Genomic DNA, 57,671 nt, shown 5'->3' with positions numbered 1-57,671 from the left:
CCCGCAAGGAAGGCATCTACACCAAGATCGCCGCGGCGAGTTGCATCGGCACCGGAACCGCACAGAAATGCGTCACCGCCGAACAGCTCGCGACCGCCGGATCGGGCAGCGACCTCGCCGCGCTCGGCGTGCCGAGCTGGGCCGAATCGTCGGTGCGCGCCGCACCCGACCGCAGCAGGCAGCTCGAAGGGCTGATCGCCGCCGGTACCTGGGACTTCGATCCCAGCGCACCCCCGCAGCAGATCCTCAAACAGCTCATCGGCGCGAGCGCCGCCGGATACGAGTCCACCGGGCTGCTGCAATCGGGCGCGGCGACGAAACTGTCGCCCTACGAGACGCTGATCGCGGCCTCCCTGGTCGAACGCGAAGCGCTGCCGCAGGACATGCCGAAGGTGGCGCGGGTCATCGTGAACCGTCTCGAGGTCGGCCAGCAACTGCAATTCGACTCCACGGTGAACTACTCGCTCGACCGCACCGAAGTCGCCACCACCGACTCCGACCGCGCCACCAAGACGCCGTGGAACACCTACGCGATGACGGGACTGCCCGCCAATCCGATCGCCGCGCCGTCGCTGAACGCACTGCGCGCCATGGAGAATCCGGAACCGGGGCCGTGGCTGTACTTCGTGACGATCGACATGAAGGGCACCACCCTGTTCACCCAGAGCTACTCCGAACACCTGCGCAATATCCAGAAGGCCGAGCAGAGCGGAATCCTCGACAGTGGGCGCTGAGCCGACCGGAACGAACACCGCGACCGGCGCCGTCAGGAAGGCGGCGGTCCTAGGCAAGCCGATCGCGCATTCCCGGTCGCCGCTGCTGCACCTGGCCGCCTACCGGGCACTCGGGCTGCCGTGGACCTACGAACGGCTCGAATGCGATGCCGAACGGTTGCCGGGTTTGGTCGACGGCCTCGGACCCGAATGGGTCGGGCTGTCGGTCACGATGCCGGACAAGGAAGCGGCGCTGGCGTACGCGAGCGTGCGCACCGAACGCGCGCTGCTGGTCGGCTCGGCCAACACGCTGGTCCGGGAGGTGGACGGGTGGCGCGCCGACTGCACCGACGTGGACGGCGTGCTCGGCGCGTTGCGCGAAGGCGGCGTGACCACGGTGGATTCCGCCGTGGTCCTCGGCGCGGGCGGCACGGCGCGGCCCGCGTTGCTGGCGCTTGCCGAGCTCGGGGCAAAACAGGTCACCGTGCTGGCCAGGGACGCCGGGCGGGCGCGGGGCGCGCGGGAACTGGCCGAACGGCTCGGCCTCGCCGTCACGGTCGCCGGATTCGAGCCGCGCGCGGTGCGCACGGCGTGCGCCGAATCGGATGCGGTGGTCAGCACCATCCCCGCCGAGGCCGCGGCCGTCGTCGCGGAACCGGTGGCGGCGGCCCCGGTGGTGCTCGACGCCATCTACGACCCGTGGCCGACACCGCTCGCGGTCGCCGTGGTCCGCGCCGAGCACGCCGTCGTCGGTGGCTTGCGGATGCTGCTGAATCAGGCATACGGTCAGGTCGAGCAGTTCACCGGTCGGTCCGCGCCGCGCGCGGAGATGGCGGCGGCGCTGGACGCGGCCGACCTCGATCGCTGAAAAGGGTTCCGTTCGGATCGAGTGATCCGAGCATTAAGGTGGTGACCATGATCTCTTGGGTACTGCGAGCCGTCGCGCTCGGCGCGCTGGTCGTCGGCCTGCGCACCGCACTCGGCTTCGGCATGGTGCACTGGCCGACGCACGGTGCGTGGATGCGGCTGCTGTGCCTGGTCGTGCTGCTGGCCGCCGTCCTTGCCTGGGGCGTACTCGACGGCCGCCGCGACCGGATCGCCCACGGTGACCCGGAACGCGGCGCCGACCTGACCATCCTGTGGCTGAAGGCCGCGGTGGCGGGTGGGCTGGGCAGCGGCGCGGTGGCCTGGATCCTCGACTTCCTCCCGAAGATCGACCTCGGCGACAACGGCCTGCTGTTCGAACTGACCGCGGGCGCGTCGTTCATCATCCTGCTGATCTTCATCCCGGCCTTGATCGGCGTCGGCATCGGTCGTCGCCTTGCCGGACGCAAGTCGGGTGGCGACTCGACCTCGCACCTGTCGCACGGACTGCCCGCCGCGGCCTGAACTTTTCGCATCGAGCCCGAGGGGCGCGCTCCATCCGTCGGGGTGCGCCCCTCGTCTCATTGCGCTACAGCAGGACCGCGCCGCCGGTGGGGCTCTCCTCGCGGGCGATGGTCGAATAGGCCGCCGCGAGCAGCGCCGGATCGGGGCCTTCCAGACGGCCCGGCTTGGCGAGTCCGTCGAGGACGACGAAACGCAGCACGCCGGAACGGGTCTTCTTGTCGGTCTGCATGGCGTCGAGCAATGCGGGCAGTGCGTCGCCGTCGTAGCTGGTCGGCAGGCCGATACTGGTCAGGATCGCGTGATGCCTGTCGGCGGTCGCGTCGTCGAGGCGACCGGCGAGACGGCCGAGTTCGGCGGCGAAGACGAGGCCGACCGACACCGCGGCGCCGTGTCGCCAGCGGTAGCGCTCCCGCCGTTCGATGGCGTGGCCGAGGGTGTGCCCGTAGTTCAGGATCTCGCGCAGGCTCGACTCCTTCAGATCGACCGCGACCACATCGGCCTTCACCTGGATCGCCCGGCGGATCAACTCGGGTAGGACGTCGCCGGTCGGGTCGAGAGCGACCTCGGGATCGCGTTCGATCAGATCGAGAATCACCGGGTCGGCGATGAAACCCGCCTTGATGATCTCGGCCATGCCCGCGACGATCTCGTTGCGCGGCACCGTCTCCAGCGTCGCCAGATCGACCAGCACCGCGGCGGGCTCGTGGAAACTGCCCACCAGATTCTTTCCGGCCTCGGTATTGATGCCGGTCTTGCCGCCGACCGCCGCGTCGACCATCGCGAGCAGGGTGGTCGGCACGTGCACGATCCGCACACCGCGCATCCAGGTGGCCGCGACGAATCCGGCCAGATCGGTCGCCGCACCGCCGCCGAGACTCACCACGACATCGTTGCGAGTCAGCCCGATCCGACCGAGCACCTCCCAGCAGAACCCGGCGACAGCGAGATCCTTACCGGCCTCGGCATCCGGGATCTCGACCCGATGCGCGTCGATCCCGGTGTCCGCCAACGCCTTGCGCACCACTTCCGCGGTCTCGGTGAGCGGCGGCTGATGAAAGATCGCGACCGTGCGCACACCGGTGGTGGCTCCGGTCACCGCGTCCACGAGGTCGCCGAGCAACCCTCGCCCGATGATCACCGGGTACGGGTCGGCTGTCTCGACCTGAATACGGCTCGGTTCTGTCACTGATGCTCCGATTCTCTAGAAACGAACGGCGCGCACACCGCAGGCGCCCGCGGCACCGTTCCCGGCAGGTTCGCGACCCGGCCGCGCGTTGCGGTCTCGGTGGCTGAACTGCGCGCTGCTGTGCAGCGAGCCTGGGTGCGCGCTGCCGCGTTCGTGGCCGAGTTGCGTTGTGCGGTGGCGGACGGATGTCGAGCGGTCACGGCCGCTGCTCCGATTCGGTCAGCGCCGACTGCTGTGCCGCGCGGGCACGCGCTCGGCGTGCTCGGGCGCGGCGAGCGCGTCCACCCGAGGACGGTCGCCCGCCCGATTCGCTCGCGCGGGCGGGAGCTGGGGAACGGTTGTCGGTGGTTGCGTCGGATGGGTCCGAAGGAGGGTCCGAATCGGTCATACCGTCGGACTCGGATGCCGGCCGGTCCCGCATCGATGACGCTGCCGTCTCATCGGTGGAGTCGGCGGTGCGACTCGGATCTTTGATCGCCTGCGGGGCCGCTGTGTCGCGTGAGCCGACGAGATGCCTTGGGTCGGGGTCGCGTGGCTGGGGGGCGTCGTGCGAGTCGGTAGGGCGGGGCGAGTCGGTAGGGCGGGGCGAGTCGGTAGGGCGGGGCGAGTCGGCGGTGTGGATCAGGTTGGTGGTGCCAGGTGTGTCGGCGGTATCGCGGGTGCCGATGGGATGCCTTGCGTCGGGGTGGCGTGGCTGGGGGGCATCGTGCGAGCCGGTGGGGCGGCCCGAGTCGGTGGTGTGGATTGGATCGGTGGTGCAGCGCGGGTTGGTGATGTCGCGTGTGCCGATGGGATTCTTCGCGTCGGTGGCGGCCGACTCGAGTTCGCTGGGCCGGCCTGCGGGTTCGTCGCGGTCGGCGCGCCGGTGTGCGGTCGCGTCTCGGTCGGCGACGGCTGCCTGCGCTGGCTCGCCCGGACTGTCGCGAAGGGCCTTGCCCTGCGCGACGAGGGAGTTCGGCGCAGAGGAGTTCGGTGCACCGGGTGCACGGCGAACTCGGCGTGTGCGGCGGACGCGAGCGGACGCGGCGCTCTCGTGTCGCGATGAGCCGCGAACGTCGCCGCGCTGCTCGGTTGGGTCGGAGGGCAGTGCCGCGGGCAGTGATCGATTCGCTGCGGTATCCGCCACGCTCGCATCTACTCGAGCGTCGCCGGGAGTCATTGCCGCGGAGTGGTTTTCCGCCGTTCCGGCGCGTTGGGTGCGGCTGCCGGGATTTCGCGTCCCCGGTTCGACCGCCGCGGATAGGCTTTCGCCGGGCGCGGTGCCGGGTTCGCGTTCGGTGGGTGCGGTGGAAGTGTCGGAGTCGTCATCCGCGCGGCGGCGCGCGGCGGCTCTGGCCCGGGCGCGGCGGCGGGCTCGGGAACGCCTGCTGCCGCGAGGGATCGCGGTCTGCGCAATCTGTGCGGTTTCCGGGTCGGGGTCGGGGGTCAGGGCTACCGACTCCATACCGAGTTTGGCCAGGATCATGCGCACCACGCGGCCGGGGCTGCGTCCGTCGGTGCGCACGCGGACGGTGGCGACCTCCCGGTACAGGGGGCGGCGCTTGCGCATCAGCTCGCGGTACTTCGCACCGGGATCGGGACTGTTGAGCAGGGGGCGCTGCGTGCTCGCCCCGGTGCGTCGCAATCCCTCGGCGATGCTGATCTCGAGGTACACCACGGTGCGATTGCGCAGCAGCGCCCTGGTGTGCTCCGACAGCACGGCGCCGCCGCCCAGCGACACCACGCCGCGTTCGGCAAGGATCGCGCGGCGCACCACACGCTCCTCGATCCGACGGAATTCGGGCTCGCCCTCGGCGGCGAAGATCTCCGCGATCGTGCGCCCGGTCTCGGATTCGATACCGGCGTCGGTGTCGTAGAGTTCGACGCCGAGTTCGCGGGCGAGCTTGCGCCCGATCGTGGATTTCCCGGCCCCCGGCGGTCCGACCAGCACAACGCGGGGGGCGCGCGGGTCGGTCTGCACGATCATTGCGACCGACTGTCCGCGGGTATGTGTGGCCGGTTGCCTACTCGCTTGACGTAGCTGTGGACATTGTCGATGGTCTCGCCCAGCGAGTCGCCGCCGAATTTCTCCAGCGCCGCCTGCGCGACGACCAGCGCGACCATGGCCTCGGCGACCACGCCCGCCGCGGGCACTGCGCACACGTCGGAACGCTGGTGGATCGCGACGGCCTCCTCGCCGGTGGTCATGTCGACCGTGGAAAGCGCGCGCGGCACCGTGGAAATCGGCTTCATGGCCGCGCGTACCCGCAGCGGTTCGCCGTTGGTCATACCGCCCTCGAGTCCACCCGCGCGATTGGTCGAGCGCAGGACGCCGTCGGGACCGGGGCGCATCTCGTCGTGTGCCTGACTGCCGCGCCTGCGCGCCGTCTCGAACCCGTCGCCCACCTCGACGCCCTTGATCGCCTGGATGCCCATGAGGGCGCCCGCGAGTCGGGAATCCAGGCGTTCGGCGCCGCTGACGAACGATCCGAGACCGACCGGGAGCCCGTCGACGATCACCTCGACGATGCCGCCGAGGGTGTCGCCATCCTTCTTGGCCGCCTCGATCTCGGCGATCATCGCCGCTTCGGCGTCGGCGTCGAAAGCCCGCACCGGACTCGCGTCTACCGCGGCCAGATCGCCCGAGGTGGGGAAAACGCCGGTGGTATTGGCCGCGCCGCCGATAGACACGACGTGGGAGACGACCTCCACCCCGAACGCCTGGCGCAGGAAGTTGCGCGCGACGGCGCCCGCCGCGACACGCGCCGCCGTCTCCCGCGCGCTGGCCCGCTCGAGGACGTTGCGGGCGTCGTCGAAGCCGTACTTCAACATGCCGGAGTAGTCGGCGTGGCCGGGACGCGGACGGGTGAGCGGCGCGTTGCGCGCCAGATCGGCGAGTTCGGCCTCGTCGACCGGGTCCGCGGACATGACCGTGGTCCATTTCGGCCATTCGGAATTGGCGATCTCGATCGCCACGGGGCCGCCCATGGTGCGGCCGTGCCGGACGCCGCCGATCATCGTGACCTTGTCGGCCTCGAATTTCATCCTGGCGCCGCGCCCGTAACCGAGCCGCCTGCGGGCCAGGTGCGCGGAGATATCCTCGGATGTCACCTCTACGCCCGCGATCATCCCTTCGAGGATGGCGACGAGGGCGGGACCGTGAGATTCTCCAGCAGTTATCCAGCGCAGCACGCTGTACATCCTTCCATGTCGGCGGCGGTGCGCCCGCATCCGGGCGACCGTGATCGGGGGCACGTCGTGCGGTGGTTCGGTCTCTTGGTCATCGCGCCCGACGGGACCGAGCGCAACCGCCCGGCTCACGGCGGCATGGTGACGAGGGCCACCAGTGTGGCCAGGCACATGGCGGGTCCGTGCGGAACGGTGCGATCGGTGTGTCGCGCGAAGAGCAGCGCGACGCCGACAGCGGCGGTGACGACCGGCGCGAGCAGCGCGGACCAGGTCCACACCCGGGCGCCGTGCATCGCGGCGACCGCGCCGAGTACCGCCGCGAGCTTCACATCGCCCGCGCCGAGCGCCGCGGGTGCGTACAGGTGCACGCTCAGATAGGCCGCGGCGAGGACGACCCCACCTGCCACCGCGACCGTGAATCGCGTTGTGCCCAAGGCGTATCCGAGTACTGCGGCGGCGCCGTAGCCGGTGAGCGCGTTGGGCAGGCGGCGGTGGCGCAAGTCGAACCAGCACAGGGCCGCGCACCATGCCGTCAATATCGTGAAGCTCGGGAGATCCATGCCGTCCAGCCTCACCCCGCATCGCGGCTCCGGGCCCGGTCGCGGCGCGAATGTGGATGGATCGACCAGATGTGGATATCCGCTGTTCCGCACCAAGGGGATTCAGCGTGGGTCCGGAGTGGGCAACACCGCCGTGACCGGCGGCCGAGCGTTCACGCCGGTCATGCGTGCCGGTCGTGATCGTGGCCGAGGATGGATTTCCCGAGCGGTGGCGGAGCGGTAACTTGGATCCATGTCTGCTGATCATGCGAGCCGCGGCCCCGACGAGCATGGCCTCGACAATCGTCGACCCGACCACGCGGCGCGTCGCGGCGCGTTGCGCGGTCTGCTGGTGGAGAACGAGGTCGATGCCCTGCTCGTCACCGATCGGGTGAACATCCGATACCTGACCGGATTCACCGGCTCCAACGCCGCGCTGCTCGTGCACTCCTGGGATATGCGCGAGGTCGAAGAGCGTTCCGTGATCGGCACCGACGGCCGTTACCGCAGCCAGATCGCCGACCAGGTACCCGATCTGTGCGCCGAGATCTCGAAGGCGCCCGCTCGCCGGATCCTGGAGCTGGCGGGTGAGTGGAAGCTCGGCCGCGTCGGCTACGAGAGCCACGTCGTCACCGTCGATCAGCACCGCGGTTTCGTCGATCAGCGCACCGGATTGGACTTCGTGGCCACGCCCGGTCTGGTCGAGCAGTTGCGCACGGTCAAGGACGCCTACGAGATCGAGCGGCTGCGCTTGGCCTGCGCGGCGGGCGACGCCGGACTCGCGGCGCTGCTGGAACGCGGCGCCTTGCGACCGGGCCGCACCGAGCGGCAGGTGGCGCGCGACCTCGAATGGGCGATGTTCGAACACGGCGCGGAGGCGATCTCGTTCGAGACGATCGTGGCGGCGGGCGCGAATTCCGCCGTGCCGCATCACCGCCCTACCGACGCGGTGCTGGTCGCGGGCGATTTCGTGAAGCTCGATTTCGGCGCGGTGGTCGGCGGTTACCACTCCGACATGACCCGTACCCTCGTGCTCGGCCCGCCCGCGCAATGGCAGCGTGAGGTCTACGCGCTGGTCGCCGAATCGCAGCGAGCGGGCTGCAAGGCGCTACGGCCGGGCGCGAAGACCGCCGACGTCGACGCGGCGGCGCGATCGGTGATCGAGGCGGCCGGGCACGGAGCGCTGTTCGTGCACGGACTCGGCCACGGCGTCGGATTGCAGATCCACGAAGCGCCCGGAATCGCCAAATCCGGAACCGGTACACTCCTGACTGGTGTGGCGGTGACCGTCGAACCTGGTGTGTACTTTCCCGGCCGCGGCGGGGTCAGGATCGAGGACACGCTGGTGGTGCGCGAAGGGGGCCCGGAACTTCTCACCCACACCGACAAAGACCTGATCGTCGTCGAATGACGTCGATCGCCGAACCCGGCGCAACGCGAAGACAACGAAGTTTTACGACCAAGGAGATCCGAGGACAGTGGCGGACACCAGCGACTTCAAGAACGGCCTAGTGCTGAAAATCGACGGTCAGCTCCAGCAGATCACCGAATTCCAGCACGTCAAGCCGGGCAAGGGCCCCGCCTTCGTGCGGACCAAGCTGAAGAATGTGGTGTCCGGCAAGGTCGTCGACAAGACCTTCAACGCGGGCGTCAAGGTGGAGACCGCGACCGTCGACCGCCGCGATATGACCTACCTGTACCACGACGGCAGCGACTACATCTTCATGGACGGCGAGACCTTCGACCAGATCGGCATCGGCGAGGGCACCATCGGCGACGGCGCGCGCTTCCTGCTGGAGAACATGCCGGTCCAGGTAGCGGTGCACGAGGGCGCCCCGCTGTTCGTCGAACTGCCGGTCTCCATCGAACTCGTGGTCGAGCACACCGACATCGGCCTGCAGGGTGATCGCTCCACCGGCGGCACCAAACCCGCCACCCTGGAGACCGGCGCCGAGGTCCAGGTGCCGCTGTTCATCAACACCGGTGACAAGCTGCGTATCGACTCGCGCGACGGCAGCTACCTCGGCCGGGTCAACGCTTGATCGCCGTCGCGACGAGCAGGGGATAATGGCGACCGTGGCCGAACAGCCGGTGGACAGGAAATCCACGTTCAAGAAGCTCGGCGCCCGTCACAAGGCCAGGCGCCGAGCTGTCGACCTGCTCTTCGAGGCGGAAGCCAGGGATGTCGACGTAGCCGATCTGCTCGCCGAGCGGGTCGAGCTCGCCGGTCACGACCAGTCGGTCGCGCCGGTGCACGCCTACACCCACACCCTGGTCGAGGGCGTCGCCGACGACCTGGACCGGGTGGACGGCACGATCGAGTCCTATCTGCAGGACTGGGCGCTGTCGCGGCTGCCCGCGGTCGACCGAGCGATTCTGCGCATCGCGGTGTGGGAGTTGTTCCACGCCACCGATGTTCCGCCGGTCGTCGCGGTGGACGAGGCGGTCGAGCTGGCCAAGGAGTTGTCCACCGACGATTCCCCGTCGTTCGTCAACGGCGTACTCGGTCAGGTCGTCTTGGTCGCCCCGCAGGTGCGCGCGGCCGCCGCGGCGACGAGGGCACCCCGACCCGATCCGCGATCGTGAGCGCCAAGTACCTGGTCATGGCGATGCGCACGCCCGCGTTCGACGCCGCCGTGATCGAACCGCACCGGATCTTCCTCCAGGAATTGCTGGAGGAAGGGCGGCTGTGCGAAAGCGGCAAGTTCAACGACGGCAGCGGTGGGGCGTATGTGATCTTCGCCGAGAGCCTCGAAGCCGCCCGGGCGCTGGTCTCCCGCGATCCGGTGCATCTCACCGGCTCCTCGGAGTTGACCGTGTACGAGTGGGAGATCACCGTCTCGCCCTGAGGCCGTCTCAGCGGCCGGAGGCTCCCGCCGGGGGTGTACGGAATCCGGCGGGAGCGCTTCATATCCTCGAACCTCGAGCCCGCTCGAGGTAAAGGGTGTGTCGCATCACATGTGAGGAGTGCGGGAATGACAACCGACGAAGTCGTCTCGGCGGCGGCGGAACTGGCCGGGTTCCAGAATTCGGGTTGCACGCCGGATCGCGCGTTGGCGCTGTTCGACCGGCTGCCCGCCGCCGACGTTCCCGAGATCGTGACCGGGCGCTGGCGCGGATCCGAGATCGACACCGGACATCCGTTCGACGGCGTCCTCGGCGCGTCGGGCTGGTACGGCAAGCAGTTCGACGACGCCGAGACGGTGCACCCACTGCTGTTCTCCGACACGACGGGCAAGATCTTCGCGGTCGATCCGCGCCGCGTTCCGCTCTCGCTCACCGGCAAGGTGCCGTTGTCCGGCATGCGCGCCGCACGCAAGTCGTTGCGATATCTCGGCGCCGCGCTGCGCACCACGCGCCCGGCGGCGCGGTTGCGGTCCATCGAGTACCGAGGCGTGGTCAGCGCCGCCATGGTTTACGACCACCTGCCGATCATCGACCACTTCCGCCGCGTCGACGCCGACACGCTGTTCGGCGTCATGGACATGCGCGGCCTGCGCGAGCCGTATTTCTTCGTACTGTGCCGCTGACCGTCGGTATTGGTTTTCGTCCGACATCCGTCGAACGACGGTGTCGAGCGGCGGCGCTCCACCTACGCGGCTCGGCATCGCTCAGCTGGTCCGCGGGCGCAGGATGATCTTGCCCAGCGGTGTCCGTGCTTCGACGAGGCGGTGGGCCTCGGCGGCTTGTTCGAGTGGCAGGACCGACTCGACGAGGCAGTCAAGGGAGCCTGCCGCAGCCAGCTCCAGCGCGTCCGCGCGGCGGCCTGCGACCTGGTCGAGCCAGTGCGGTCCCGCGCAGCCGACGAAGGTCAGTCCGCGCGCGATCAGATCCGCCGCGGTCACCGATGCCGGTGCGCCGGAAAGGAATCCGTAGCCGAGTAGGCGTCCGGTCAATGGTGTGAGGACCTCGAGCATGGCTGCGGCGCTTTCGCCGCCGATGGAGTCGAAGACCACGTCCACGCTCGCCGGTCCGAGCTCGTCGCGCAGTCGGTCGACCCAGTGTGGGTCGCGGTGGTCGAAGACATGCTCGGCGCCGAGCGTCCGCGCACGTTCGGCCTTGGCGGCCTCGCCCGCGGTGGCGAGTACCCGCACGCCTCGACCCGCGGCCAACTGCGTCAGCGCCGCGCCGACTCCGGTAGCGGCGGCTTCGACGAGGACGGTTTCGGTCCCGGTGAGCGCGGCGGCGTCGAGTAGTTCGAGTGCGACCGATCCGCTCATGAGCGTCGCGGCGGCGGTGGCGGCGTCGAGTCCGTCCGGTATCGGGGTGGCCGATGCCGCGGGCGCGGCGACGTAGTCGGCGTACGCACCGGATCCGGCGGCCACACCGACCCGGCGTCCGTACAGCGCGTCGTCCACTCGCGATCCCGTAGCGACGACGGTGCCGACCGCCTGATATCCGAAGACGAACGGCGGTGCGACCGGCGTGGGGAATGCGCCCGAGCGCAGCGCCGTCTCGGGATAGAGCACCGGAACGGCCTCGGTGCGGATGACCAGTTCCTCCGCGTCGGGTTCGGGCCGTGGCACGTCGCGGACTACCAGAACTTCGGGGCCGCCCACGCCTGTCATTACGATTGCACGCATCGAGAACTCCATAAGTTGACCGAGGGTCCAGTTATTTCCGTAACTATATGGACCGCCGGTCGACTTTGTCTACGCGGAAGTGGGTGCGATGGCCGGTGACCGTCCGAGGGAGCGGGCCGACGCGGCCCGCAATCGGCGTGCCATCCTCGACGCGACCAGGGCACTGCTGGCCGAACACGGCGCGCAGGCCGTCACCATGGAACAGGTCGCCGTCGCGGCGGGGGTCGGCAAGGGCACCGTCTTCCACCGCTTCGGGAGTCGGGCGGGTCTGCTGCACGAACTGATCGCCGAACCCGCCGTCGCCCTGATGAACGCTGTGACCGCCGGTCCGCCCCCGCTGGGGCCGGGTGCGAGCCCGGCACGGCGCCTGGTGGCCTACTTCGACGCGATGACCGATCTCGTCATCGACAATCTCGAACTGGTGGTCGCCTACGAATCGGTGCCGCCGCATCCCCGACGTGACGAGTTCCACGCGTTCTGGGCCGCCCACATCGCCGGACTGCTCCGCGAGGTGCGCCCGGACCTGGACGCGGACGCGGTCGGCGCGGTCCTGCTCGCGCCGCTGGGTGGCGAGTTGGTGGCGCGGATGGTGCGCGCGGGGGAGGCCGATCGGCTGCGCGCGAGCGTCAGGGCGGTGGTGGAGTCGGTGCTGCGTTCCCCGTGAGCTCGCTCAGTCGGTGGCCAGGATCGCGTCGAACCGTTCGTCGGCGCGGTCCAACTGGTCGAGGATGTGCTGTTTGACATGCTCGGCCAGCGGCGTGTCCGGCCGAGTGACCAGATCACGGTAGACGTCGGTCAGCGGTCGGTACTTGGTGGCCAGCTTGGCCATGACCGGTCCGGTGGCATAGAGGATGCCGACGCCGTTGTCGGTGAAGTCGGAGAGTTTGACGATGCGCGCCAACGGCGACCGGTCCAGATTGGTGGCGACGTGGTCGCGGTACTGCTCGTGTTTGTCGCGGCCGGGATCGGGGGTCGGGTTGGTGACGGCGGCGACGATGTCGGCGACCCGCGTACCGAATCGGTCGGCGAGCGCGGCCAACGCCGCGGTGCGCGCATCGCCGTCGCGGCCGTCGGCGAGTTCCTCTGGATGGTCCTCGACCGCGTCGTGCAGCAGTCCGGCCACCACGAGGTCGGGATCGCGCACCTCGTAGTGGCTGACGATCCTGATCGCCACGCGCAGTAGGTGACTGAGATACGGTTCGCGGCCGTAGCGGTCGTCGCGATGGAGTTCGGCGGCGAGTTCGAGTGCCGCGGTGACCCGTTCGGACTCGGGGAGCTCGGCGCTCTCGAGTAGTAGTCGCTGTCGCAGTCCGTCTTCGCCGTAGACCTCGCTGATGGTGTGCAGCGGCATCACGGCCAAGACCCCCGCCCCTGGATTGCTCATACCCGTCAATCTATCCGTGGCGCCGCCGCGCCGCCCTGGAGCGCCGGGACTCGTCACCCGCCGGACACCCGCCGCTAACGCACGCCGCGCGGCCGGAATTGGATGCTGATGCGCGGGCCGGTGGGTTTGCGCGATTTCGGTACCGCGTGCTCCCACGTGCGCTGACACGATCCGCCCATCACCAGCAGATCGCCGTGCCCGACCCGGAATCGGACGCTCGCACCGCCGCCGCGCGGACGAAGCAGCAGTGCGCGCGGCGCGCCGACGGAGGCTATCGCGACCATGGTGTCGTCGGTCGCGCCGCGCCCGATGGTGTCGCCGTGCCAGGCCACGCTGTCGCGTTCGTCGCGGTAGTAGCACAGTCCGACGGTGCGGAACGGTTCGCCGAGTTCGGCGCGGTAGTGCGCGCTGAGCGCGGCGCGCGCGGTGTCGAGTGCGGGATGGGGCAGGTCCTCGTCCGCGCCGTAGAAGCGCAGCAGGCGCGGAACATCGACGACCCGGTCGTACATGGGTCTGCGTTCGGCCTGCCACGTGACGTTGTTCGCGAGCTGGTCGAACAGCGCGTCGGCGCCGCATATCCAACCCGGCAGCACGTCGACCCAGGCGCCGTGGCCGAGGGCGGTTCGGCGCATTCCCGTCGGTGCGCCGACCTCGATGGCACCGAACCCGTCGAGCAACGAGCCTTGCCACGGTGTCGACATGAAGCCGAACCTACACCGAATCGAACGTATGTGCTAGCGGTTGACGGTCGCGATAGTGACGGGGATCACTTGTTGGCCGAAGGTGCGCGCGATCGCCGTACGGTGCAGTGGTGTTGCTCGCGTCCACGGTCACGCAGGCGTTCTGAGCTGCGAGTCGTGGCGGGGCCGCGCCGATTTTGCGGTGTCACCATGAGGGGAGCGGGAGATGTCCGAAGAGAACCGAAACGCGTCGGCGTCGGGGCAGTCGGTGCCGACAGTGCCGACAGTGCCGACAGTGCCGACGGCGGGAGTGGCGATGACGGCGATCGGCGTCGCGGTCATCAGGATGTGGGAGTCCGAGCGCGCGGATCGTCTCTACGACGACCCGCTGGCGCGCGCCTTCGTCGACGCGGCGCGGCCAAGCTTCGCGAGCGGCGAACCCGAACGCTGGGGCCGGGTGGAGGCGCTGGCCGAAAAGTTCTTCGAGGGCAGGACGATGGCGGTCCGGGTGGTCGACGACGGTGTCGCGGCCGCCGTGGCGGGCGGATGCGCGCAGGTGGTGATCCTCGGCGCCGGACTCGACACCCGCGCCTACCGGATGGCGCTGCCGTCGACGGTGACGGTGTTCGAACTCGATCTTCCGGAGTTGTTCGCGTTCAAGGAACCGGTGCTGGCCGCGGTGGGTGCGATCCCGATCTGCGTGCGTCACGCGGTGGTCGCCGACCTGCGCGATGAGTGGCCGGGGGCGTTGGTCGCCAACGGATTCAGCGCCGAAGTGCCCACCGTGTGGGTCGACGAGGGCGTGCTCGGCTACCTGTCGCGGTCCGCCGCGGTGCGCGTGGTCGAGCGGTTGACCGAATGGTCAGCTCCGGGAAGTGTTTTCGATATCGGTCGATTCGACGCCGACTCGCAGGCCGACCGCTACGACGAACTGCGCACGCTGGTGCGCGGCGAGCGGGCCGAGCCCGCTCGGGGCGGACTCGGCCCGGATGTCGAGGACTTGCTCGCCGGACTCGGCTGGGATACCCGCTTCGAGGACTGGGGTGGCCTGGTCGAGGCCATCGGCAGACCGAGCGCGCCGTCGGAACCCGGTATCGGCATGATCCGCGCGGTCCGTCGCGCCTGATTTCCTCCCCGGCTCGCGTGGCCGGGCTCACATCGCGATATGCCTGGTGAAGGCCGTCCAGCGACCGCTGTTAGGCTGCAACCGTCAAGGCATCCTTTAACGGACCGTCCGGTGAGGCGGGGAAGGAGGTCGGCATGGCTGTGCCCGGAGAGCGGGCCGCCAGATCCGGCGAGGTATCGCAGCGCCACACTCCCGAATGGGTGGCGGCGGGGCGCGAGCTGTTGTCGGCTTCCGATGTCGGTCGGACCATCGCGCGCATCGCGCACCAGATCATCGAGAGGACCGCCCTGGATTCGGGTGGGTCCGCCGCGCCGCGGGTGGTATTGATCGGCATCCCCACCCGCGGCACCACGCTCGCGGCCCGGCTGACGGGAAAGATCGAGGAGTTCTCCGGCGTGCGTCCAGCGCTGGGCTCCCTCGACATCACCCTGTACCGCGACGATCTGCGCAGCAGGCCGCACCGCCCGCTGGAACGCACCTCCGTTCCCGACGGCGGTATCGACGACGCGCTGGTCGTCCTCGTTGACGATGTCCTGTTCTCCGGCCGCACGGTGCGTTCGGCGCTGGACGGCCTGCGCGATCTCGGTCGCCCGCGCGCGGTGCAACTCGCCGTGCTGATCGACCGCGGCCACCGCGAACTGCCGATCCGCGCGGATTTCGTCGGTAAGAATGTGCCCACTTCGCGCTCGGAGGACATCTCGGTGCTGCTCACCGAACACGACGGACGCGACGGCGTCTTCCTGCATCAGGAGCAGGAGCCGCCGCGATGAGACACCTGCTGACGGTCACCGATCTCGACCGCGCCGCGGCGAGCGAATTGCTGGACGAAGCCGAACGTTTCGAGCAGGCGCTGCTCGGCCGCGAGGTGCACAAGCTGCCCACGCTGCGCGGCCGCACCGTGATGACGGTCTTCTACGAGAACTCCACCCGCACGCGCGTGTCCTTCGAGGTCGCGGGCAAGTGGATGAGCGCCGACGTGATCAATGTCAGCGCGAGCAGCTCCTCGGTCTCCAAGGGGGAATCGCTGCGCGACACCGCGCTGACCCTGCACGCCGCGGGCGCCGACGCGCTGATCGTGCGGCATCCGGCCTCCGGCGCCGCCCACCAGATCGCGCGCTGGATGGACGCGTGGGCCGCCGCCGACGGTTCGGCGCCGCCCGCGATCGTCAACGCGGGCGACGGCACCCACGAACATCCCACCCAGGCCCTGCTCGACGCGCTCACCCTGCGACAGCGCCTCGGCGATATCGCGGGCAAGCGGGTGGTCATCGTCGGCGACATCCTGCACAGCCGCGTGGCTCGCTCCAATGTCTTCCTGCTGCACACCCTCGGCGCCGACGTGGTGCTGGTCGCGCCGCGCACGCTGTTGCCGGTCGGCGTCGAGACCTGGCCCGCGCGGGTGTCGCACGCACTCGACGCCGAATTGCCCGGCGCCGACGCGGTGCTCATGCTCCGGGTGCAGGCCGAGCGCATGAACGGTGGATTCTTCCCGTCGGCGCGCGAGTACGCGGTGCGCTACGGATTGTCCGAGCGCAGGCTCGCGCTGCTCGAGGAGCACGCGGTGGTGCTGCATCCCGGGCCGATGCTGCGCGGTATGGAGATCGCGTCCACGGTCGCGGATTCGCCGCGCGCCGCGATTCTGCGCCAGGTCACCAATGGCGTGCACATGCGGATGGCGGTGCTGTTCCGTCTGCTGATCGGGACACAGGAGGTGGTCGTCGCATGACGCGGCGGATGTCGGCGGTGCGTGGATCGAGTGTTCGGGAGGTGCGGCATGGCTGATCTGGTGATCAGGAGCGCGCGGCTCTACGGCGAGGGCGATCCGATGGACGTGCTGGTGCGCGACGGCGTCATCGTCGAGATCGCTTCCGGTCCGATCGCCGCGCCGGAGGCGGAGGTGATCGAGGCGGGTGGGCAGATACTGCTGCCCGGCTTCGTCGACCTGCACACCCACCTGCGCGAACCCGGTCGCGAGGACACCGAGACCATCGAATCCGGTTCCGCGGCGGCGGCTCTGGGCGGATACACCGCGGTCTTCGCGATGGCCAATACGAATCCGGTGGCCGATTCCGTCGTGGTCACCGATCACGTGTGGCGACGTGGACAGGAAGTCGGCCTCGTCGACGTCTATCCGGTCGGCGCGGTCACCGTCGGACTCGCCGGGGAGCAGCTCGCCGAGATGGGCACGATGGCGGCGGGGGTCGGCGCGGTGCGCATGTTCTCCGACGACGGGCAGTGCGTGCACGATCCGCTCATCATGCGCCGCGCCCTCGAATACGCCGAATCCCTGGGCGTACTCGTCGCGCAGCACGCGGAAGAGCCGCGGCTGACGCGCGGCTCGGTCGCCCACGAGGGCCCGACCGCCGCGCGGCTCGGTCTCGCGGGCTGGCCGAGGGCGGCCGAGGAGTCCATCGTCGCGCGCGACGCGCTGCTCGCCCGTGACGCCTGCGCCCGCGTACACATCTGCCACGCCTCCACGGCGGGCACCGTCGAACTGCTCCGATGGGCGAAATCGCAGGGGATCTCGATCTCCGCCGAGGTCACGCCGCACCATCTGCTGCTCGACGATTCGCGCCTCGAGACCTACGACGCGGTCAACAAGGTCAACCCGCCGCTGCGCGAGAGTTCCGATGCGCTCGCGTTGCGGCGCGCGCTGGCCGAAGGCATCGTCGACTGCGTCGCCACCGATCACGCCCCGCACGCCGAACAGGACAAGTGCTGCGAATTCGCCGCCGCGCGTCCCGGCATGCTCGGCCTGGAGACGGCGCTGTCGATCGTGGTGGCGACCATGGTCGAGCCGGGTCTGCTCGACTGGCGCGGGCTGGCGCGGGTGATGAGCGAACGGCCCGCGGAAATCGTCGGACTCGACGAGCACGGCCGCCCGATCGCGGTGGGCGAACCGGCCAACCTGACGCTGGTCGACCCCGTGGCGAGCTGGACGGTGCGCGGCGCCGACCTCGCCAGCATCTCGAACAACACCCCGTTCGAGGACATGACGTTTCCCGCGAAGGTGACGACGACGGTGTTGCGCGGCCGGGTGACCGCGCGCGACGGCATGGCGGTGGGAGGTCCGTAAATGGAGAGAACACTGTGGGTGGTCGGACTGTTCGCGCTGTTCGCGCTGTGCGTGTGGTTGATGTGGCGGAGCTGGCACAAGCGTGCGGCCAGCCAGTCCGAGCGCATCGGTGAGCTGCCGCCGGTGCCCGCCGAACTGGGCGCCCAGGTGCTCGAGCCGACGACCGGCATGTATCTGGGCAGCACGCTGGCGCCGAGTTGGCAGGACCGAATCGCGGTGGGCGACCTCGGTTTCCGCGCCACGGCCGAGCTGACCAGGTTCGAACGCGGAATCCTGCTCGAACGCGACGGCGCGACGGTGATCTGGATTCCGCAGGAGTCCATCACGGCCGTGCGCACCGAGCGCGGGCACGCGGGCAAGGTGATGACCGAGGACGGCGTGCTGGTGATTCGCTGGAAGCTGCCGACCGGAACCGAGATCGATACCGGTTTCCGAGGCGACGACAAGACGGTGTACCCGGCGTGGGCCAGGGCGATGACGGGAGATGACGAGAGATGAGCGAGACGGCCGACGCCGCCGCCCTGGTACTGGAGGACGGGCGGATCTTCCGCGGCGCCGCCTACGGCGCCGTGGGGCAGACCCTCGGCGAGGCGGTGTTCTGCACCGCGATGACCGGATACCAGGAGACGCTGACCGATCCGAGCTACCACCGGCAGATCGTGGTCGCCGCGGCGCCGCAGATCGGCAATACCGGGTGGAACGACGAGGACGACGAGTCCGGCCGGATCTGGGTGGCGGGCTATGTCGTGCGCGATCCGGCGCGCCGTGCGTCCAACTGGCGCGCCACCACCACGCTGCCCGAGGAACTGCGCCGTCAGCAGGTGGTCGGCATCGCGGGCGTCGACACCCGCGCGCTCGTGCGCCATCTGCGCACCCGCGGTTCGATGAAGGCGGGCATCTTCTCCGGTGCGGCGCTGGCCGATACCGACGAGTTGGTGGCCAGGGTCACCGGACAGCCCTCCATGCTCGGCGCCGACCTGGCCGAGGAGGTGAGCACCGACGCGCTGTACACGATCGAGCCCACCGGTTCCCATCGGCACACCGTGGTCGCGGTCGATCTCGGCATCAAGACCAACACCCCGCGCATGTTCGCCGAGCGCGGGATGCGCGTGCACGTCGTCCCGTCGACCACCTCGATCGACCGCATCCTCGAGCTGAAGCCCGACGGCGTATTCCTGTCGAACGGGCCGGGCGACCCGGCAACCCAGGACGGCGCGGTCGAACTGACCCGCGGTGTACTCGACAAGGGCCTGCCGCTGTTCGGCATCTGCTTCGGCAACCAGATCCTCGGTCGCGCGCTCGGCCGAGGCACCTACAAGATGAAGTTCGGCCACCGCGGCATCAACATCCCGGTGGTCGAACACGAGACCGGCCGCATCTCGATCACCGCGCAGAATCACGGATTCGCGCTGGAGGGCGAGCGCGGGGAGCGGTTCGACACCCCGTTCGGCCCAGCCGAGATCAGCCATGTCTGCGCCAACGACGGCACCGTCGAGGGCGTGCGCCTGATCGACGGCCGCGCGTTCTCCGTGCAGTACCACCCGGAGGCCGCCGCCGGACCGCACGACGCCGCCTATCTCTTCGACCGTTTCGCCGGTCTCATGGAAGGAGCCTGATGCCTCGCCGCCAGGATCTGAAGCACATTCTGGTCATCGGTTCCGGACCGATCGTCATCGGCCAGGCGTGCGAATTCGACTATTCGGGCACCCAGGCGTGCCGGGTGCTGCGGTCGGAGGGACTGCGGGTGTCGCTGGTGAACTCCAACCCGGCGACGATCATGACCGACCCGGAATTCGCCGACTCCACCTATGTGGAGCCGATCACCCCCGAGTTCGTCGAGAAGGTGATCGCCAAGGAGCGGCCCGACGCCATCCTCGCGACCCTCGGCGGGCAGACCGCGCTCAACACCGCGGTCGCCCTGCACGAGCGCGGGGTGCTGGAGAAGTACGGCGTCGAATTGATCGGCGCGGATTTCGAGGCCATCCAGCGTGGTGAGGACCGCCAGAAGTTCAAGGACATCGTTGCGAAGGTCGGCGGCGAAAGCGCCCGCTCCGCCGTCTGTTTCACCATGGACGAGGTTCGCGCCACGGTCGCCGAACTCGGCTTCCCCGTGGTGGTGCGTCCCTCGTTCACCATGGGCGGACTCGGGTCGGGCATGGCCTATGACCACGAGGATCTCGACCGCATCGCGGGCGGCGGCCTTGCCGCCTCGCCCACCGCGAACGTCCTGATCGAGGAATCCATCCTCGGCTGGAAGGAATACGAGCTCGAACTCATGCGCGACGGCCGCGACAACGTCGTGGTCGTCTGCTCGATCGAGAACGTCGACCCGATGGGCGTGCATACCGGCGACTCGATGACCGTGGCCCCGGCCATGACCCTCACCGACCGTGAGTACCAGCGGCTGCGCGATCTCGGCATCGCCATCCTGCGCGAGGTCGGCGTCGACACCGGCGGCTGCAATATCCAGTTCGCGGTGGATCCGGCCGACGGGCGCCTGATCGTCATCGAGATGAATCCTCGGGTGTCGCGCTCCTCGGCGCTGGCCTCCAAGGCGACCGGATTCCCGATCGCCAAGATCGCCGCCAAACTCGCGATCGGCTACACCCTCGACGAGATCGTCAACGACATCACCAAGGAGACGCCTGCCTGCTTCGAGCCGACGCTGGACTACGTGGTGGTCAAGGCGCCTCGGTTCGCGTTCGAGAAGTTCCCCGGCGCCGACCCGACGCTGACCACGACCATGAAGTCGGTGGGCGAGGCGATGTCGCTCGGCCGCAACTTCTCCGAGGCGCTCGGCAAGGTGCTGCGGTCCCTCGAGACCAAGGCCGTCGGCTTCTGGACCCAGGACGACGGGCGCTGGGCGCCGGTCAACGAGGATGTCGGCGCGGCGATCGACGCGATCCTCGCGGATCTGCGCACCCCCACCGAAGGGCGCATCTATCAGGTGGAACGGGCGCTGCGATACGGCGCGAGCATCGAAGTGGTCGCGCAGGCCTCCGGTATCGACCCGTGGTTCGTCGCCGAGATCGCCGGACTGGTCGAGTTGCGCACCGAGATCCTCGAGGCGCCGGTGCTGGACGAACCGCTGCTGCGCCGCGCCAAGCACTACGGCCTGTCCGATCGCCAGGTGGCCGCGCTGCGCCCCGAACTCGCGGGCGAGACCGGGGTTCGGGCGCTGCGGCACCGGCTCGGCGTTCGCCCGGTGTTCAAGACCGTCGACACCTGCGCCGCCGAATTCGAGGCCAAGACCCCGTACCACTATTCGGCCTACGAACTCGATCCGGCCGCCGAGTCCGAGGTCGCGCCGCAGCGCGAACGCGGGAAGGTGATCATTCTCGGCTCGGGACCCAACCGCATCGGCCAGGGCATCGAATTCGACTACTCGTGCGTGCACGCGGCGCAGACGTTGTCGCAGGCGGGTTTCGAGACGGTGATGGTCAACTGCAACCCGGAGACCGTTTCCACCGACTACGACACCGCCGACCGTCTCTACTTCGAGCCGCTGACCTTCGAGGACGTGCTCGAGGTCTATCACGCGGAGAGCGAATCGGGCACCGTCGTCGGTGTCATCGTGCAGTTGGGCGGGCAGACCCCGCTCGGTCTGGCGCAGCGCCTCACCGACGCGGGCGTGCCGGTCGTCGGCACCAGCGCCGCCGCCATCGACCTGGCCGAGGACCGCGGCGAATTCGGGGAAGTGCTGGTCGCCGCGGGCCTGCCCGCACCCAAGTACGGCACCGCGACCACCGTCGAACAGGCCAAGAAGATCGCCGCCCGGATCGGCTACCCGGTGTTGGTCCGCCCGTCCTATGTGCTCGGCGGTCGCGGCATGGAGATCGTCTACGACGAGCACTCGCTCGAGGGCTACATCTCCCGCGCCACCGAACTCACCCCGGACCGCCCGGTGCTGGTCGACCGGTTCCTCGAGGACGCCATCGAGATCGATGTGGACGCGCTGTGCGACGGCGAGGAGGTCTACCTCGGCGGCGTGATGGAGCACATCGAGGAGGCGGGCATCCACTCCGGCGACTCCGCGTGCGCGCTGCCGCCGATCACCCTCGGCCGCAGCGATATCGAGGCGGTGCGCCGCTCCACGATCGCGCTGGCGAAGGGGATCGGGGTCAAGGGCCTGCTCAATGTGCAGTACGCGCTCAAGGACGACGTGCTCTACGTGCTCGAGGCGAATCCGCGCGCGAGCCGGACGGTGCCGTTCGTGTCCAAGGCGACGGCGGTGCCGCTGGCCAAGGCCGCGGCCCGGATCACCATGGGCGCCACCATCGCCGAGCTGCGCAAGGAGGGCATGCTGCCCGCCGAGGGCGACGGCGGGCACGTTCCGCTGGACGCGCCGGTCGCGGTGAAGGAGGCGGTGCTTCCGTTCCACCGGTTCCGGCGCGCCGACGGCAGCGGGGTCGACTCGCTGCTGTCGCCGGAGATGAAGTCCACCGGTGAAGTCATGGGCATCGACGCCGATTTCGGCACCGCCTTCGCCAAGAGCCAGGCCGCGGCCTACGGTTCGCTGCCGACCGGGGGCACCGTATTCGTCTCGATCGCCAACCGCGACAAGCGGGCCATGGTCTTCCCGGTGAAACGCCTGCACGACCTCGGATTCCGCGTCCTCGCCACCGAGGGCACCGCGGAGATGTTGCGCCGCAACGGCATTCCGTGTCAGCAGGTGCGCAAGCACTCCGAACCCGCCGACGGCGCTGACGATGGGCCGAGCATCGTCGAGCAGATCCGCGACGGCGAGATCGACATGGTGTTCAACACGCCATACGGCAATTCCGGTCCGCGCGTGGACGGCTACGAGATCCGCACCGCGGCGGTCGGGGTGAACATCCCGTGCATCACCACGGTGCAGGGCGCGGCCGCGGCGGTGCAGGGCATCGAGGCGAGTATCAACGGCGGTATCGGCGTGCGGTCGCTCCAGGAGTTGCACTCGGTGCTGCGTGGCTGATTTCGGAACGGCGATCTCACGAGGAGGGCGGGTTCGATGAAGACCTTCGGCGCGCGACTGCGGGCGGCGAGCGAGAAATTCGGTCCGGTGTGCGTCGGTATCGACCCGCACCCACCGCTGTTGCGCGCGTGGGGGCTGACCGAGGACGCCGACGGCGTCGCGGAGTTCGCCGCGATCTGCGTGGAGGCGTTCGGTGGCGCGGTCGCGCTGGTCAAACCGCAGGTCGCCTTCTTCGAGCCCTACGGTTCGCGCGGAATCGCGGCGCTCGAACGCGCCGTCGCGGACCTGCGCGCCGCGGGCACCCTGGTACTGGCCGACGCCAAACGCGGCGACATCGGCTCGACCATGGATGCCTACGCGCGGGCCTGGCTCGGTGACGGCGCGCTCGGCTCCGATGCCGTCACCGTCTCGCCCTATCTCGGATTCGGTTCCCTCGCACCGGCTCTCGACCTGGCCCGCGCCAACGGGCGCGGAGTCTTCGTACTCGCCGCCACCTCCAATCCCGAGGGCGGGCAGGTGCAGTCGGCCGCGGCCGCCGGGGGGCGCACGGTCGCCCAGACCATGGTCGACGAGGCGGCGCGCTGTAATGCCGACGTCGAATTCGGGTCCGTGGGCGTGGTGGTCGGCGCGACCCTCGCGCAGGCGCCGGACCTGTCAGGACTGAACGGCCCGATCCTGATGCCCGGTGTCGGCGCGCAGGGCGGTGGCCCGGACAGCGTGCGGGCGCTGGTCCCCGAATCGGTATTCGCCTCGGCGGTGCCCGCGGTGTCGCGCGAAGTGCTGCGCGCGGGCCCGTCGGTGGCGGCGCTGCGTGCCGCCCTGTCCGCGATCCAGGACGAGTTCGCGTTCCTCCGCCGCTGAGCGATCGTTTCGCGGTGGTCACCGAGCAGTCGGACGCGCGCTGTCGCCGACAGTCGAATACTCGTTGCGACCGAGCGGTGGGATGCCCGTCCCCGCCGAGCCGCCGCCCGCCGTATGTCGCCGAGCAGTCGGATGCCTGGTGCCGCGCTGAGCGGTCGGGTGTGCCTTGCTGCTGAGCGGTCGGATGCCTGGTGCCGCGCTGAGCGGTCGGGTGTGCCTTGCTGCTGAGCGGTCGGATGCCTGGTGCCGCGCTAAGCGGTTGGGGGTGCGTTGCCGCTGGGTGGTTGGGGGTGCGTCGCGGCTGAGTGGTCGCCCACCCGGCGCCACCGGGCAGGTGGATGCGCGTTGTGGTCGAGCGGTCGCCTCATCGACCTCGATGAGCGGCCGGGTACTCGTCGACGCTCGGCGATCGTCTTCGCGGTGGGTGATCGTCTCCGTCGCGTGGACCATTCGCTCCGTCGCCAACCTCGCGCGTACCGCCGGGGCGGATTTCTGCGGTTTCGCGGCGCCCCCACCTCGACGTTGCGTCAGGGGGGCATGTCGCGGCGCATACGCGCCCGCGTCCGCTCGCGGCCTCGGCGGCTGTGCGCCACGCTGCGTGATCGGGCCGAGAGCGGCATCCTCCGATGGCGAAGGGACCGTTCTCGGGGCTTCAGCGGGCGCGCAGGCCCGTTTTCGGTGCACGTTCGCGGCATGGATGGGACATGTGTTCGATACGACACGCGGCGAGTTCCAATCGACACGCGGAAAATTTCCAGAAAGTTCCTGGTAGGGCGCGTGTGCGACAGTCGCGCCGTGTCGCGACCTCGCCGCTACCGTTCCGCTACCGCGCGAAATTTCTGAAAATCTCCTGGTCGCAGCGTATTTCGTCGGAATGTCTAGATCATCACCGCAGGTGTCGGGGCACCGTGCGCATCCGGACCGGTGCGTCCGTAGTGCATCCGGAATCATGCGCTGACCTGGGGGGTGGGTTCGCAATTGGTGGACGGCGTGGGTACGGTCGCTGGGACCGTCCGGGTTACCGGCGGTAGTTGATGCAATGAACGATGAGACGGAGGAACCGTGGCCCTTCCCCAGCTGACTGACGAGCAGCGCGCCGCTGCTTTGGAGAAGGCGGCGGCCGCTCGCCGCGCTCGGGCGGAGCTCAAGGAGCGTTTGAAGCGTGGCGGCACCGACCTGAAGAGTGTCCTCAAGGACGCCGAGACCGATGAGATCCTCGGCAAGATGAAGGTGTCGGCGTTGCTGGAGGCCCTGCCCAAGGTCGGCAAGGTCAAGGCGGCGGAAATCATGACCGAACTGGAGATCGCTCCCACCCGCCGTCTGCGCGGGCTCGGCGATCGGCAGCGCAAGGCGCTGCTCGCCCGGTTCGACTTCGACGCCTGATCACGAGGGTGGTCGAACACACGCGGAAGGGCCGACTGGTAGTACTGGTCGGCCCCTCGGCCGTCGGCAAATCCACGGTCGTGCGGTGCGTGCGGGAATTCCTGCCCGAACTGGTGTTCAGCGTGTCCGCGACGACACGGGCGCCGAGGCCGGGGGAGATCGACGGGCTGGATTACCGGTTCGTCTCCCGAGCGGAGTTCGACGCCATGATCGAGGCGGGCGAACTGCTCGAATGGGCGGATATCCACGGCGGACTCCAGCGCTCGGGCACACCGGCGGCGCCGGTGCGCGACGCGCTGCGGGCCGGTAAGAACGTTCTGGTCGAGGTCGACCTGGAGGGCGCCCGCTCGGTGCGCCGCGCCATGCCGGAGGCCATCCTGGTGTTCCTGGCGCCGCCGAGTTGGGACGAGCTGGTTTCCCGGCTCACTTCGCGCGGCACCGAGTCGCCCGAGGTGATCGCGCGACGGCTGGAAACCGCCAGGGTCGAGTTGGCGGCCTGTGACGAGTTCGACATCGTGATCGTGAACGACGACGTGACCAGTGCCTGTGAGCAGTTGGTATCGTTGTTCGTTAGCACAATTTCGAGATAGTCGCCGCGTGTTCGCGGCCCCCTCTCGGACACCCGCTGATTTTCCAACGACAACCCGCAGGAGCCTCCCTAGTGAGCGACACCAAGACCGTGCCCGCGTACGACACACCGGTCGGCCTGACCAACCCCCCGATCGACGAACTGCTCGAGCGCACCTCGTCGAAGTACGCGCTGGTCATCTACGCGGCCAAGCGGGCCCGTCAGATCAACGACTACTACAACCAGCTCGGCGACGGCATCCTCGAGTACGTCGGCCCGCTGGTCGAGCCCGGCCTGCAGGAGAAGCCGCTGTCGGTGGCGATGCGCGAGATCCACTCCGATCTGCTCGAGCATTCCGAAGGCGAATAAACGATAGTCGTCCATCCCCGCCCGCGCGGGGATCAGCCACCCGGAGGGGTAGTGACCACACGGATCGTCGTCGGTGTCAGCGGTGGGATCGCCGCGTACAAGGCTTGCGCGCTGGTGCGCCGCTTCACCGAGACCGGACACGACGTCAGGGTTGTCCCCACCGAGTCGGCCTTGCAGTTCATCGGCAAGGCCACCTTCGAGGCGCTGTCGGGCAACCCGGTGCACACCGACGTGTTCACCGACGTGCCCGAGGTGCCGCACGTCCGGCTGGGGCAGGAGGCCGACCTGATGGTCATCGCCCCCGCCACCGCCGATCTGATGGCGCGCGCCGCGCACGGCCGCGCCGACGATCTGCTCACCGCCACCTTGCTGACGGCCCGATGTCCGGTGTTGTTCGCGCCCGCGATGCACACCGAGATGTGGGAGCATCCGGCGACGGTGGCCAATGTCGATACCCTGCGCGCGCACGGCGCGATCGTCATGGAGCCCGCCTCGGGCAGGCTCACCGGCACCGACACCGGTCCGGGGCGGTTGCCCGAGCCCGAGGAGATCTTCGGACTCGCGATGCTGCTCCAAGAACGCGCCGACGCCATTCCGCGTGATCTGGTCGGCCGCCGCGTCGTCATCACCGCGGGCGGCACCAGGGAACCGCTCGACCCGGTCCGTTTCCTCGGCAACCGCAGTTCGGGCAAGCAGGGTTACGCCCTGGCCAGGGTGGCCGCCCAGCGCGGCGCCCACGTCACGCTCATCGCGGGCAACACGATCGAGATGGCCGCGCCCGCCGCCGTCGATCTGGTGCACGTCACCACCGCCGAACAGTTGAAGATCGCCGTCGACAAGCACGCTATCGGCGCGGACGCGGTGATCATGGCCGCGGCCGTCGCGGATTTCCGGCCGACGAACGTAGCGGCGGCCAAGATCAAGAAGGGCGCGGGCGAACCCGATGTCATCGCGCTGACCAAGACCGACGACATTCTCGCGGGCTTGGTGCAGTCGCGGCGCGACGGGCACCTGCCGGGCACCGCGATCGTCGGATTCGCCGCCGAGACCGGTGACGAACACGGCGACGTCCTGACCCACGCGCGCGCGAAGCTGGCGCGCAAGGGCTGCGACCTGCTGGTGGTCAATGCCGTCGGCGAGGGCAAGGCGTTCGAGGTCGACACCAACGACGGGTGGCTGCTCGGCGCCGACGGCGCGGAACAGGCGCTCGACCACGGCTCGAAGGCTTTGCTGGCGAGTCGGGTGCTCGACGCGCTCGGACCGCTGTTGCGCGACTGATCGCGGTCCGACGATCGTGCGGTGACGGGCACACCGACCGCGCGGTCGCGACGCGCCAGGACACGCGGGCCGAGCCCGTCTGGGACGGTATGGTCAGCGGATCGGTGTGTGCGCGATTCGAGCCGCACCACCCTGTCGGTGGTTTGGAATAGTCTGAGGTTAAGGGTTGCGCTGTGGTGCGGTCGCACTACTGTCGTGGTCCGGCAAATACGAGAAACCCGTTGAGGGAGAGGGAACAACTGTGCGTACGTCTGGCAGCCGCCTATTCACCAGTGAGTCCGTGACCGAAGGTCATCCGGACAAGATCTGTGACGCCATCAGCGATTCCATCCTCGACGCGTTACTCGCGCAGGATCCGCGCAGCCGGGTCGCGGTCGAGACGCTCGTGACCACCGGTCAGGTGCACGTCGCGGGCGAGGTCACCACCTCCGCGTACGCGGATATCCCGCGCATCGTCCGCGAGAAGGTCCTCGAGATCGGATACGACTCCTCGGCAAAAGGTTTCGACGGCAACTCCTGCGGCGTCAACATCGCCATCGGCGCCCAGTCGCCCGATATCGCCCAGGGCGTCGACACCTCGCACGAGGCGCGCGTCGGCGGCGAGGACGACGAGATCGCCAAGCAGGGCGCGGGCGACCAGGGACTGATGTTCGGCTTCGCGACCACCGACACCCCCGAGCTGATGCCGTTGCCCATCGCGCTCGCGCACCGGCTCTCGCGGCGGCTCACCGAGGTGCGCAAGTCCGGCGTGCTGCCCTACCTGCGGCCCGACGGCAAGACTCAGGTCACCATCGAATACGAGGGCGACCGCGCGGTCCGGCTCGACACCGTCGTGCTGTCCACCCAACACGCCGCCGATATCGACCTCGACAACCTGCTCGCCCCCGATATCCGCGAGAAGGTCCTGAACTCGGTGCTCGCCGATCTCGACCTGCCGACCCTCGACACCTCCGACGTCCGCCTGCTGGTCAACCCCACCGGCAAGTTCGTACTCGGCGGCCCGATGGGCGACGCGGGCCTCACCGGTCGCAAGATCATCGTCGACACCTACGGCGGTTTCGCCCGCCACGGCGGCGGCGCCTTCTCCGGCAAGGACCCGTCGAAGGTCGACCGCTCGGCGGCTTACGCCATGCGTTGGGTGGCCAAGAACGTCGTCGCGGCAGGCCTCGCCGATCGCGTCGAGGTGCAGGTGGCCTACGCCATCGGCAAGGCGGCTCCGGTCGGTCTGTTCGTGGAGACCTTCGGCACCGAGAAGGCCGATCCGGTCCGTATCTCCTCGGCCATCACCGAGGTCTTCGACCTGCGGCCCGGTGCGATCATCCGGGATCTGGACCTGCTGCGCCCGATCTACGCGCCCACCGCTGCCTACGGCCACTTCGGCCGCACCGATATCGATCTGCCCTGGGAGCGCACCGACCGCGCCGACAAGCTGCGCGCCGCCGTCGGTCTCTGAGGACGCCGTGCGGTTCCGGGTTACGGCGTGACTCGGCGCGCGCCGACCACTACCGCCGCGCCCGCGGACCGCACGTCCGCGGGCGCGGCGTCGTCTCCGACGGCGCCCGCCCTCCCCATCGCCCGGGTGCTGCCTCTGCTGACGCCCGCACATCTCGACCGTGATTTCGACTATGTGGTGCCCCCCGAACTGGACGAGATCGCCCAACCCGGCGTCCGGGTGCGCATCCGCTTCGCGGGACGCCTCGTCGACGGCTATCTGCTGCGTCGGCTGGAACGTACCGAGCACACCGGCAAGATGGTGCGCCTCGAACGGGTGGTCTCCGCCGAGCGGGTGCTGACTCCGGAGGTCCTGTCCCTGGCCGTCGCCGTCGCGCACCGCTACGCCGGGACACGCGCCGACGTGTTGCGCCTGGCGATCCCGCCACGGCACGCCCGCACCGAGAACGGCGGCGCGGCGCGGAAGAAGTCCGCCGAATTCGCCGACGACAATTCCGATGAGTTCGAAACTCCAGCTGTCGCACCGGATTCCGGTCCGGGCGATATGGTCTCGGCGCGAAATGCGGAATCCGCCCGCGAGTCTCCGGCGAATTCCGAAGATCGAGAGCATGAATTTCGCGAGGCGGATGCGAAAACGGCGCATCCGGAATCCATCGGCCGCGCCGAGACGCCGTCGGTCCGGCACGATCCCGCCGCGGCCTCGCAAGCGCGGGCGGCGCGAGCCGTTGATCCGGCTCAGACAGTCGAAGCGACTGCCGGGGCCGATGGGGCGTGCACCGCGGCGTCATCGGATTCGATCGCATCGGCGAGCGATGCCGAGATCTCCTCGCCGCATTCCGGTGCGAAGGGCGAATTCGCAACTCCCGCTAGAGGTCCGGAGTTCGGGTCTCCCGAAGATGTTGCCGGGTACGTGAGTTCCGGTGCGGAGGGCGAGCGCTTCGGTGCGGTCGTCGAGTATGCGGCATCGGGTGAAGATGTCGGGTCCGCGTCCTCGGTTGTCGATCGTGGGGGCGTGTCTTCCGGGGCGGTGGCCGGTTCCGATCCCACCGAGGGGCGGATCGGTTCGGCGGACCAGGTGGAGTCGCGGGGTGCCATCGGCCCGAACGCGGCGGACGGCGACGCCGCGCGTTCCGAGGTATCGAGTGTGGTCGCGTTCGATCACGCGCCCTGGGAGCACTACCTGCACGGTGGCGCGTTCGTCGCGGCGCTCGCGGACGGTAGAGGTGTGCGGGCGGCATGGCAGGCGTTGCCCGGTGAGGATTGGGCACGCAGGTTGGCCGAGCTGGCGGCAACGGTCGCCGCCGCCGGGCGCAGCGCGATCCTGTTGGTGCCCGACCAGCGCGACCTCGATCGTGTCCTGGCGGAATGTGTTCTCCTGGTGGGGGATTCGGCGGTCGGCCTGTCGGCGGGGCTGGGGCCCGCGGCACGCTACCGCCGGTGGCTCGCGGTGCTGCGCGGGCAGGCGAAGGTGGTGGTAGGCACTCGGGCGGCGGCCTTCGCGCCCGCCGTCGACCTGGGTCTGGTCGCCATCTGGGACGACGGCGACGACACCTACGCCGAACCGCGCGCGCCGTATCCGCACGCGCGCGAGGTGGCGATGCTGCGCGCCCACGAGACCGGCGCGGCCTTCGTTGTCGCGGGATTCGCGCGGACCGCGGAGGCGCAGGCCGTCGTCGACAGCGGGTGGGCTCGCGATCTGGTCGCCGATCGCGCGGTCGTGCGCCGCCACGCGCCGCGGATCAGCGCGCCCGGCGATTCCGATATCGCCCTGGAACGCGACCCGATCGCGAGGGCGATCCGCATTCCCGGCGTGGCATTCGCCGCCGCGCGCGCCGCGTTGAAAGAGGGGGCGCCGGTGCTCGTGCAGGTGCCGAGGCGCGGCTACGTCCCGGCCTTGGCCTGCGCGAAATGCCGGACGCCCGCGCGCTGCAGGCACTGCAACGGTGCGCTCGCCCTGCCCGAGCGTCGAGGTCGCGGCGACGATCCGAACGAGGCACGCAGTCCGGCGTGCCGGTGGTGCGGTATCACCGAGGCCGCGTTCCGGTGCACGGTGTGCGCGTCGCGGGCGTTGCGCGCGGTGGTGATCGGCGCGGTGCGCACCGCCGAGGAACTGGGGCGCGCGTTCCCCGATGTCCCGATCCGGGGTTCGAGCGGCGGCGCCTTGCTCGACACCGTCGACCCGGGTCCGCAGGTGGTGGTGGCGACCGTCGGCGCGGAACCGACGGTGCGCGGCGGTTACGGCGTCGCCCTGCTGCTGGACAGTTGGGCCCTGCTCGGCCGCGCCGACCTGCGGGCCGCCGAGGACGCGCTGCGCCGCTGGATGGGCGCCGCCGCCCTGGTCAGGGCGAACGGCCAGGTGGTGGTCGTAGCCGAACCGTCGCTGCCGACCGTGCAAGCGCTGGTGCGCTGGGACCCGGTCGGCCACGCGCGCGCCGAGGTGGACGCCCGCGCCGAAGTGGGCTTCCCGCCCGCCGTGCGCATGGCCGCCATCGACGGCGCGACCGACGCCATCGACGAACTGTTGCGGCTGGCGACCCTGCCCGCCGACGCCGAGGTCCTCGGCCCGGTCCCGCTCCCACCGTTCGCCCGCAAGCCGTTCGCAGGCGATTCCCCCGCCGAAGTCGAACGCATGATCCTGCGTGTACACCGCCGCCACGGCCCGGCTCTCGCGCGCGCTCTGATCGAGGCTCAGGCGGTCCGCAGCACCCACCGCTCGGACGCCCCCCTCCGGGTGCAGATCGACCCGGTCGACATCGGCTGATCCCCGCATTACCGCCGTGCGAGGGCAGGCCCCGCGACTGGAGATCGGCCCACGCCGGCCGGTTCGGGTATCCGCCGTCGTTCATCGCGTAGCGCGACCGCCGTCCCGCGCCCGCGAGATAGTGCGACACGCCGGGGGTGTTCTCGGCGCGGCCCTCGACGCCGTCCCGCGCCCGCGAATAGTGCGTCTGTCGGTTGACATCGTGTCTGCCTGCCGTATCGGCGAATTCTGAATTACCACCGGTGCCAGGGTGCGGCGACTCGAGATCGGCCGATCTTCGCTGTCCGGTTCAGGCAATCTGTCGTCCGTTTCGTCGCGCGACCGCGGTCCGCATCCCGCGTTCGCAGGGGTCGACTCGGTGTCTGTCGGCTGATCCCGCTCAGCGACCCTTGCAATCGATGCATTGTCGATATATCGTCGATAGTATGAACGAAACGCAAGAGCCTCAGGAGGCAGACATGTACAACTTCGAGAAACGAGATTTCGGATGGCGCGGCCGTAGGCGCGCGGGCGAGCGCGGTGAGTTCGGGCCGGAGCGACGTGCGCATCGGCGTGGTGGGCGGCCCGGTTTCGGGCCCGAGTTCGGGCCGGGCGGCTTCGGACCGGGGTTCGGTCCCGGTTTCGGGCCGGGTCCGCACTTCGGGCGCGGTCGTGGGCGCGGCGGTCGCGGCAGGCGCGGTGACGTGCGCGCCGCGGTGCTGCTGCTGCTCACCGAAAGGCCCATGCACGGTTACGAATTGATCCAGCGGATTCGGGAGCGCAGCGACGACGTGTGGCGTCCGAGTCCGGGTTCGATCTACCCCGCGCTCGCACAGCTCGAGGACGAGGGGCTGATCGCCATCGAGAAGGTCTCCGGTCGCAAGACCGCGAAACTGACCGACGCCGGTGTCGAATACGTCGAGGGGAATCGGGAGGAACTGGGCGATCCCTGGGCCGATGTCACGAGTGATGTCGGTGCGCAGGCGCTGGATCTGCGCGGGCTCGTCGGGCAGCTCATGGGTGCGGTGGCGCAGGTCGCGGCCGCGGGGACCCCGGAGCAGGCGGAGAAGGCGGCCGAGGTGCTCACCGATGCCCGGCGTTCGCTGTATCGCATACTCGCCGAGGACGACACGGAGAAGTAACGCTCGTCGGCAAACCGTTACACAAGGGATGTGCCCTGCGCGTACGTCTTTCGGGACGGCGGTGCACCATGGTGATATGGGACAACGGTCGGGGTTGTTGGGTAGGGATACATCACAATGGCGGCGGGGGTTGCTGGCCTGCGTCGCGGCCGGAGCCGTCTTGTTCGGCTCCGGCGCGACGGCGGGGGCCGATGTGGCGGGGGCCGATGTAGAGGCCCACCGGTCGCCCGCGGTGCCGACCGAATTCGCACCACCGCAACCGGATCACTTGGCGGCGGCCTTCTATCAGAAGACGCATCACGAGGTAACCCCTTCGGGCACCAACGATTTCGGCTGCGTTCCGGATTCCGCCCATCCCCGTCCCGTTGTGCTCGCGCACGGCACCGATTCCACCGCCTATTCCGATTGGTCGGCCATCGGCCCGCGCCTGGCCGAAGTGGGGCTGTGCGTGTTCGCGCTGAACTACGGCGGCGCGCCCGGCGCCGACACCTACGGCACCGAGGACCTGCGCACCAGCGCGCGTCAGATCGGCGAATTCGTCGACACGGTGCTCGCGGTCACCGGCGCCGAGCAGGTCGACCTCGTCGGATTTTCCCAGGGCGCCAACGTCACCCGGTACTACGTGAACAAATTGGGCGGCGCGCCCAAGGTGGGGACCTGGGTCGGGCTTGCCTCGCCAACCTACGGCGGCGTCATGTACGGCCTCGTCCCCATCGCGCAGGCGATTCCGGGCGCGCTGGACATCTTCGCGCGCGTCACCTCGCTGGCGGCGGTGCAGCAGGCGCAGGGCTCGCCGACCATGGTCGACTTGAACGCGGGCGGCGACACGGTGCCGGGCCCTCGGTACGTGACCGTCGGCAGCCGAGTGGACGAGATGATCCAGCCGTTCGCCAATATCGCGCTGCGCGGTCCGGGGGCGGAGAACATCACGATCCAGGACCTCTGCCCGGCGAATCTGACCGGGCACTTCCACATGGTCTACGACCCGTTCGTGCGCGAACTGCTGGTCGGCGCGCTCGATCCGGCGGCGAGCGACCCGGTCTGCGAGCCGGTGCCGCTCGGCACCGGCATCCCGGAGGTGGTGATCGCGGGCAACTCCTGATCCGCGCCGCGGACGGCCGGGCGGAGGTGTGGACACCCCGCCCGGACCGTACCCCGGTTCTATCAGGTCGGAGGCTTCGCGTCGGGGATCTTCGGGCGCCGCGCGGCGCTGCCTAGAATGGGACGATCCTGTCCTCGAGACCTGTCGAACCGCTTCTGGGAGCCACCGTGACCGTTCAGCCCGTTCGCCTTTTCGGCGATCCGATCCTGCGCGCCCGTGCGGCGGAGGTCACCGAATTCGATCGTGAGCTGCGTCAACTGGTCCTCGACCTGACCGAGACCATGTACGACGACGGCGGGGTCGGGATGGCGGCGCCGCAGATCGGGGTCGGGCTGCGGGTGTTCGTCTACGACACCGAGGACGCGCGCGGCCACCTGGTGAACCCCACGTATACGGTGGTCGGCGACGAGGAACAGGTGGGTCCCGAGGGCTGTCTGTCCATCCCCGGCCTGCGCTACGACACCCGTCGCGCGCTGCGGGTGCGGGCCTCGGGCTTCGACATGAACGGCGCCCCGGTGGAGTTCGCGGCCGAGGGCCTGCTCGCGCGCTGTGTCCAGCACGAGACCGACCACCTGGACGGTGTGCTGTTCATCGATCGGCTCGATCCGGCGGCACGGAAGGAAGCGATGCGCACCATACGCGAATCCGACTGGTTCACCGCGGGCATCACCGTCCGCGGATCCCGCGCGCTCGGCGCGGCACAACCGGGCCCGTTCGGACGGGGCCGCTGATGCGCGTCCTGTTCGCGGGCACGCCCGAACCCGCGGTGCCCTCGTTGCGGCGTTTGGTCGAATCGGACCGCCACGAGGTGGTCGCGGTGGTCACCAGGCCCGACGCGGTCGCCGGACGCGGCCGCAAGGTCACCAGGTCGCCGGTCGGGCGCCTCGCCGACGAACACGGCATCCCGGTGCTCACTCCGCGTCGCCCCTCCGATCCCGAATTCGTCTCAGCGCTCACCGAATTGGCGCCGGACTGCTGCCCCGTGGTCGCCTACGGCGCACTGCTGCCGCAGCAGGTGCTCGACATCCCGCGCTTCGGGTGGATCAACCTGCATTTCTCGCTGCTGCCGGCGTGGCGCGGCGCGGCGCCGGTGCAGGCGGCCGTCGACGCGGGCGACGAGATCACCGGCGCGTCCACCTTCCAGATCGAAGCGGGTCTCGACACCGGCCCGGTATTCGGCGTGGTCACCGAGAAGATCGCGCTGACCGACACCTCGGGCACTTTGCTCGCCCGCCTCGCCGAGACCGGCGCCCGCCTGCTGGAAACCACCCTCGACGGCGTCGAGGACGGCACCTTGCAGGCGGTGCCGCAGCCCACCGACGGCGTGTCCTACGCGCCGAAGGTCGACCAGGAGGACGGGCACATCCGCTGGGACCAGCCCGCCCTCGCCATCGCCCGACGCATCCGCGCGGTGACCCCCGCGCCGGGAGCATGGACCGAGGTCGGCGATGTGCGGTTGAAGCTTGGCCCGGTCGAGATGGTCGAGGAACAGTTGCCGGTGCGTGCCATCGAAGTGCGCAAATCCGGTGTCTTCGTCGGCACCGCCACCACCGCCGTGCGCCTCGACCAGGTGCAGCCGCAGGGCAAGCGCGTGATGGGCGCGTTGGACTGGGCAAGGGGCGCGCGGCTGGCGTCGGACGCGGTGGTCGAGTGAGCGAGAACCGAGGGGCACGCGGGTCCGGCGGCGATCGCAGCGGTGGCGACCGCGGTGCGGGCGCGGCGAAATCGTCGCGCTCCGTCGACGGCGGTTGGCTCGCCCGCGCGACGAACGACCGCGCACCGAATTCCGAAGGTGCGCGGCGCGATACGGGCCGCGACACGGCCGGTCGCGGGTCAGCGCGCGATGGGGTCCGGCGGCGCGATGACGACAAGCGTGATCCGGCAGCGCGTCCGGCGTCGCGCAGTCGCACCGCGGATACGTACGGCAGGGCGGCGGACCGGCGTGACCGGTCGAGTGACGGTCGGCGCGAACGAACGGCGGACGCCCGTGATCGAGAGACGAAGGCGCAGGGTGACCGGATGGCGGACGCGCGCGGTCGGGTGACGAATCCGCGGGGTGACCGGATGGCGGACGTGCGGGGCGGGAATGCGGACGCTCGCCGTGATCGGACTGCCGGTGGTGATCGAACGGCGGCGGCCACGTCGAATCGAGTGTCGGATACAGGTGATCGGGCGCTGGACGCACGGAGTGGTCGGGCGCCGGGCTCACGGGATCGCACGTCGGATACGCGGCGCGACCGATCGAATGACGGGCGTGATCGGTCGGCGGGCGGGTGGCGCGACGAGGCCGCGAACACGCGGGGGCGAGCCCCGGACGTGCACCCTGACCGGCTGGTCACCGGTGATCGGAGCGCTGATACGCGGCGTGACCGGACGAGCGACGCGCGCGAGCAACCGGCAGACCTGCGCGGGAAACAGGAGCGTTCCGGTCCCGGCGGCGCTGATCGCCGCGCCTCGGAGGGTCGTCGTGGGAATTCCCGGACCGAAGGCGGTCGCAGTCCCTCGGGGGAACGCGGCGATCGGCCATCGGGCCGTGCGGGCACACCGGACAAGCGCGCGGGCAGCTCGAAGTCGAAGGCCCGTCGCGACCGGAATGCCTTCGCGTCGGTGGATCAGGTGCGGCTGGTCGCCATGGACGTGTTGCGTGCGGTCAGGGAGCGCGACGCCTATGCGAATCTCGTTCTGCCAGGACTGCTGGCAGAGCGCGGGATCACCGGACGTGATGCCGCGCTGGCAACCGAATTGTCTTATGGCGCATGTCGTTCGCAAGGCCTGGCGGATGCGGTGATCGAGGCGGGCGCGCGGCGTTCGGTCACCGAGATCGACCCGCCGCTGCTCGACGTGCTGCGGCTCGGCGTCTATCAACTGTTGCGCACGAGGGTCGCCGCGCACGCCGCGGTGGATACCTCGGTGGCGTTGGCGCGCGCCGAATTCGGCCAGGGCAAAGCGGGTTTCGTGAACGCGGTGCTGCGTCGGGCGGGGGAGCGCACGGTCGAGGAGTGGGTGCGGGAGCTGGCGCCGTCGGATCCGGTGGGGCACCTGGCTTTCGAACACGCGCATCCGCTGTGGATCGCGCGGGCGTTCGCCGACGCGCTCGGCGCCCGCGCGGGTGAACTCGCCGATCTGCTCGCCGCCGACGACGCGCGACCCGCGGTGCATCTGGTGGCGCGGCCGGGCGATATCACCGCCGAGGAACTGGCCTTGGTGACCGGTGGCGAGCCGGGACGCTGGTCGCCGTACGCGGTGTATCTCGACGGCGGCGACCCGGGTGACCTGGACCCGGTGCGCGAGGGGCTGGCCGGTGTGCAGGACGAGGGCAGCCAACTCGTCGCCCTCGCGTTGACCAGGGCGCCGCTGGAAGGTGTCGACGGCGGTCGCTGGCTCGACCTGTGCGCGGGTCCCGGCGGCAAGTCGGTGCTACTGGGCGCGTTGGCCGATATCGATGGGTTCGAACTCGACGCCGTCGAACCGTCGGCGCACCGGGCCGAACTGGTCCGCAAGGCCACCGCCGGTCTTCCGGTGCGGGTGCACGCGGTCGACGGCAGGGCGAGCGGGTTGACCCCCGGCTACGACCGCGTCCTCGTCGACGCGCCGTGTTCGGGGTTGGGCGCGTTGCGGCGCAGGCCGGAGGCGCGCTGGCGCAAGACGCCCGCCGACGTCCGCGACCTGGTCGTGCTGCAACGCGAACTGCTGGGCGCCGCATGGGATCTGGTGCGTCCGGGCGGGGTGGTCGTGTATTCCACGTGTTCCCCGCATCTGCCCGAGACGGTGGCCGTCGTCGCCGATCTGGTGCGCCGCACCGACGCCGTCGAACTCGACACGCGGCAGGCGCTGCCCGGCGTCACCGACATCGGCGACGGCCCGTCGGCCCAGTTGTGGCCGCACCGGCACGGCACCGACGCCATGTTCGTGGCGGCGCTGCGCAAACCGCTGTCGCATTGAGCCGCGGCGCGCGGGATTCCATTCGTCCAAGACCGCCGGAATCCCGCGCGGCACACTCGTGCCATGGCAATCGATTGGCGGCGGGTGGTCGAGATGGCCTCCGAACTTCCCGGGGTCGCGGAGTCCACGTCGTATCGGACTCCGGCGCTGAAGGTCGGCAAGAAGAGTTTCGCGCGGCTGCGCACCGAAGCCGAGGGCGGTCTGGCCTTGCTGTGTGAGCCCGAGGAGAAGGCGGCCCTGCTCGCCTCGGGCGACCCCGCTTTTTACACGACCCCGCACTACGACGGTTACCCGTACGTCCTCATAGATCTCGACCGTGTCGAATCGGATCAGTTGGGGGAGTTGCTCGACGCCGCGTGGTGGCTCGCCGCACCCGCGGCACTGCGTCGTGAACGTGAGCGTAATCGCTGAGTCGCAACGCTTTCGGCGGTCAGTCGCGCTGGGAGAGTTCCCGGAGTCTGGCCAGCGTCTTGGCCAGGATGCGGGAGACGTGCATCTGCGAGATGCCCATCTGCTGGGCGATCTGCGTCTGGGTCATGGATTCGAAGAAGCGCATGGTGAGGATGCGGCGTTCACGTTCGGGCAGCCCGGCCAGCAGCGGCCGGATCGCCACGTACTCCTCGACCCGGTCGAACTGGGATTCTTCCTCGCCGAGGGTGTCGAGCAGCGACGCCTCGGTATCGCGTCCGAGTGACGCGGCATCGATCGAGCTCGGCTGGTACGCGTTGCCCGCGATGACGGCCTGGGTCACCTCGTCGGGGTCGACGTCGAGTTCGGCGGCGATCTCCTTGGCCGTTGGCGACCGCCCGAGCGTCTGCGACAGCGTGTCGATGGCGGCGCCGATGCGCAGGTGGGTCTCCTTGATCCGGCGCGGCACCCGCATCGCCCAGGTGTGGTCCCGGAAATACCGCCTGACCTCGCCCATGATGGTCGGGACCGCGAAGGACAGGAAGTTGGAGCCGCGTGCGACGTCGAAACGGTCGACCGCGTGCACCAGGCCGACCCGCGCGACCTGGGTGAGGTCGTCGAAAGGTTCACCGCGACCGCTGAATTTGCGGGCGATGTGGTCGGCGAGCGGAATGCATCGGCTGATCAGCCGCGCCCGCAGCGCCGTGTGTTCCGGACTGCCCTGGGTGGTCTGCGCGAGTTGCGCGAAGAGGGCGCCGAGGTCGTCGTAGCCGCCCGCGGCCGAGCCGACCTCCTCGACGGTTTCGGCTTCCTCCGCCGCGAGCTCGTCGGTATCCGCCTCATCGGTGTCGACAGCGTCGGCGTCGATCGCGTCGGCGTCGTCGGGATCCTCGGTGGTCACGGTGTCGGTCACGCGGGTCCGTCCGATGTCCTGCTCCGCCACTACGCCTTCCCCCGGACCCGACGGAACTCGACCGTCGTCGGGTAGCCGGAAGCGGTCGCGTCGAAGGGGTGTTGGGCGGCCTCGACCGAATCGGTGAGGGTGCGCAGCACATGCCAGCCGAAGCTGCGCTGGTCGGGTAGCCCCTCGGTTGCCGCGGCGCCGCTCACGTGCACGAGCAGTTCGGTCTCGCCGATGGTGAAGCGGCAGAGCAGGCTGGAGTCGGGCACCGCGACGGCGATCAGCGTCGAGCACACCTCGTCCACCGCGAGTCGGATGTCGGCGACCTCGTCGAGCGTGAAATCGCTGAGTAGGACGAGAGTTTCGGCGAGCCCACGCACAATGGGCAGCTGCGTGACCGACGCGGCCACCCGAATCTCCACCGGGGTGCCGTAGATCCCCTGTTCCGCCGAAATGTTGATCACCCTGTGAAGGCTACCCATTCGGGGGCCGGGCAATCAGCGTTTGGGGGGTGTTCGGGCCCGCGCGCGACGAAGGGAGCAGGCGCGACAGGGGGTTCGTACGCGCGGTGCGGCGGCGGTTACACTCCGGCGCTGTGACGTTCACCCGCCCGGCCGTGCCCATGATCGCCCCTTCCATCCTGTCCGCCGATTTCGCCAATCTCGCGCGTGACGCGCGCGCGGTCGCCGGATCGGACTGGCTGCACGTCGATGTGATGGACGCGCATTTCGTGCCGAATCTCACGCTCGGCCTGCCGGTGGTGCAGAGTTTGCTGAAAGCCACCGACATTCCGCTGGACTGTCATCTCATGATCGAGGATCCGGGCCGCTGGGCGCCGCCGTACGCGGAGGCGGGCGCGCACAATGTGACCTTCCACGCCGAGGCGGCCGAGGATCCGATCGCGGTGGCGCGCGATATCCGCGCGGCGGGCGCGAAGGCCGGGCTCTCGGTCAAGCCGAATACGCCGATCGAGCCGTATCTGGAAATCCTGCGCGAATTCGACACGCTGCTGGTGATGAGCGTCGAGCCGGGTTTCGGGGGGCAGTCGTTCATCGCGAGTGTGCTGGAGAAGGCGCGGATCGTGCGCAATCTCGTCGACGCCGGTGCACTGCGCCTGATCGTGGAGATCGACGGCGGCATCAACGCCGACACCATCGAGCAGGCCGCGGAGGCCGGTATCGACTGCTTCGTGGCGGGATCGGCCGTCTACAACACCGCCGATCCCGGCGCGACCGTGCAATCGCTGCGTTCCATCGCCGCCGCCCACCGCGGCTGAATACCGCCCATGTCGCCCACGACCGGCCGTCGTTAGGCTGAGGACGGTACGGCCCGAGGATACGCGGGGAATAGCGGAGCCGGGCCCGGCTGTTCCGTCAACCGTACGTACACCAGCGACAGGAGTGTCAGGGATGTTCACAGGCATCGTCGAGGAACTGGGTGAGGTCGTCACCGTCGAACGGCTGTCCGACGCCGCCCGCCTCACGATCAGGGGCAAGCTCGTGACCTCCGATGCCGGGCACGGTGATTCGATCGCGGTCAACGGCGTGTGCCTGACCGTGGTCGACGTGCTCGACGGCGACAGCTTCACCGTCGATGTGATGCGCGAGACCCTCGACCGGTCGAGCATCGGCGGGCTCGCGGAGGGCGCGCGGGTCAACCTGGAGCGCGCGGCGGCGTTGAGCAGCAGACTCGGCGGGCATCTGGTGCAGGGCCACGTCGACGGCACCGGGACTATCCTGACGCGCACCCCGTCGGCGAACTGGGATGTGGTGCGGATCTCGCTACCCGACGCGCTCGCCCGCTACGTGGTCGAGAAGGGCTCGATCACCGTGGACGGCATTTCGCTCACCGTCTCCGGACTCGGCATCGGCGAGCAGCCCGCCGCCGACGGGAACCGGGACTGGTTCGAGGTCTCGCTCATTCCCACCACCCTGTCGCTGACCAATCTCGGCGGTGCGGCCGTCGGCACGCGCGTCAACCTCGAGGTCGACGTCATCGCGAAGTATGTGGAGCGGCTCCAGCAGCGCGGGTGATGTCCGGGCGGGTGGGCCGACCGATGCGCACCGCCCTGGCATTACTGTAGTGAGGCACCTATTTCGAGATGGAGCGCAGCAGACGTGACCAGGTTCGACACCATCGAGCGCGCAGTCGCCGATATCGCCGCAGGCAAGGCGGTCGTCGTCGTGGACGACGAGGATCGTGAGAACGAGGGTGACCTCATCTTCGCTGCCGAGAAGGCCACCCCCGAACTGGTGGCGTTCATGATCCGCTACACCTCCGGCTACATCTGCGTTCCGCTCATGGGTGAGGACTGCGACCGGCTCGGTCTGCCGCCGATGTTCGCGCAGAACCAGGACAAGCACGGCACCGCATACACCGTCTCGGTGGACGCCCGCGAGGGCATCACCACCGGCATTTCCGGCGCCGACCGAGCCACCACCATGCGCCTGCTCGCCGACGCGGGCGCCAAGGCCGACGATCTCACCCGTCCCGGTCACGTGGTGCCGCTGCGCGCCAAGGACGGCGGCGTGCTGCGCAGGCCGGGACACACCGAGGCCGCGGTCGACCTGGCCAGGATGGCCGGGCTGCGTCCGGCGGGCGTGATCTGCGAGATCGTCAGCCAGAAGGACGAGGGCCATATGGCCCGCACCGAGGAACTGCGGATCTTCGCCGACGACCACGACCTCGCGCTGATCTCCATCGCCGACATGATCGCCTGGCGCCGCAGGCACGAGAAGCAGGTCGTGCGGGTGGCGGAGGCGCGGATTCCCACCGCGCACGGCCAGTTCATGGCGGTCGGCTATCAGAGCATCTACGACGAGGTCGAGCACGTCGCCCTGGTGCGCGGCGACATCACCGACGGCGAGGACGTGCTGGTGCGCGTGCACTCCGAATGCCTCACCGGCGATGTGTTCGGCTCGCTGCGCTGCGATTGCGGGCCGCAGCTCGACGCCGCGCTGGAGATGGTGGCGGCGGAGGGGCGCGGCATCGTGCTCTACATGCGCGGCCACGAGGGGCGCGGTATCGGCCTGATGCACAAGTTGCAGGCATATCAGCTCCAGGACTCCGGGCACGACACCGTCGACGCGAATCTGGAACTCGGCCTGCCCGCCGACGCGCGCGACTACGGCACCGGCGCTCAGATCCTGGTCGATCTCGGCATCAGGTCCATGCGGCTGCTCACCAACAATCCGGCCAAGCGCGTCGGACTCGACGGGTACGGGCTGCGCATCACCGACCGGGTGCCGATGCCGCTGCGCGCGAACGCGGAGAACCTGCGCTACCTGCGCACCAAGCGCGACCGGATGGGCCACGACCTGATCGGGCTGGACGAACTCGACCTGGGCGAGACCGCCCAGTGAGGGCGGCGCGGACGATGACGACCGACGCGGCGGTCCGCGGCGCGGCACCGAAGAGCGAGCGAGAAGGCGGAGATCGATGAGCGGCACCGGCGTACCGAGTTTCGAGCTGGCGGATGCCAGGGATCTCAGGCTCGGCATCGTCGCCTCGCGGTGGCACACCGCGATCTGCGACACCCTGGTCGCCAATGCCAAGCGGGTGGCCGAGGATGCCGGGGTGATCCATATCACCGTGGTGCGCTGCGCGGGTGCGATGGAACTGCCTGTGGTTGCCCAGGAACTGGCCCGCAGTCACGACGCCGTGGTCGCGCTCGGCGTGGTGATCCGCGGCGGCACACCGCATTTCGAATACGTCTGTGACGCGGTGACCGCCGGGCTCACCCGGGTCTCCCTCGACGCGGCGACGCCGGTCGCCAACGGTGTGCTCACCACCGACACCGAGGAGCAGGCGATCGACCGCGCGGGCCTGCCGGGTTCGGCCGAGAACAAGGGCGAGCAGGCGAGCGCCGCGGCGCTCGACGCCGCGCTCACGTTGCGCGCGCTGCGACAGCCCGCCTGAGCGATGCCGGTCGTCCGCATCTGGAGAAGGAATCCGGCGCCCGATACGGGCGCGACCTCGGACTGGGAGTTCGAGGTGCGCCCGAGGCGCGCGGTGGTGACCGCGTGGATCGTGGCCGTCGTGCTGCTGGTCACCTTCGGCGTCGGCGGCATCTGGCTGCGCTCGGGGTCGACCGGGGTGAACTTCCGGGTCGTCGATCAGGTGGCGATGGTCGCGATCGGGGTCCTGCTCGCGGGCGGGGTACTGATGCTCACCCGGCCGAGGGTGCGCGCGGGCGAGCGCGGGGTCTCGGTGCGTAATGTGCTGGGCGACAGCGACTTCGACTGGAAAGACATCCGTGGCGTGAGCTTTCCGGACCGGAAGTCCTGGGCGCGTCTGGAATTGGTGAACGACGACTACGTGCCGATGCTGGCGATCCGGTCCAACGACCGGGAACACGCGGCGCAGGCCATGGACAGGCTGCGGGCGCTCGGCGCGCGGTATGCGGTGGCGGAGCCGAACGGGGACGAGCACCCCGAGGGGCCGCGCGGATAGCGTGGCCGCCCGCGCGCCGGATATTCTCGCGCCATGACGCCGGGTGCCGCGGTTCTCGCCGAAGCCTTCTTCGACGACCCGCTGATGTGTCTGTTCTGGCCCGACCCCGCGCGGCGCGCGAAGGCACTGCCGTACTTCTGGGAGTCCCGCATCGCCTCGCGCGTCGAGCGCGGGCTCGTGCGCACCGACCACGACGAACGCGGTGATCTCGCGTGCGTCGCGCTCTGGGAGCCCGAACATGTCGAATCGCCGATCGCGAAACCGTTCACGCTGGTACGCGCGCTCGGTTCGGCGCTGCCCCGCACGCTGTCGGCGGTGCGGCGCATGGATGCCGCACGGCCGAGCACCCCGCATCTGTACCTGGCCGCCATCGGCACCCGGCCCTCGCTGCGGGGCCGAGGTCACGCCGGGCGTCTGCTCGAACGCGAACTGGAGACGGCGGGCGCGGCGTTCCTGGTCTGTACCGCCGCGGTGAACATCCCGCTCTACGAGCGTTTCGGCTTCCGCCGCGGCGAGGATCTCGTACTCGACGCCGCGACCACGGTGTATCCGATGTCACGGTGACGCGCGGTCGGCGATGTCGGCGGTGGCGCGCGGTCGGCGATGTCGGCGGTGGCGCGCGGTCTCCGGTGTCGGTGTTGCGTGGTCTTCGATGTCGCGGTGGCGTGTGGTCTCTGATATCGGCGGTGGCGCGCGGTTTTCCGGTGTCGCGGTGATGCGCGGTCTCCGGTGTCGCGGTGGCGCGCGGTCTCCGACGCGCGTGGTCTCCGGTGTCGCGGTGATGCGCACCGGAACCGGCGGTGCCGAGGGGTTCACGCCGCCGGTTCCGGTGCGACGCCTCAGCGGGTGTCGCCGAGCACGGCTCCTTCACGGCGTGGATCGGCGCCGCCGATCCAGCCGGAACCGTCCCGGTGCACCGCGCTGAGACCGCTGGATTGGGGCGCGACCGAGACCTGATGGCCCAGTTCGCGCAGCCTGCGCACCAGCGGGTCGTGGTCGCCGTTGTCGGCGGCGTCGATCGCGGGGTGTTCGCCGCCGACTCCGGTCGAGGGCGTGTTCGCGGCGCCGAAGGAGACCGCGGAGACGGCCTGCTGCGGGTCGAGACCCCAGTCCAGCATGCCGACAAGGGTTTTCACGACGAATTGGATGATGACCGCGCCGCCGGGGGAGCCGGTCACATAGCCGAGGTCACCGCGCGAACCGTCGGGTGCGCGGTCGAAGACCAGGGTGGGGCTCATCGAACTGCGCGGCCGCTTGTTCGGTTGCAGCCGGTTGGCGACCGGGACGCCGTCCGCGCCGACGGGGTCGGCGGCGAAGTCGGTGAGCTGGTTGTTGAGGACGAAGCCGTCGACCATGTGGAAGGAGCCGAAGGCCGATTCGACGGTGGTCGTCATGGCGGCGGCGTTGCCGTAGCGGTCGACCACGGAGATGTGGCTCGTCCCGTGTTCGGGCGGTTGCGGGCCGAGTCCGAGCGGGACCGGACCGAGATCGCCCGGTTGCGCGGTGCCCATGCTGCGGCCGGGATCGATGAGTCCGGCCCGCTGTTTCAGATAGGTCCGGTCGACCAAGGCGAGCGGCGAATCACCGGGCAGCGGAACGAAATCGGGGTCGGCCACGTACTTGTTGCGGTCGGCGTAGGCCAGTCGCTCGGCCTCGGCGATCAGGTGTACGGCCTCGGCCCTCGGGACACCGCCGTTCGCGTCGACGCGGTCGGGTTTCAGCGCGCCGAGATCGAAGTTCTCCAGGATGCCGAGCGTCGCGGCCACGGTGGTGCCGCCGGAGGAGGGGGCAGGCATGCCGCAGATCTCGTGTCCCCGGTACTGCGTGCACAGGGCCGTGCGCTGCTCGGCTCGATATCCCGCGAGGTCGGCGGCGTCGAGTCGGCCGGGGGTGCGCCCGCCCGCGGTGGAGCCGACCGCGGCGACGATGTCCTTGGCGATGGCCCCGGTGTAGAACGCCTGTGCGCCCTCGGTGGCGATGGCATTCAGGGTTTTGGACAGCGCGGGATTGTTCAGCACCGTGTCGGCGCGTTTCGGGGTGCCGTCCGGATCAAGGAAGTAGGCGCGGGCGTTCTCGTCGACGGCGAGGTCGCGGGCGGATTCGGCGATCTGGCCCGCCAGTCGCGCGCTGATCGGGAAGCCGCGGTCGGCCAGGCCGATGGCCGGGTCGAACAGTTCACGCCATCCCAGCCTGCCGTGTTCGCTGTGCGCCTGTTCGAGCAGGCGCAGCACGCCGGGGACGCCGATCGACCGGCCGCTGGCGCGGGTGTTGGGCGCGGGTTCGGTGCGGTCGGTGTCGCTGACCCAGCGCAGGTAGTTCTCGGTCGCGGCGGCGGGCGCGGTCTCACGGCCGTCGTAGGCCTCGACCCGGCGATTGCCCGCGTCGTAGTAGAGCAGGAAGGCGCCGCCGCCGATGCCGGAGGCCTGCGGTTCCACCAGTCCGAGCACCAGCTGCGCGGCAACCAGCGCGTCGGCCGCGGTGCCGCCGTCGCGCAGGACCTCGCAGGCCGCCTTGGTGGAGATCGGGTTGGCGGTGGACACGGCGTAGGTGGCGGTGCGCACCGGGGTCATGCCCGCGCGGTAGCCCGAGGCGATCTCCGGGTTCGTGCTGATGTCGGCCGTCGCGCCGCCCGCGCGGCTCGGCTCGGCGGCGACCGGCGTGCCGTTGGGCGTGGCGACGCATCCGTCGGCTTGCTCGTCATCGGCGGTGCAGCCGGTCAGCAGTCCCCCCGCGAGCAACGTTGCCGCCAGCGCCCCGATCCAGGCGTGTCGCGCTCGGTTCATCTTGGGACTGTAACCCCGGATGCGCGGCGAGGCAGCGCTTTCCGTGTCGATCGGGGACGTGTGACCGGGGGTGACATACGAATGTCGGTGCGCACGAGGGTCTTCCGAAGGGGGTCGTGACCTCGGGCGGAACCGGGGAGTTCGGCGATATCACGAAGTGACTGTGAGCTGGGTCACAGTACTGTAGACTCGGCGGTCCGCATCCGGGAAGTGAAATACCGTTCCCTCCCGAGCGCCCCGAAGCGGGCGTTGATGGACCCGAGGATTGCCCATGGTGACCTATTTCGACGCGATCGCATTCGGCCGACCGGAGCCGCGACGAATGCCGGGACCGGTGCGCGAGGCCAGGGAGGCCGCGCTCGGCCTCGCCGGTTTCGGCATCCTCTATCCCGTGGTGCTCGGCATGACCGTCGGCGGTTCCGCCGCGGTGTCGGGCGCGCTGCGATTCGTACCCGGCGTACTGATGGGAATGGCCGCACTCGGCTTCGGCAACGCCGACATCCGCCGTCGCCGGGCCGCACTCGCGCTCGCGCTGCTCCAGATCGTGGTCGCCGTGCGGTTCTCCGGCATCTCCGGTCTCGACGCGGCCTCCGACCTCGGCGTGATCCCGCTGCTCACCGTCGTCTACGCGTGCGGCATCTCGGTGGTGGTCCTCTATCTGCTGACGCGTCCGCAGGCGCGAGAATGGTTCGGCGTGGTCTGAGCCGGTGCCGCGGGTGAATCGGCGGCGCGAGCGGCGATAGTCGGCGCGGCCCGCGCCCGGCGGTCGATTCGATGCTGTCGGCGTCCGGCGATCCGGGTGATGCGCGCCCGGCGTCGACTCGGCGACCGTCGTCGGTCCCGGCGGCGCGGGCGACGGCGGATCTGTCGGACCCCGTCGATAGGCTGGTCCGGTGGCAGATCCAGCGACGTACCGGCCTTCGCCGGGCACGATTCCCGTCGAACCCGGCGTCTACAAGTTCCGGGACGCGCACGGGCGGGTCGTCTATGTCGGCAAGGCGAAGAGCCTGCGCGCCAGGCTGAATTCCTATTTCGCCGATATCGCCTCGCTGCATCCGCGCACCAGGCAGATGGTCACCACCGCCGCGAGCGTCGAATGGACGGTCGTCTCCACCGAGGTGGAGGCGTTGCAGCTGGAATACAACTGGATCAAGGAGTTCGATCCGCGCTTCAACGTCCGCTACCGCGACGACAAGTCCTATCCGGTGCTCGCGGTGACCTTGGACGAGGAGTATCCGCGCCTGTTCGTCTACCGTGGCGCGCGCAAGAAGGGTGTGCGCTACTTCGGGCCGTACGCGCACGCCTGGGCCATCAGGGAGACCTTGGATCTGCTGTTGCGGGTCTTCCCGGCGCGCACCTGTTCCAACGGTGTCTTCAAGCGGCACAGCCAGATCGGGCGGCCGTGCCTGCTCGGCTACATCGACAAATGCTCCGCGCCGTGTATCGATCGGGTGAGCGCGGCCGAACACCGCCGCATCATCGAGGATTTCTGTGACTTCCTGGCCGGGCGTACCGACCGGATGGTTCGCGAACTCGAGCGCCGGATGCACGACGCCGCGGCGGATCTCGATTTCGAGAACGCCGCCCGCCTGCGCGACGACGTGCAGGCCCTGCGCCGGGCGCTGGAGAAGCAGGCGGTGGTGCTCGGCACCGGCACCGACGCCGACGTGATCGCCTTCGCCACCGACGAATTGGAAGCCGCGGTCCAGATCTTCCACGTGCGCGACGGCCGGGTGCGCGGCCAGCGCGGCTGGGTGGTCGACAAGTCCGGTGACGCCGTCGACACCGCGGCGGCGGGCGGCGCCATGGCCGCGCTCGTCGAACAGTTCCTCACCCAGTTCTACGGCGAGCAGGCCGCCTACGCCGATCAGAGCACCGAGGACCAGCCCGCGGCCGTGGTGCCGCGCGAGGTGCTCGTGCCCGAACTGCCCGCCGACGTCGAACAGATCCAGCAGTGGCTCGGCGCGCTGCGTGGTTCGGCGGTCTCGGTCCGGGTTCCGCAGCGCGGCGACAAGAAGGCGCTCGCCGAGACGGTGCAGCGCAACGCGCAGGAGGCGCTCGCTCAGCACAAACTGAAGCGCGCGGGCGATCTGACATCGCGCTCGGCGGCGTTGCAAGACATCCAGGACGCCCTCGAACTCGACAGTGCGCCGCTGCGGATCGAATGCGTCGACATCAGCCACGTGCAGGGCACCGATGTGGTCGCCTCGCTCGTGGTGTTCGAGGACGGTTTGGCGCGCAAGTCCGAATATCGCCACTACACGATCAAGGAGGCGGCGGGGGATGGCCGCTCCGACGATGTGGGCAGTATCGCGGAGGTCACCAGGCGGCGTTTCGCGCGCCTACGCCGCGAACGCGACGAGGTCGAACGCGACCAACTCGACGCCGACGCTCCGAGTTCCGCCGCCTCGACGGCCGACGACCCGGTCGCCGTTTCCAGTGCCGCCGACTCGACCGTCGCGGAATCGAATGTCTCGGTTCGCGCGGAGTCCGGCGCGAGGGACGACTTCGACGGACTTCCTGAACTCACCTCGCGTCCCGGCATCGATCCGCGCACCGGTCGCCCGCGGAAGTTCGCCTACCCGCCGAATCTGTACGTGGTCGACGGGGGCACGCCGCAGGTGGCCGCCGCCGCCGAGGTGCTCGACGAACTCGGCATCACCGACGTCGCGGTGATCGGGCTGGCCAAACGGCTCGAGGAGGTCTGGGTGCCCGGCGAGCCCGATCCGGTCATCATGCCGCGCAACAGCGAGGCGCTGTATCTGCTGCAACGGGTCCGCGACGAGGCGCACCGCTTCGCCATCACCTTCCATCGCAGCAAACGGTCGCGGCGGATGACGGCATCGGCCCTCGACTCGGTGCGCGGCCTCGGTGCGGCGCGCCGGACCGCGCTTGTCACCCATTTCGGGTCCGTCGCCAAACTGAAGGAGGCCAGCGTGGAGGAGATCACCGAGGTGCCCGGCATCGGGGTGGCAACCGCGAGGGCCGTCCTCGCGGCCCTCCGGGACGAATAGCCCCCGTACGGGTGCACTCGACGACGCGGTTTCGCGTACGTTGTGTGTCTGCCCCCGATACCGAAACCCGGTGCGAGATGATCGAAAGGCACCCCACACAGATCCGGTAGGACATGACACGCGTCGAATCGAACAACAGTGCGGGCAGCAGGCAGCCCACTACGGGCGTTGATCGCAGGGAACAGGTCGAAGTCGTCATCGTCACCGGATTGTCCGGGGCGGGGCGCGGCACGGCGGCCCGCGTACTCGAGGACCTCGGCTGGTACGTCACCGACAATCTGCCGCCCGAACTCTTCGGTCGCATGGTCGAGCTCGGGGCGTCGGCGCAGCCGCCCATCACGCGACTCGCCCTGGTGATGGATGTGCGCAGCAGATTCTTCACCGACGACCTGACCGTGGTGATCGAGCAGCTGCGCGCGCTCGGCGTGCGCACGCGGGTGCTGTTCCTGGAGGCCTCCGACGACGTCCTGATCCGGCGTTTCGGATTCGCCCGCCGTCGTCATCCGCTGCAGAGCGAGAGCGCGGACGGTACGTTGTCGGCGGGTATCGCGGCGGAACGAGTCAGGCTCTCCTCGGTCAAGACCGCCGCCGATCTCGTCATCGACACCACCGAGCTGTCGATCCACCAACTGCACCGGAAAATGGAGGAAGCCTACGGGGGCGGTGCGCCCGCCGCGTTGCAACTGACCGTGCAGTCCTTCGGGTTCAAGTACGGGGTTCCGTTGGACGCCGACATGGTGTTGGATGTGCGTTTTCTACCCAATCCGCATTGGATTCCTGAACTCAGGGAGCATTCGGGACAGGAGACCGTGGTCAGCGAGTACGTGCTGTCGCGTCCCGGCGCGGCCGACTATCTGAGTACCTGCCGCCACCTGGTCGACCTGACGACGAACGGCTACCGCCAAGAGGGGAAGCGATACATGACGGTGGCAGTGGGCTGCACCGGAGGCAAACACCGCAGCGTGGCGATCGCCGAGGCGCTGGGCGAATCGATCGGCGCGATATCCGGTGGGTCAGCGGATGTCGTCCGGGTCGTGCACCGGGATCTGGGGCGCGAATGACGGGGCGGGAGTCCGATCCCGCCATCGTCGCGCTCGGTGGCGGACACGGCCTGTACGCGACGCTGTCGGCGGTGCGCCTGCTCACCGCGCGGATCTGCGCCGTGGTCACGGTCGCCGACGACGGCGGCTCATCGGGGCGGCTGCGCGCCGAACTCGGGGTGATCCCGCCGGGGGATCTACGCATGGCGCTCGCGGCGCTGGCCGAGGATCCGGAAGGTGTCTGGGCGCGCACCGTTCAGCACCGTTTCGGCGGAACCGGCGCGCTCGCAGGGCATTCCGTGGGTAACCTGATAGTCGCCGGGCTCACCGAAGTGCTCGGTGATCCGGTCGCCGCGCTGGACGAGGTCGCGAAGATGTTGCGCATCACCGGCCGCGTGCTACCGATGTCGCCGATCGCACTCGACATCGAGGCGGATGTTTCCGGCCTCGAGGCCGACCCCCGTGTCAGCCGCTGCATTCGCGGACAGGTTGCCGTCGCGACGACACCGGGTAAAGTCCGCCGGGTGCGACTGATCCCGTCGGATCCGCCCGCGAGTCCACAGGCGACCTCTGCCATCGAGCACGCCGATGTGGTCGTACTCGGTCCGGGATCCTGGTTCACCAGTGTGATACCGCATGTTCTCGTACCGGAACTCCGTGACGCGCTGGTGTACACGCGGGCGAGAAAAGTGCTGGTCCTGAACCTGGCGGCGGAGCCGGGCGAGACCGCGGGCTTCTCCGCGGAGCGGCATTTGCACGTATTGTCACAGCACGCACCCGAATTCGTGGTCGACGATGTCCTCGTGGACGCGGGCTCGGTACCGGAGGGTAGACAACGCGAACATGTGGCCAGGGCTGCCGAACAGTTGCGGGCACGAGTAATCTTCTCCGAAGTCGCCGAAGCGGGAACGGACCGGCATCACCCCGGAAAGCTTGCCGCCGCACTGGATCAACTGATCCGGCAACCTCGGCCGCAATTGGCAGGGCTTCGAGTCGAAGGACGGCACATGGGCGCGGATGTGCGGTCCGGGTTGGGTGGAAAGGAGCGCGTCTCGTGGCGATGACAGCCGAAGTGAAAGACGAGCTGAGCAGGCTCGCGGTGTCGCAGGTGAGTTCCCGTAAGGCGGAGTTGTCCGCCTTGTTGCGGTTCGCGGGTGGCCTGCACATCGTCGGCGGGCGAGTGATCGTCGAGGCCGAGGTGGATATGGGTTCCATCGCACGACGGCTACGCCGGGAGATCTTCGAGCTGTACGGCTACGGATCCGATGTGCACGTACTCGGTGCGGGCGGGTTGCGCAAGACCTCCCGGTATGTCGTGCGGGTGTCGAAGGAGGGCGAGGCGCTGGCGCGCCAGACCGGCCTGCTCGACGTGCGCGGCCGCCCGGTGCGCGGGCTGCCCGCGCAGGTGGTCGGCGGCAGCATCGCCGACGCCGAAGCCGCTTGGCGCGGTGCGTTTCTCGCGCACGGGTCGCTCACCGAACCCGGTCGCTCCTCGGCGCTCGAGGTGAGCTGCCCCGGTCCCGAGGCGGCCCTGGCGCTCGTCGGCGCGGCCCGGCGGCTCGGGATCACCGCCAAGGCGCGCGAGGTGCGTGGCACCGACCGGGTCGTGGTGCGCGACGGCGAGGCCATCGGCGCGCTGCTCACCAGGATGGGCGCCCAGGACACCAGGCTCACCTGGGAGGAGCGTCGCATGCGACGCGAGGTGCGGGCCACGGCAAATCGGCTGGCGAATTTCGACGACGCGAACCTGCGCCGCTCGGCGCGTGCCGCGGTGGCCGCGGCCGCCAGGGTGGAACGCGCGCTGGAGATCCTCGGCGAGGACGTGCCCGATCACCTGGCCGCCGCGGGCAAGCTACGCGTCCAGCACCGGCAGGCGTCGCTGGAGGAACTCGGCCAGCTCGCCGATCCGCCGATGACCAAGGACGCGGTGGCGGGCCGCATCCGGCGCCTGCTGTCGATGGCGGACCGGCGCGCCAAGGATCTCGGCATCCCCGATACCGAATCCGCGGTCACCGCCGAACTGCTCGACGACGCCTGATTCTTGCGTCCGTCGGTCGGCCGCGTGCCCGGTGCGCGTCGGCAGGCGCAGGCGGCCGCATCGGTTGCCCGACAGCGCGGTCGGGCACTGTTCACCCCCCTCGGTCGGAGTCGCCGATGATTCCGCTCGATGAGTTCCCGAGCATTTCCGCACGCCTCGGTGGGGCCCGATCCGCGCTCGGCAAGCGGCGCGGGCGAGCTCCGCGGTCGGCGGGCGGTATCGCGCGATCGCTCGCGGCGGCGTGTCGGATGGTCGTGTCCGGCGCCGTCGGGTTGCCGGGCGGCCGCGCCGAGTTCGCGGGCATCGTGCGTGCTCACGAATGCCGGGCGCGTGTCGGAGAGGTTCTCGCCTGGCATTACTGTGAGGGGGGCATCGGAATGAATCCGCTTGAAATTGAGGAGCGATAACGTGACTGTCCGGGTTGGCATCAACGGCTTCGGCCGTATCGGACGTAACTTCTTCCGGGCGGTGGAGGCGCAGAAGGCGCTCGGCACCACCGACATCGAGATCGTCGCGGTCAACGACCTCACCGACAACGCGACCCTCGCCACACTGCTGAAGTACGACTCGATCCTGGGCCGCCTGCCGCAAGACGTGTCGCTCGACGGCGACGACACCATCGTGGTCGGCGAGCAGCGGATCAAGGCGCTGGCGATCAAGGAGGGCCCGTCGGCCCTGCCGTGGGGCGATCTCGGCGTCGACGTGGTGGTCGAGTCGACCGGCATCTTCACCGACGCCACCAAGGCGAAGGGACATCTGGCCGCGGGCGCCAAGAAGGTCATCATCTCGGCCCCCGCGAAGGGCGAGGACCTCACCGTGGTCCTCGGTGTCAACGACGACAAGTACGACGGCAGCCAGAACATCATCTCCAACGCCTCGTGCACCACCAACTGCCTCGGCCCGCTGGCCAAGGTGCTCAACGACTCGTTCGGCATCGAGCGCGGTCTGATGACCACGATCCACGCCTACACCCAGGACCAGAACCTGCAGGACGGCCCGCACAGCGACCTGCGTCGCGCCCGCGCCGCAGCCCTGAACATCGTGCCGACCGGCACCGGCGCCGCCAAGGCCATCGGCCTGGTCCTGCCCGAACTCAACGGCAAGCTCGACGGCTACGCCCTGCGCGTGCCGATCCCGACGGGCTCGGTCACCGACCTCACCGTCACCCTCACCAAGTCGGCGACGCTCGACGAGATCAACGCCGCCTACAAGGCCGCCGCCGAGGGTCCGCTGAAGGGCATCTTGAAGTACAACGTCGACCCGATCGTGTCCAGCGACATCGTCACCGATCCGCACTCCTCGATCTACGACGCGCCGCTCACCAAGGTCATCGACGACCAGGTGAAGGTCGTGTCCTGGTACGACAACGAGTGGGGCTACTCCAACCGCCTCGCCGACCTCATCGGTCTCGTCGGCAAGTCGCTCTGACGCATGGCGATCAAGACACTCCAGGATCTGCTCGCCGAGGGTGTCGAGGGTCGGGGCGTACTCGTGCGCTCCGACCTGAACGTCCCCCTCGACGACAGCGGTGCGATCACCGATCCCGGTCGCATCATCGCCTCGGTGCCGACGCTGAAGGCGTTGGTCGAGGCGGGGGCCAAGGTGGTCGTGACGGCGCATCTCGGCCGCCCCAAGGGCGAACCCGATCCGAAGTTCTCGCTCGCCCCGGTCGCGGCGAAGCTGGCCGAGCTGCTTGGCCGCAATGTCCAGCTGGCGGGCGACGTGGTCGGCTACGACGCGCTGTCGCGGTCGGAGGGCCTCACCGACGGTGACGTGCTGCTGCTCGAGAACGTGCGTTTCGACGCTCGCGAGACCAGCAAGGACGACGGCGAGCGCGGCAAGCTCGCCGCGGCGCTGGTGGAACTGGTCGGCGAAGACGGCGCGTTCGTCTCCGACGGATTCGGCGTCGTGCACCGCAAGCAGGCCTCGGTCTACGACGTGGCCGCGCTGCTGCCGCACTACGCGGGCACGCTGGTCGCGGCCGAGGTCGAGGTGCTGGCCAAGCTCACCGAGGAGTCCGCGCGTCCGTACGCGGTCGTGCTCGGCGGGTCGAAGGTCTCGGACAAGCTGGCCGTCATCGAGGCGCTGGCGCCGAAGGTCGACACCCTGGTGATCGGCGGCGGCATGTGCTTCACCTTCCTTGCGGCGCAGGGCTTCTCGGTGGGCGGCTCGCTGCTGCAGGAAGAGATGATCGACACCTGCAAGGGCCTGCTCGACCGCTACGCCGATGTCATCCACCTGCCGCGCGACATCGTGGTGGCCGACGCCTTCGCCGCCGACGCGGAGTCGAAGGTGGTCGACGCCAACCGGATTCCGGACGGCTGGCTCGGCCTCGACATCGGCCCCGATTCCGTCGAGCGTTTCAGCGCGCTGCTGACGCAGGCGAAGACGGTGTTCTGGAACGGCCCCATGGGCGTGTTCGAGTTCGAGAAGTTCGCCGCGGGCACCCGAGGCGTCGCCGAGGCCATCGTGGCCGCCACCGGCAAGGGCGCCTTCACCGTGGTCGGCGGCGGCGATTCGGCTGCGGCCGTGCGCGCGCTCGGCCTGCCCGAGGACGGTTTCTCGCACATCTCGACCGGCGGCGGCGCCTCCCTCGAATATCTCGAGGGCAAGGAACTGCCCGGCATCGCGGTATTGGAGGGTTGACGATGGCGCGTAAACCGCTCATCGCGGGCAACTGGAAGATGAACCTCAATCACCTCGAGGCCATCGCCCTGGTGCAGAAGATCGCTTTCGCGTTGCCGGAGAAGTACTTCGCGAAGGTCGACGTGACGGTGATCCCGCCGTTCACCGACCTGCGCAGTGTGCAGACTTTGGTCGAGGGCGACAAACTGCTGGTCACCTACGGCGCGCAGGATGTCTCGACGCACGACGCGGGCGCTTACACCGGTGAGATCAGCGGCGCGATGCTGGCCAAGCTCGGTTGCGCGTTCGTGGTGGTCGGGCATTCCGAGCGGCGGCAGTACCACAACGAGGACGACGCGACGGTGCTGGCGAAGGCCAAGCAGGCGTTGAAGCACGAGATCACGCCGATCGTGTGCATCGGCGAAGGGCTCGGCGTCCGCGAGGCGGGCACGCATGTCGAGTACAACCTCGAGCAGTTGCGTGGCTCGCTGAAAGGGCTGTCGGCCGAGGAGATCTCGAAGATCGTGATCGCCTACGAACCGGTCTGGGCGATCGGGACCGGCAAGGTCGCCACGCCTGCCGACGCGCAGGAAGTGTGCGGCGCGATCCGTGCGGAGTTGGCGCAGCTGGCCTCCGCGGAGGTCGCCGCGGGCGTTCGGGTGCTCTACGGCGGGTCGGTGAACGCCAAGAATGTCGGCGAGCTGGTCGGACAGACCGACATCGACGGCGCGCTGGTGGGCGGGGCGTCGCTCAAGGGCGACGAATTCGCCACGCTGTCGGCGATCGCCGCCGGTGGTCCGCTGCCCTGATCGGGTGACGCTGCCCTGATCGGGTGACGCCGCGTTGATCGGTGACGCCGCGTTGATCGGGTGACGAAGGCGAAAGGTCCGCGGGTTCTGAGGATCCGCGGACCTTTTCGTGTCGGTGGGGTCAGTTCGCCTTGAAGGTCAGGCCCGCGCCGTTCTGGTTGCGCAACGACATCGTGTCGCCGTCGAGGGTGATCGTGGCGGTGCCGTCGAGGGCTTTCAGGACCGCGTTCTCGACCTCCATCACCTCTGGCGCGCAAGCCATACGCGTGACCGCGATGTGGAAGGTGACCGGTGAGCCCGACGGGTCGACGTCGGCGGATCCGGACATTCGGTTGCAGCCCGCGTTGCCGGTGACGGCGCCGTCCTCGGCGATTCGCAGGGTTGGTTTCGCGTCGCTGATGGCCTGTGAGGTGGTGTAGGCGTCGGGGGTGCTCGTTCCGGTCACCAGCCATTCGGTGCCCTTCATGGGTTTGCTCTGCTTCGCACGCTTGTCGGACAGGGTGACGGTGCGGTCGGCGGTGGTCAGGGTGAGTGTTGCGCCGTCGAGGCGCCAGGTGGGGGTGGGGGCGAGCAGGGTGTTCACCCAGGCGTCCGCGTTCGCCTGTGGCTCCGGGCAGGCCATGAGAGTGGAGGTGAGGGAGCCGACGCGCATGGTCTCGCCTTCGAGAGCGACTGTTCCGGCCAGCGTGTTGCAGCCCGCGTTGGCGCTCAGGCGGTCGGTGGCGAAGACGAGGGTGAGTGGGGTGTCACCGGGGATCGGGGTGCCGGTTACCGCTGTGGAGACGTAGCTGTGGCCCATCGGGGTGGATGGTTGTGCCGTGGTCGGTGGTGAGGTCGCTGCGGGCGGCTCGGTAGAGGGCGACGTCGTGGGCGTCGATGAGGTGTCGGAGTCCGAACAGGCTGCTGCGGTCAGGCAGGCGAGTAACAGTAGCGGTGCGAGACGCGCTCGTGATGCGGTCATGGGTTGGATGGTACGCACGGTGTATGTGGGGGGAGTGGGGGATGTCTGTGGGGTTTCGGGGGTGGGTCTTCGGGGTGGGACACCGGTGATCGGGGGCAGGTAGGGCTGGAACGCGAGGGCTTCGGGTGCGGCTCTTCGGTGTGGGATCTCGGTGATCGGTTGGGAGGGTGTGCTGGGACGCGGAAGGTTTCGGGCGCGGCTCTTCGCAATGGTTTACCTGCGGCTGTGTTTATTGGCGTCGACTTCGTCGCCGCGGGTTCGCGGCCCCTCGGTCTCGCGTCCCAGCGGTCGATACTTGCTCCTGCGTCGCATCGTATCGACCGCTGGGACGCGAGACGGCCGCGAACCGTCGCTCGTCGGGCTCGCTCCCTTGGGGGTGGGTGGGATGGAAGGGGGCGCTTTTCGGGTTTTTCGGTGGGGGTGGGTGGGGGCGAAGGTGGTAGCGACGTTGCTCTTCGGGCTTGTTGACGACGGGCTCGGAGGGGGTGCCGGGGGATAGCTCGGGTTATGCTCTGGTGAGTGACCACTGCCGATGCGACTGCTCCGCTTTCGACCTGGGCGCCGCTGCGGTCACCGATTTATCGTGCGTTGTGGGTCGCTCAGTTGGTTTCCAATCTCGGGACCTGGATGCAGACCGTGGGTGCGCAGTGGATTCTTGTGGACGAACCGAACGCGGCGGTGCTTGTTTCGTTCGTGCAGACGGCCATCACTCTTCCGGTCATGTTGCTTTCGGTGCCGTCGGGGGTGCTCGCCGATCTGGTCGATCGGCGTCGTCTGCTGCTGGGGGCGCAGTCGGCGATGGCGGTGTTGGCCGCGGTGCTCACGTTGTCCACCGCTACCGGGCACACCACCCCGGCGGTTCTGCTGACTCTGCTGTTCTTGCTCGGGTGCGGTCAGGCGTTGACGGCGCCCGCGTGGCAGGCCGTTCAGCCCGAACTGGTGGCGCGGGAGCAGATTCCCGCGGCTGCCGCGCTGGGCAGTATGAACATCAATCTGGGGCGGGCG

54 protein-coding genes and 1 pseudogene (2 of these 55 running past the window's edge) are annotated in these 57,671 nt (G+C 69.4%); 44 read left to right on the top strand and 11 right to left on the bottom strand.

Translation table 11 applies throughout. From position 1 onward, the window contains the following. The 3 genes in view from mltG to IT779_RS01305 are tightly spaced (at most 47 nt apart) and all read left to right on the top strand, a layout consistent with a single transcriptional unit that may run on beyond the window. Positions 1-734: the 3' portion of an endolytic transglycosylase MltG gene (gene mltG / locus IT779_RS01315; protein WP_196147261.1), read on the top strand. The gene continues 898 nt to the left of window position 1, outside the view; 734 of the gene's 1,632 nt are visible here — the last part of the coding sequence; its start codon lies off the left edge, out of view; the stop codon is at positions 732-734. Continuing rightward, complete coding sequence (locus IT779_RS01310; RefSeq protein WP_196147260.1) at positions 724-1,581, top strand: shikimate dehydrogenase; 858 nt, start codon at positions 724-726, stop codon at positions 1,579-1,581. Before mltG ends, IT779_RS01310 begins: the two co-directional genes overlap by 11 nt. A gap of 47 nt (positions 1,582-1,628) precedes the next feature. Continuing rightward, positions 1,629-2,102 (top strand): B-4DMT family transporter, encoded by a 474-nt coding sequence (locus IT779_RS01305; RefSeq protein ID WP_196147259.1) that lies wholly within the window; start codon positions 1,629-1,631, stop codon positions 2,100-2,102. Positions 2,103-2,166: 64 nt separating this feature from the next. On the opposite strand, the gene aroB is transcribed toward IT779_RS01305, so the two are convergent. The 4 genes and pseudogenes from aroB to IT779_RS01285 form a co-directional block, all read right to left on the bottom strand. Continuing rightward, positions 2,167-3,288, bottom strand: coding sequence for a 3-dehydroquinate synthase (aroB, locus tag IT779_RS01300; RefSeq protein ID WP_196147258.1), 1,122 nt, complete (start codon positions 3,286-3,288; stop codon positions 2,167-2,169). 1,447 nt (positions 3,289-4,735) lie between these two features. Next, positions 4,736-5,254, bottom strand: a pseudogene (locus IT779_RS37365) (shikimate kinase); the annotation flags it as partial. Continuing rightward, positions 5,251-6,459, bottom strand: coding sequence for a chorismate synthase (aroC, locus tag IT779_RS01290; protein WP_332838643.1), 1,209 nt, complete (start codon positions 6,457-6,459; stop codon positions 5,251-5,253). The gene aroC and the pseudogene IT779_RS37365, both read right to left, overlap by 4 nt. A gap of 125 nt (positions 6,460-6,584) precedes the next feature. Continuing rightward, complete coding sequence (locus IT779_RS01285; RefSeq protein ID WP_196147256.1) at positions 6,585-7,016, bottom strand: prepilin peptidase; 432 nt, start codon at positions 7,014-7,016, stop codon at positions 6,585-6,587. A 232-nt stretch (positions 7,017-7,248) separates the two neighbouring features. Here IT779_RS01285 and IT779_RS01280 point away from each other — a divergent pair, with 232 nt between their 5' ends. The 5 genes from IT779_RS01280 to IT779_RS01260 all read left to right on the top strand — a co-directional run bounded on the left by IT779_RS01280 (position 7,249) and on the right by IT779_RS01260 (position 10,525). Then, the gene (locus IT779_RS01280; RefSeq protein WP_196147255.1) at positions 7,249-8,406 is read left to right on the top strand and encodes a M24 family metallopeptidase; all 1,158 of its coding nucleotides are present in this window, start codon (positions 7,249-7,251) and stop codon (positions 8,404-8,406) included. Between the two features lie 67 nt (positions 8,407-8,473). After that, a complete protein-coding gene (efp, locus tag IT779_RS01275) occupies positions 8,474-9,037 on the top strand; it encodes an elongation factor P (RefSeq protein WP_196147254.1) in 564 nt (187 codons plus the stop codon). Positions 9,038-9,071: 34 nt separating this feature from the next. Then, positions 9,072-9,581 carry a transcription antitermination factor NusB gene (gene nusB, locus IT779_RS01270; protein ID WP_196147253.1) on the top strand — a complete coding sequence of 170 codons (510 nt, stop codon included), beginning with the start codon at positions 9,072-9,074 and terminating at the stop codon, positions 9,579-9,581. After that, positions 9,578-9,844 (top strand): YciI family protein, encoded by a 267-nt coding sequence (locus IT779_RS01265; protein ID WP_332838601.1) that lies wholly within the window; start codon positions 9,578-9,580, stop codon positions 9,842-9,844. The genes nusB and IT779_RS01265 overlap by 4 nt, the downstream gene beginning before the upstream one ends. A 126-nt stretch (positions 9,845-9,970) precedes the next feature. Continuing rightward, on the top strand, positions 9,971-10,525 hold the full coding sequence (locus tag IT779_RS01260) for a DUF4334 domain-containing protein (RefSeq protein WP_196147252.1): 555 nt from the start codon (positions 9,971-9,973) through the stop codon (positions 10,523-10,525). Between the two features lie 81 nt (positions 10,526-10,606). On the opposite strand, the gene IT779_RS01255 is transcribed toward IT779_RS01260, so the two are convergent. After that, positions 10,607-11,578 carry a quinone oxidoreductase family protein gene (locus tag IT779_RS01255; RefSeq protein WP_196147251.1) on the bottom strand — a complete coding sequence of 324 codons (972 nt, stop codon included), beginning with the start codon at positions 11,576-11,578 and terminating at the stop codon, positions 10,607-10,609. 88 nt (positions 11,579-11,666) lie between these two features. On the opposite strand from IT779_RS01255, the gene IT779_RS01250 reads away from it, so the two are divergent. After that, positions 11,667-12,242 (top strand): TetR/AcrR family transcriptional regulator, encoded by a 576-nt coding sequence (locus IT779_RS01250; protein WP_196147250.1) that lies wholly within the window; start codon positions 11,667-11,669, stop codon positions 12,240-12,242. A 6-nt stretch (positions 12,243-12,248) separates the two neighbouring features. Here the strand turns inward: IT779_RS01250 and IT779_RS01245 are convergent, their stop codons facing one another. Both IT779_RS01245 and IT779_RS01240 read right to left on the bottom strand, forming a co-directional pair. Beyond that, a complete protein-coding gene (locus IT779_RS01245) occupies positions 12,249-12,962 on the bottom strand; it encodes an HD domain-containing protein (protein ID WP_196147249.1) in 714 nt (237 codons plus the stop codon). A gap of 74 nt (positions 12,963-13,036) precedes the next feature. Continuing rightward, on the bottom strand, positions 13,037-13,663 hold the full coding sequence (locus tag IT779_RS01240) for an alpha-ketoglutarate-dependent dioxygenase AlkB (RefSeq protein ID WP_196147248.1): 627 nt from the start codon (positions 13,661-13,663) through the stop codon (positions 13,037-13,039). Between the two features lie 265 nt (positions 13,664-13,928). On the opposite strand from IT779_RS01240, the gene IT779_RS01235 reads away from it, so the two are divergent. The 20 genes from IT779_RS01235 (at position 13,929) to IT779_RS01140 (ending at position 38,046) form a co-directional block, all read left to right on the top strand. Further along, a complete protein-coding gene (locus tag IT779_RS01235) occupies positions 13,929-14,768 on the top strand; it encodes an SAM-dependent methyltransferase (RefSeq protein ID WP_332838600.1) in 840 nt (279 codons plus the stop codon). Between the two features lie 134 nt (positions 14,769-14,902). Next, complete coding sequence (gene pyrR, locus IT779_RS01230) at positions 14,903-15,538, top strand: bifunctional pyr operon transcriptional regulator/uracil phosphoribosyltransferase PyrR (protein WP_198428033.1); 636 nt, start codon at positions 14,903-14,905, stop codon at positions 15,536-15,538. Further along, on the top strand, positions 15,535-16,494 hold the full coding sequence (locus IT779_RS01225) for an aspartate carbamoyltransferase catalytic subunit (protein WP_196147247.1): 960 nt from the start codon (positions 15,535-15,537) through the stop codon (positions 16,492-16,494). The genes pyrR and IT779_RS01225 overlap by 4 nt, the downstream gene beginning before the upstream one ends. A 48-nt stretch (positions 16,495-16,542) precedes the next feature. Further along, on the top strand, positions 16,543-17,844 hold the full coding sequence (locus IT779_RS01220) for a dihydroorotase (protein ID WP_196147246.1): 1,302 nt from the start codon (positions 16,543-16,545) through the stop codon (positions 17,842-17,844). Further along, the gene (locus IT779_RS01215; protein WP_196147245.1) at positions 17,845-18,342 is read left to right on the top strand and encodes a PH-like domain-containing protein; all 498 of its coding nucleotides are present in this window, start codon (positions 17,845-17,847) and stop codon (positions 18,340-18,342) included. It begins immediately after the preceding gene. Further along, positions 18,339-19,460: a glutamine-hydrolyzing carbamoyl-phosphate synthase small subunit gene (gene carA, locus IT779_RS01210; protein WP_196147244.1), complete on the top strand. Its 1,122-nt coding sequence runs from the start codon at positions 18,339-18,341 to the stop codon at positions 19,458-19,460. The genes IT779_RS01215 and carA overlap by 4 nt, the downstream gene beginning before the upstream one ends. Further along, entirely contained in the window at positions 19,460-22,798 is a 3,339-nt protein-coding gene (carB, locus tag IT779_RS01205; protein ID WP_196147243.1) for a carbamoyl-phosphate synthase large subunit, read from the top strand. Before carA ends, carB begins: the two co-directional genes overlap by 1 nt. Positions 22,799-22,834: 36 nt before the next feature. Beyond that, on the top strand, positions 22,835-23,659 hold the full coding sequence (gene pyrF, locus IT779_RS01200; protein ID WP_196147242.1) for an orotidine-5'-phosphate decarboxylase: 825 nt from the start codon (positions 22,835-22,837) through the stop codon (positions 23,657-23,659). 1,062 nt (positions 23,660-24,721) lie between these two features. Then, complete coding sequence (gene mihF / locus IT779_RS01195; RefSeq protein ID WP_040708330.1) at positions 24,722-25,042, top strand: integration host factor, actinobacterial type; 321 nt, start codon at positions 24,722-24,724, stop codon at positions 25,040-25,042. An 8-nt stretch (positions 25,043-25,050) separates the two neighbouring features. Continuing rightward, a complete protein-coding gene (gmk, locus tag IT779_RS01190) occupies positions 25,051-25,632 on the top strand; it encodes a guanylate kinase (protein ID WP_196147241.1) in 582 nt (193 codons plus the stop codon). Positions 25,633-25,703: 71 nt separating this feature from the next. Further along, on the top strand, positions 25,704-25,979 hold the full coding sequence (rpoZ, locus tag IT779_RS01185) for a DNA-directed RNA polymerase subunit omega (RefSeq protein WP_040708326.1): 276 nt from the start codon (positions 25,704-25,706) through the stop codon (positions 25,977-25,979). Between the two features lie 3 nt (positions 25,980-25,982). Further along, complete coding sequence (coaBC, locus tag IT779_RS01180) at positions 25,983-27,257, top strand: bifunctional phosphopantothenoylcysteine decarboxylase/phosphopantothenate--cysteine ligase CoaBC (protein ID WP_408637715.1); 1,275 nt, start codon at positions 25,983-25,985, stop codon at positions 27,255-27,257. Positions 27,258-27,498: 241 nt separating this feature from the next. Then, positions 27,499-28,710 carry a methionine adenosyltransferase gene (gene metK, locus IT779_RS01175; RefSeq protein ID WP_196147239.1) on the top strand — a complete coding sequence of 404 codons (1,212 nt, stop codon included), beginning with the start codon at positions 27,499-27,501 and terminating at the stop codon, positions 28,708-28,710. A gap of 126 nt (positions 28,711-28,836) precedes the next feature. Further along, positions 28,837-31,470 (top strand): primosomal protein N', encoded by a 2,634-nt coding sequence (locus IT779_RS37360; protein WP_332838642.1) that lies wholly within the window; start codon positions 28,837-28,839, stop codon positions 31,468-31,470. A 458-nt stretch (positions 31,471-31,928) separates the two neighbouring features. Further along, positions 31,929-32,591 carry a PadR family transcriptional regulator gene (locus IT779_RS01165; RefSeq protein ID WP_196147739.1) on the top strand — a complete coding sequence of 221 codons (663 nt, stop codon included), beginning with the start codon at positions 31,929-31,931 and terminating at the stop codon, positions 32,589-32,591. Positions 32,592-32,667: 76 nt separating this feature from the next. Beyond that, on the top strand, positions 32,668-33,693 hold the full coding sequence (locus IT779_RS01160) for an esterase/lipase family protein (protein ID WP_196147238.1): 1,026 nt from the start codon (positions 32,668-32,670) through the stop codon (positions 33,691-33,693). A gap of 167 nt (positions 33,694-33,860) precedes the next feature. Then, positions 33,861-34,424: a peptide deformylase gene (def, locus tag IT779_RS01155; protein WP_196147237.1), complete on the top strand. Its 564-nt coding sequence runs from the start codon at positions 33,861-33,863 to the stop codon at positions 34,422-34,424. Further along, a complete protein-coding gene (fmt, locus tag IT779_RS01150) occupies positions 34,424-35,347 on the top strand; it encodes a methionyl-tRNA formyltransferase (protein WP_196147236.1) in 924 nt (307 codons plus the stop codon). Before def ends, fmt begins: the two co-directional genes overlap by 1 nt. Before the next feature lie 749 nt (positions 35,348-36,096). Beyond that, positions 36,097-37,635 carry an RsmB/NOP family class I SAM-dependent RNA methyltransferase gene (locus IT779_RS01145; protein ID WP_196147738.1) on the top strand — a complete coding sequence of 513 codons (1,539 nt, stop codon included), beginning with the start codon at positions 36,097-36,099 and terminating at the stop codon, positions 37,633-37,635. A 63-nt stretch (positions 37,636-37,698) separates the two neighbouring features. Next, positions 37,699-38,046 carry an MmcQ/YjbR family DNA-binding protein gene (locus IT779_RS01140; protein ID WP_196147235.1) on the top strand — a complete coding sequence of 116 codons (348 nt, stop codon included), beginning with the start codon at positions 37,699-37,701 and terminating at the stop codon, positions 38,044-38,046. Positions 38,047-38,065: 19 nt separating this feature from the next. Here the strand turns inward: IT779_RS01140 and IT779_RS01135 are convergent, their stop codons facing one another. Further along, positions 38,066-38,911, bottom strand: a complete 846-nt coding sequence (locus tag IT779_RS01135) for an RNA polymerase sigma factor SigF (RefSeq protein WP_196147737.1) — start codon at positions 38,909-38,911, stop codon at positions 38,066-38,068. Positions 38,912-38,985: 74 nt separating this feature from the next. Beyond that, the gene (locus IT779_RS01130) at positions 38,986-39,408 is read right to left on the bottom strand and encodes an anti-sigma factor (RefSeq protein ID WP_196147234.1); all 423 of its coding nucleotides are present in this window, start codon (positions 39,406-39,408) and stop codon (positions 38,986-38,988) included. 158 nt (positions 39,409-39,566) lie between these two features. On the opposite strand from IT779_RS01130, the gene rpe reads away from it, so the two are divergent. The 6 genes from rpe (at position 39,567) to IT779_RS01100 (ending at position 43,960) form a co-directional block, all read left to right on the top strand. Next, positions 39,567-40,220, top strand: a complete 654-nt coding sequence (rpe, locus tag IT779_RS01125) for a ribulose-phosphate 3-epimerase (RefSeq protein WP_196147736.1) — start codon at positions 39,567-39,569, stop codon at positions 40,218-40,220. A gap of 133 nt (positions 40,221-40,353) precedes the next feature. Next, entirely contained in the window at positions 40,354-40,977 is a 624-nt protein-coding gene (locus IT779_RS01120) for a riboflavin synthase (RefSeq protein WP_196147233.1), read from the top strand. 84 nt (positions 40,978-41,061) lie between these two features. Beyond that, the gene (locus IT779_RS01115) at positions 41,062-42,306 is read left to right on the top strand and encodes a bifunctional 3,4-dihydroxy-2-butanone-4-phosphate synthase/GTP cyclohydrolase II (RefSeq protein WP_196147232.1); all 1,245 of its coding nucleotides are present in this window, start codon (positions 41,062-41,064) and stop codon (positions 42,304-42,306) included. Positions 42,307-42,382: 76 nt separating this feature from the next. Then, complete coding sequence (gene ribH, locus IT779_RS01110) at positions 42,383-42,862, top strand: 6,7-dimethyl-8-ribityllumazine synthase (protein WP_196147231.1); 480 nt, start codon at positions 42,383-42,385, stop codon at positions 42,860-42,862. A 3-nt stretch (positions 42,863-42,865) separates the two neighbouring features. Next, entirely contained in the window at positions 42,866-43,396 is a 531-nt protein-coding gene (locus IT779_RS01105) for a PH domain-containing protein (RefSeq protein ID WP_196147230.1), read from the top strand. 33 nt (positions 43,397-43,429) lie between these two features. Beyond that, complete coding sequence (locus tag IT779_RS01100; RefSeq protein WP_196147229.1) at positions 43,430-43,960, top strand: GNAT family N-acetyltransferase; 531 nt, start codon at positions 43,430-43,432, stop codon at positions 43,958-43,960. 275 nt (positions 43,961-44,235) lie between these two features. On the opposite strand, the gene IT779_RS01095 is transcribed toward IT779_RS01100, so the two are convergent. Next, a complete protein-coding gene (locus tag IT779_RS01095) occupies positions 44,236-46,179 on the bottom strand; it encodes a gamma-glutamyltransferase family protein (RefSeq protein ID WP_196147228.1) in 1,944 nt (647 codons plus the stop codon). A 271-nt stretch (positions 46,180-46,450) separates the two neighbouring features. On the opposite strand from IT779_RS01095, the gene IT779_RS01090 reads away from it, so the two are divergent. From IT779_RS01090 to tpiA, 8 genes are all read left to right on the top strand, one after another. After that, positions 46,451-46,882, top strand: coding sequence for a hypothetical protein (locus IT779_RS01090; RefSeq protein WP_196147227.1), 432 nt, complete (start codon positions 46,451-46,453; stop codon positions 46,880-46,882). A 190-nt stretch (positions 46,883-47,072) separates the two neighbouring features. Beyond that, positions 47,073-49,193: an excinuclease ABC subunit UvrC gene (gene uvrC, locus IT779_RS01085; protein WP_196147226.1), complete on the top strand. Its 2,121-nt coding sequence runs from the start codon at positions 47,073-47,075 to the stop codon at positions 49,191-49,193. Between the two features lie 113 nt (positions 49,194-49,306). After that, positions 49,307-50,254, top strand: a complete 948-nt coding sequence (rapZ, locus tag IT779_RS01080) for an RNase adapter RapZ (RefSeq protein WP_196147225.1) — start codon at positions 49,307-49,309, stop codon at positions 50,252-50,254. Next, positions 50,251-51,297, top strand: a complete 1,047-nt coding sequence (locus IT779_RS01075) for a gluconeogenesis factor YvcK family protein (protein WP_196147224.1) — start codon at positions 50,251-50,253, stop codon at positions 51,295-51,297. Before rapZ ends, IT779_RS01075 begins: the two co-directional genes overlap by 4 nt. Beyond that, positions 51,288-52,271, top strand: a complete 984-nt coding sequence (gene whiA / locus IT779_RS01070) for a DNA-binding protein WhiA (protein WP_054811506.1) — start codon at positions 51,288-51,290, stop codon at positions 52,269-52,271. Before IT779_RS01075 ends, whiA begins: the two co-directional genes overlap by 10 nt. Positions 52,272-52,679: 408 nt before the next feature. Next, complete coding sequence (gene gap / locus IT779_RS01065; protein ID WP_196147223.1) at positions 52,680-53,699, top strand: type I glyceraldehyde-3-phosphate dehydrogenase; 1,020 nt, start codon at positions 52,680-52,682, stop codon at positions 53,697-53,699. Between the two features lie 3 nt (positions 53,700-53,702). Then, positions 53,703-54,917 (top strand): phosphoglycerate kinase, encoded by a 1,215-nt coding sequence (locus tag IT779_RS01060; RefSeq protein ID WP_196147222.1) that lies wholly within the window; start codon positions 53,703-53,705, stop codon positions 54,915-54,917. A 2-nt stretch (positions 54,918-54,919) separates the two neighbouring features. Continuing rightward, positions 54,920-55,705 carry a triose-phosphate isomerase gene (tpiA, locus tag IT779_RS01055; RefSeq protein ID WP_196147221.1) on the top strand — a complete coding sequence of 262 codons (786 nt, stop codon included), beginning with the start codon at positions 54,920-54,922 and terminating at the stop codon, positions 55,703-55,705. 121 nt (positions 55,706-55,826) lie between these two features. Here tpiA and IT779_RS01050 read toward each other — a convergent pair whose 3' ends face one another. Then, positions 55,827-56,666 carry an META domain-containing protein gene (locus IT779_RS01050; RefSeq protein ID WP_196147220.1) on the bottom strand — a complete coding sequence of 280 codons (840 nt, stop codon included), beginning with the start codon at positions 56,664-56,666 and terminating at the stop codon, positions 55,827-55,829. 519 nt (positions 56,667-57,185) lie between these two features. Between IT779_RS01050 and IT779_RS01045 the strand changes: the two genes are divergently transcribed. Beyond that, positions 57,186-57,671 carry the 5' end (the start) of an MFS transporter gene (locus IT779_RS01045; RefSeq protein WP_196147219.1) on the top strand. It continues 1,137 nt past the right edge of the window, so 486 of the gene's 1,623 nt are visible here — the first part of the coding sequence; its start codon is at positions 57,186-57,188; its stop codon lies off the right edge, out of view.

It is taken from the genome of Nocardia bovistercoris, assembly GCF_015674855.1.
Classification (GTDB): Bacteria; Actinomycetota; Actinomycetes; order Mycobacteriales; family Mycobacteriaceae; genus Nocardia; species Nocardia bovistercoris.
Note: the sequence above shows the minus strand (reverse complement) of the source record. Positions and strands in the feature narration are given on the sequence as shown.

What these genes read in the sequence shown, in the direction of transcription:
- IT779_RS01255 (WP_196147251.1), bottom strand. Translation starts at nt 11,578, where the DNA reads ATGCGTGCAATCGTAATGACAGGCGTGGGCGGCCCCGAAGTTCTGGTA.
- IT779_RS01090 (WP_196147227.1), top strand. Translation starts at nt 46,451, where the DNA reads ATGGTGACCTATTTCGACGCGATCGCATTCGGCCGACCGGAGCCGCGA.
- IT779_RS01245 (WP_196147249.1), bottom strand. Translation starts at nt 12,962, where the DNA reads ATGAGCAATCCAGGGGCGGGGGTCTTGGCCGTGATGCCGCTGCACACC.
- IT779_RS01050 (WP_196147220.1), bottom strand. Translation starts at nt 56,666, where the DNA reads ATGACCGCATCACGAGCGCGTCTCGCACCGCTACTGTTACTCGCCTGC.
- IT779_RS01120 (WP_196147233.1), top strand. Translation starts at nt 40,354, where the DNA reads ATGTTCACAGGCATCGTCGAGGAACTGGGTGAGGTCGTCACCGTCGAA.
- fmt (WP_196147236.1), top strand. Translation starts at nt 34,424, where the DNA reads ATGCGCGTCCTGTTCGCGGGCACGCCCGAACCCGCGGTGCCCTCGTTG.
- carB (WP_196147243.1), top strand. Translation starts at nt 19,460, where the DNA reads ATGCCTCGCCGCCAGGATCTGAAGCACATTCTGGTCATCGGTTCCGGA.
- IT779_RS01095 (WP_196147228.1), bottom strand. Translation starts at nt 46,179, where the DNA reads ATGAACCGAGCGCGACACGCCTGGATCGGGGCGCTGGCGGCAACGTTG.
- IT779_RS01100 (WP_196147229.1), top strand. Translation starts at nt 43,430, where the DNA reads ATGACGCCGGGTGCCGCGGTTCTCGCCGAAGCCTTCTTCGACGACCCG.
- IT779_RS01215 (WP_196147245.1), top strand. Translation starts at nt 17,845, where the DNA reads ATGGAGAGAACACTGTGGGTGGTCGGACTGTTCGCGCTGTTCGCGCTG.
- IT779_RS01165 (WP_196147739.1), top strand. Translation starts at nt 31,929, where the DNA reads ATGTACAACTTCGAGAAACGAGATTTCGGATGGCGCGGCCGTAGGCGC.
- IT779_RS01160 (WP_196147238.1), top strand. Translation starts at nt 32,668, where the DNA reads ATGGGACAACGGTCGGGGTTGTTGGGTAGGGATACATCACAATGGCGG.
- pyrF (WP_196147242.1), top strand. Translation starts at nt 22,835, where the DNA reads ATGAAGACCTTCGGCGCGCGACTGCGGGCGGCGAGCGAGAAATTCGGT.
- IT779_RS01285 (WP_196147256.1), bottom strand. Translation starts at nt 7,016, where the DNA reads ATGGATCTCCCGAGCTTCACGATATTGACGGCATGGTGCGCGGCCCTG.
- IT779_RS01060 (WP_196147222.1), top strand. Translation starts at nt 53,703, where the DNA reads ATGGCGATCAAGACACTCCAGGATCTGCTCGCCGAGGGTGTCGAGGGT.
- IT779_RS01105 (WP_196147230.1), top strand. Translation starts at nt 42,866, where the DNA reads ATGCCGGTCGTCCGCATCTGGAGAAGGAATCCGGCGCCCGATACGGGC.
- tpiA (WP_196147221.1), top strand. Translation starts at nt 54,920, where the DNA reads ATGGCGCGTAAACCGCTCATCGCGGGCAACTGGAAGATGAACCTCAAT.
- IT779_RS01260 (WP_196147252.1), top strand. Translation starts at nt 9,971, where the DNA reads ATGACAACCGACGAAGTCGTCTCGGCGGCGGCGGAACTGGCCGGGTTC.
- IT779_RS01075 (WP_196147224.1), top strand. Translation starts at nt 50,251, where the DNA reads ATGACGGGGCGGGAGTCCGATCCCGCCATCGTCGCGCTCGGTGGCGGA.
- rapZ (WP_196147225.1), top strand. Translation starts at nt 49,307, where the DNA reads ATGACACGCGTCGAATCGAACAACAGTGCGGGCAGCAGGCAGCCCACT.
- carA (WP_196147244.1), top strand. Translation starts at nt 18,339, where the DNA reads ATGAGCGAGACGGCCGACGCCGCCGCCCTGGTACTGGAGGACGGGCGG.
- ribH (WP_196147231.1), top strand. Translation starts at nt 42,383, where the DNA reads ATGAGCGGCACCGGCGTACCGAGTTTCGAGCTGGCGGATGCCAGGGAT.
- IT779_RS01280 (WP_196147255.1), top strand. Translation starts at nt 7,249, where the DNA reads ATGTCTGCTGATCATGCGAGCCGCGGCCCCGACGAGCATGGCCTCGAC.
- IT779_RS01250 (WP_196147250.1), top strand. Translation starts at nt 11,667, where the DNA reads ATGGCCGGTGACCGTCCGAGGGAGCGGGCCGACGCGGCCCGCAATCGG.
- IT779_RS01225 (WP_196147247.1), top strand. Translation starts at nt 15,535, where the DNA reads ATGAGACACCTGCTGACGGTCACCGATCTCGACCGCGCCGCGGCGAGC.
- pyrR (WP_198428033.1), top strand. Translation starts at nt 14,903, where the DNA reads ATGGCTGTGCCCGGAGAGCGGGCCGCCAGATCCGGCGAGGTATCGCAG.
- IT779_RS01305 (WP_196147259.1), top strand. Translation starts at nt 1,629, where the DNA reads ATGATCTCTTGGGTACTGCGAGCCGTCGCGCTCGGCGCGCTGGTCGTC.
- IT779_RS01240 (WP_196147248.1), bottom strand. Translation starts at nt 13,663, where the DNA reads ATGTCGACACCGTGGCAAGGCTCGTTGCTCGACGGGTTCGGTGCCATC.
- IT779_RS01220 (WP_196147246.1), top strand. Translation starts at nt 16,543, where the DNA reads ATGGCTGATCTGGTGATCAGGAGCGCGCGGCTCTACGGCGAGGGCGAT.
- IT779_RS01140 (WP_196147235.1), top strand. Translation starts at nt 37,699, where the DNA reads ATGGCAATCGATTGGCGGCGGGTGGTCGAGATGGCCTCCGAACTTCCC.
- rpe (WP_196147736.1), top strand. Translation starts at nt 39,567, where the DNA reads ATGATCGCCCCTTCCATCCTGTCCGCCGATTTCGCCAATCTCGCGCGT.